This window comes from Serratia sp. HMSC15F11 (assembly GCF_001808215.1).
Lineage (GTDB): Bacteria > Pseudomonadota > Gammaproteobacteria > Enterobacterales > Enterobacteriaceae > Serratia > Serratia nevei.
In genome coordinates this window covers 59,498-117,168 of the sequence record NZ_KV792450.1, presented here as the reverse complement: position 1 = coordinate 117,168, position 57,671 = coordinate 59,498, and the positions used below count along the sequence as shown (strand labels likewise).

General features: G+C 50.8%; 42 protein-coding genes and 1 pseudogene (1 of these 43 cut by a window edge). 33 read left to right on the top strand and 10 right to left on the bottom strand.

What is annotated here, in order from left to right; genetic code table 11:
- From yeiB to mglC, 5 genes are all read left to right on the top strand, one after another.
- Window positions 1–883, top strand: the 3' portion of a protein-coding gene (gene yeiB, locus HMPREF3138_RS10985; RefSeq protein WP_038880972.1) for a DUF418 domain-containing protein YeiB. The gene continues 290 nt to the left of window position 1, outside the view; the window shows 883 of its 1,173 coding nt (coding positions 291–1,173); its start codon lies beyond the left edge, outside the window; it ends in the stop codon at window positions 881–883.
- A gap of 126 nt (window positions 884–1,009) precedes the next feature.
- Window positions 1,010–2,047 carry an HTH-type transcriptional regulator GalS gene (gene galS, locus HMPREF3138_RS10980; protein WP_038880975.1) on the top strand — a complete coding sequence of 346 codons (1,038 nt, stop codon included), beginning with the start codon at window positions 1,010–1,012 and terminating at the stop codon, window positions 2,045–2,047.
- 264 nt (window positions 2,048–2,311) lie between these two features.
- Complete coding sequence (gene mglB, locus HMPREF3138_RS10975; RefSeq protein ID WP_038880978.1) at window positions 2,312–3,304, top strand: galactose/glucose ABC transporter substrate-binding protein MglB; 993 nt, start codon at window positions 2,312–2,314, stop codon at window positions 3,302–3,304.
- Between the two features lie 99 nt (window positions 3,305–3,403).
- Window positions 3,404–4,912 carry a galactose/methyl galactoside ABC transporter ATP-binding protein MglA gene (gene mglA / locus HMPREF3138_RS10970; RefSeq protein WP_033637724.1) on the top strand — a complete coding sequence of 503 codons (1,509 nt, stop codon included), beginning with the start codon at window positions 3,404–3,406 and terminating at the stop codon, window positions 4,910–4,912.
- A gap of 11 nt (window positions 4,913–4,923) precedes the next feature.
- The gene (mglC, locus tag HMPREF3138_RS10965) at window positions 4,924–5,934 is read left to right on the top strand and encodes a galactose/methyl galactoside ABC transporter permease MglC (protein ID WP_004938953.1); all 1,011 of its coding nucleotides are present in this window, start codon (window positions 4,924–4,926) and stop codon (window positions 5,932–5,934) included.
- 717 nt (window positions 5,935–6,651) lie between these two features.
- On the opposite strand, the gene sanA is transcribed toward mglC, so the two are convergent.
- From sanA to metG, 8 genes are all read right to left on the bottom strand, one after another.
- Complete coding sequence (gene sanA, locus HMPREF3138_RS10960; protein WP_004938948.1) at window positions 6,652–7,395, bottom strand: outer membrane permeability protein SanA; 744 nt, start codon at window positions 7,393–7,395, stop codon at window positions 6,652–6,654.
- A 169-nt stretch (window positions 7,396–7,564) separates the two neighbouring features.
- On the bottom strand, window positions 7,565–9,262 hold the full coding sequence (locus HMPREF3138_RS10955) for an NAD-dependent malic enzyme (protein WP_038880981.1): 1,698 nt from the start codon (window positions 9,260–9,262) through the stop codon (window positions 7,565–7,567).
- 221 nt (window positions 9,263–9,483) lie between these two features.
- Window positions 9,484–10,368 carry a cytidine deaminase gene (gene cdd, locus HMPREF3138_RS10950; RefSeq protein ID WP_038880984.1) on the bottom strand — a complete coding sequence of 295 codons (885 nt, stop codon included), beginning with the start codon at window positions 10,366–10,368 and terminating at the stop codon, window positions 9,484–9,486.
- Window positions 10,369–10,505: 137 nt separating this feature from the next.
- A complete protein-coding gene (locus HMPREF3138_RS10945; RefSeq protein WP_038880988.1) occupies window positions 10,506–11,201 on the bottom strand; it encodes a CidB/LrgB family autolysis modulator in 696 nt (231 codons plus the stop codon).
- Window positions 11,198–11,605, bottom strand: coding sequence for a CidA/LrgA family protein (locus HMPREF3138_RS10940; protein ID WP_038880991.1), 408 nt, complete (start codon window positions 11,603–11,605; stop codon window positions 11,198–11,200). Before HMPREF3138_RS10940 ends, HMPREF3138_RS10945 begins: the two co-directional genes overlap by 4 nt.
- Window positions 11,606–11,743: 138 nt before the next feature.
- Complete coding sequence (locus HMPREF3138_RS10935; RefSeq protein WP_038880993.1) at window positions 11,744–12,955, bottom strand: MFS transporter; 1,212 nt, start codon at window positions 12,953–12,955, stop codon at window positions 11,744–11,746.
- 131 nt (window positions 12,956–13,086) lie between these two features.
- Entirely contained in the window at window positions 13,087–14,154 is a 1,068-nt protein-coding gene (locus HMPREF3138_RS10930; RefSeq protein WP_038880995.1) for a sugar ABC transporter substrate-binding protein, read from the bottom strand.
- A 221-nt stretch (window positions 14,155–14,375) separates the two neighbouring features.
- On the bottom strand, window positions 14,376–16,403 hold the full coding sequence (gene metG, locus HMPREF3138_RS10925; protein ID WP_038881902.1) for a methionine--tRNA ligase: 2,028 nt from the start codon (window positions 16,401–16,403) through the stop codon (window positions 14,376–14,378).
- Between the two features lie 159 nt (window positions 16,404–16,562).
- Here metG and apbC point away from each other — a divergent pair, with 159 nt between their 5' ends.
- On the top strand, window positions 16,563–17,675 hold the full coding sequence (gene apbC, locus HMPREF3138_RS10920) for an iron-sulfur cluster carrier protein ApbC (protein WP_038880999.1): 1,113 nt from the start codon (window positions 16,563–16,565) through the stop codon (window positions 17,673–17,675).
- A 44-nt stretch (window positions 17,676–17,719) separates the two neighbouring features.
- Here the strand turns inward: apbC and HMPREF3138_RS10915 are convergent, their stop codons facing one another.
- Window positions 17,720–18,376 (bottom strand): phosphatase PAP2 family protein, encoded by a 657-nt coding sequence (locus tag HMPREF3138_RS10915; protein WP_038881001.1) that lies wholly within the window; start codon window positions 18,374–18,376, stop codon window positions 17,720–17,722.
- 292 nt (window positions 18,377–18,668) lie between these two features.
- Between HMPREF3138_RS10915 and udk the strand changes: the two genes are divergently transcribed.
- From udk to dcuC, 4 genes are all read left to right on the top strand, one after another.
- Complete coding sequence (gene udk / locus HMPREF3138_RS10910) at window positions 18,669–19,310, top strand: uridine kinase (protein ID WP_070559044.1); 642 nt, start codon at window positions 18,669–18,671, stop codon at window positions 19,308–19,310.
- 125 nt (window positions 19,311–19,435) lie between these two features.
- Window positions 19,436–20,017 (top strand): dCTP deaminase, encoded by a 582-nt coding sequence (dcd, locus tag HMPREF3138_RS10905; protein ID WP_019454407.1) that lies wholly within the window; start codon window positions 19,436–19,438, stop codon window positions 20,015–20,017.
- 44 nt (window positions 20,018–20,061) lie between these two features.
- Window positions 20,062–21,894, top strand: coding sequence for an outer membrane assembly protein AsmA (asmA, locus tag HMPREF3138_RS10900; RefSeq protein ID WP_038881005.1), 1,833 nt, complete (start codon window positions 20,062–20,064; stop codon window positions 21,892–21,894).
- A 175-nt stretch (window positions 21,895–22,069) separates the two neighbouring features.
- Window positions 22,070–23,422, top strand: coding sequence for an anaerobic C4-dicarboxylate transporter DcuC (dcuC, locus tag HMPREF3138_RS10895; protein ID WP_038881007.1), 1,353 nt, complete (start codon window positions 22,070–22,072; stop codon window positions 23,420–23,422).
- A 31-nt stretch (window positions 23,423–23,453) separates the two neighbouring features.
- Here dcuC and HMPREF3138_RS10890 read toward each other — a convergent pair whose 3' ends face one another.
- A complete protein-coding gene (locus HMPREF3138_RS10890) occupies window positions 23,454–25,037 on the bottom strand; it encodes a TerC family protein (protein ID WP_038881010.1) in 1,584 nt (527 codons plus the stop codon).
- Window positions 25,038–25,668: 631 nt separating this feature from the next.
- Between HMPREF3138_RS10890 and galU the strand changes: the two genes are divergently transcribed.
- From galU to HMPREF3138_RS27125, 23 genes and pseudogenes are all read left to right on the top strand, one after another.
- Entirely contained in the window at window positions 25,669–26,568 is a 900-nt protein-coding gene (galU, locus tag HMPREF3138_RS10885; protein ID WP_038881014.1) for a UTP--glucose-1-phosphate uridylyltransferase GalU, read from the top strand.
- 39 nt (window positions 26,569–26,607) lie between these two features.
- Window positions 26,608–27,501, top strand: a complete 894-nt coding sequence (locus tag HMPREF3138_RS10880) for a sugar phosphate nucleotidyltransferase (protein ID WP_038881016.1) — start codon at window positions 26,608–26,610, stop codon at window positions 27,499–27,501.
- A gap of 264 nt (window positions 27,502–27,765) precedes the next feature.
- On the top strand, window positions 27,766–28,902 hold the full coding sequence (locus HMPREF3138_RS10875) for a polysaccharide export protein (protein WP_038881018.1): 1,137 nt from the start codon (window positions 27,766–27,768) through the stop codon (window positions 28,900–28,902).
- A 185-nt stretch (window positions 28,903–29,087) separates the two neighbouring features.
- On the top strand, window positions 29,088–30,221 hold the full coding sequence (locus tag HMPREF3138_RS10870; protein ID WP_038881021.1) for an EpsG family protein: 1,134 nt from the start codon (window positions 29,088–29,090) through the stop codon (window positions 30,219–30,221).
- Between the two features lie 19 nt (window positions 30,222–30,240).
- On the top strand, window positions 30,241–30,993 hold the full coding sequence (locus HMPREF3138_RS10865; RefSeq protein ID WP_038881024.1) for a DUF4422 domain-containing protein: 753 nt from the start codon (window positions 30,241–30,243) through the stop codon (window positions 30,991–30,993).
- 21 nt (window positions 30,994–31,014) lie between these two features.
- On the top strand, window positions 31,015–32,061 hold the full coding sequence (locus HMPREF3138_RS25490) for a glycosyltransferase (RefSeq protein ID WP_071605326.1): 1,047 nt from the start codon (window positions 31,015–31,017) through the stop codon (window positions 32,059–32,061).
- Window positions 32,062–32,134: 73 nt separating this feature from the next.
- Window positions 32,135–33,049, top strand: coding sequence for a glycosyltransferase family A protein (locus HMPREF3138_RS10860; RefSeq protein WP_038881026.1), 915 nt, complete (start codon window positions 32,135–32,137; stop codon window positions 33,047–33,049).
- A gap of 15 nt (window positions 33,050–33,064) precedes the next feature.
- Complete coding sequence (gene glf, locus HMPREF3138_RS10855) at window positions 33,065–34,219, top strand: UDP-galactopyranose mutase (protein ID WP_038881028.1); 1,155 nt, start codon at window positions 33,065–33,067, stop codon at window positions 34,217–34,219.
- A gap of 234 nt (window positions 34,220–34,453) precedes the next feature.
- Entirely contained in the window at window positions 34,454–34,885 is a 432-nt protein-coding gene (locus HMPREF3138_RS25485; RefSeq protein ID WP_071605325.1) for an arsenate reductase/protein-tyrosine-phosphatase family protein, read from the top strand.
- 14 nt (window positions 34,886–34,899) lie between these two features.
- Window positions 34,900–37,072, top strand: a pseudogene (gene wzc, locus HMPREF3138_RS10850) (tyrosine-protein kinase Wzc).
- A 56-nt stretch (window positions 37,073–37,128) separates the two neighbouring features.
- Window positions 37,129–38,313, top strand: a complete 1,185-nt coding sequence (locus HMPREF3138_RS25480) for a glycosyltransferase (RefSeq protein WP_080213348.1) — start codon at window positions 37,129–37,131, stop codon at window positions 38,311–38,313.
- Window positions 38,279–39,739: a hypothetical protein gene (locus HMPREF3138_RS10845; RefSeq protein ID WP_038881034.1), complete on the top strand. Its 1,461-nt coding sequence runs from the start codon at window positions 38,279–38,281 to the stop codon at window positions 39,737–39,739. The genes HMPREF3138_RS25480 and HMPREF3138_RS10845 overlap by 35 nt, the downstream gene beginning before the upstream one ends.
- Window positions 39,729–40,637, top strand: a complete 909-nt coding sequence (locus tag HMPREF3138_RS10840; protein ID WP_049193282.1) for an ATP-grasp fold amidoligase family protein — start codon at window positions 39,729–39,731, stop codon at window positions 40,635–40,637. Before HMPREF3138_RS10845 ends, HMPREF3138_RS10840 begins: the two co-directional genes overlap by 11 nt.
- Before the next feature lie 46 nt (window positions 40,638–40,683).
- Window positions 40,684–41,727, top strand: coding sequence for a glycosyltransferase family 4 protein (locus HMPREF3138_RS25475; protein WP_071605324.1), 1,044 nt, complete (start codon window positions 40,684–40,686; stop codon window positions 41,725–41,727).
- Between the two features lie 74 nt (window positions 41,728–41,801).
- Window positions 41,802–42,959: a glycosyltransferase family 4 protein gene (locus tag HMPREF3138_RS10835; protein ID WP_038881037.1), complete on the top strand. Its 1,158-nt coding sequence runs from the start codon at window positions 41,802–41,804 to the stop codon at window positions 42,957–42,959.
- A gap of 154 nt (window positions 42,960–43,113) precedes the next feature.
- Complete coding sequence (wbaP, locus tag HMPREF3138_RS10830; RefSeq protein WP_038881039.1) at window positions 43,114–44,547, top strand: undecaprenyl-phosphate galactose phosphotransferase WbaP; 1,434 nt, start codon at window positions 43,114–43,116, stop codon at window positions 44,545–44,547.
- A gap of 566 nt (window positions 44,548–45,113) precedes the next feature.
- On the top strand, window positions 45,114–46,007 hold the full coding sequence (locus HMPREF3138_RS10825; protein WP_038881042.1) for a glycosyltransferase family 2 protein: 894 nt from the start codon (window positions 45,114–45,116) through the stop codon (window positions 46,005–46,007).
- A 651-nt stretch (window positions 46,008–46,658) separates the two neighbouring features.
- Window positions 46,659–49,655 carry a beta strand repeat-containing protein gene (locus HMPREF3138_RS10820; RefSeq protein WP_038881044.1) on the top strand — a complete coding sequence of 999 codons (2,997 nt, stop codon included), beginning with the start codon at window positions 46,659–46,661 and terminating at the stop codon, window positions 49,653–49,655.
- Window positions 49,656–50,034: 379 nt separating this feature from the next.
- Complete coding sequence (locus HMPREF3138_RS10815) at window positions 50,035–51,801, top strand: type I secretion system permease/ATPase (protein ID WP_038881047.1); 1,767 nt, start codon at window positions 50,035–50,037, stop codon at window positions 51,799–51,801.
- A gap of 54 nt (window positions 51,802–51,855) precedes the next feature.
- Complete coding sequence (locus HMPREF3138_RS10810; protein WP_038881050.1) at window positions 51,856–53,187, top strand: HlyD family type I secretion periplasmic adaptor subunit; 1,332 nt, start codon at window positions 51,856–51,858, stop codon at window positions 53,185–53,187.
- A 2-nt stretch (window positions 53,188–53,189) separates the two neighbouring features.
- Window positions 53,190–54,566 (top strand): TolC family outer membrane protein, encoded by a 1,377-nt coding sequence (locus tag HMPREF3138_RS10805; protein WP_047728088.1) that lies wholly within the window; start codon window positions 53,190–53,192, stop codon window positions 54,564–54,566.
- Window positions 54,567–55,417: 851 nt separating this feature from the next.
- Window positions 55,418–56,431, top strand: coding sequence for a UDP-glucose 4-epimerase GalE (gene galE, locus HMPREF3138_RS10795; RefSeq protein ID WP_038881055.1), 1,014 nt, complete (start codon window positions 55,418–55,420; stop codon window positions 56,429–56,431).
- Between the two features lie 557 nt (window positions 56,432–56,988).
- A partial coding sequence (locus HMPREF3138_RS27125; RefSeq protein WP_246828722.1) for a GDP-mannose 4,6-dehydratase occupies window positions 56,989–57,671 on the top strand: 683 nt, incomplete at its 3' end.

Here is a 57,671-nt window from a genome sequence, read left to right as displayed (position 1 = left end):
GCTGTTTGGCCTCGCGCACGCCATCTTCCTGTGGGACGGCGATATTCTGTTGGCCTACGGGCTGATCGGCCTGGTGTGCTGGCGCATGATCCGCGAAGCCAAAGAAACCTTTCAGCTGCTGAAAACCGGCGTGGTGTTGTATCTGATTGGCGTAGCGGTGCTGCTGCTGCTCGGTTTCGTCTCGCACGGTGAGCCGGGCAGCTTCTGGCAGCCGGGCGTGGCGGAGTTGCAGTACGAGAAGTTCTGGAAGCTACAGGGCGGTTTCGAAGCCTGGCGCAGCCGTGCCGATCTGCTCTCGTCCAGCCTGTTGGCCATCGGCGCTCAGTATGGCTGGGAATTGGCGGGGCTGATGCTGTTCGGCGCCGGGCTGATGCGCAGCGGCTGGCTGCGCGGCAGTTATTCCTCCGGTTATTACCTGCGGCAGGCGGCATGGCTGCTGCCGCTTTCGGTGCTGATCCAGCTGCCGGCGGTAGCGCTGCAATGGCAGGTCCACTGGGACTATCGCTGGAGCGGTTTCCTGCTGCAGGTGCCGCGCGAGCTGGGCTCCCCGCTGCAGGCGATGGGCTATTTGGCGCTGTGTTACGGTTTCTGGCCCACGCTGTCGCGCATGCGCATCGCCCACTGGCTGACTCTGGTAGGGCGCATGGCGTTGAGCAACTACCTGCTGCAAACGCTGATCTGCACCACGCTGTTTTATCGCTTTGGCCTCTATGAGCAGTTCGACCGGCTGCAGCTGTTGGCGTTCGTGCCGCTGGTCTGGCTGGCCAACCTGGCGTTTTCCGCACTGTGGCTGCGTTATTTCGCTCAGGGGCCGATGGAATGGTTGTGGCGCAAACTGACGCAGATGGCCGCCGGCGAAGCGGAACCCAAAGCGCTGAAGTGAGCGCCTGCCGGCAGGTTAAAAAAATGTATGTAAACGTTTTCTTTCCTGTGACGTAATTCACGCGAGCAGCGGGCCAATCGGGGTAGGATAGCGCCACCGGCCACTACCCCGATTTCAGGATCCCACATGCCTCCAGTTCATCCGATCACCATTCGCGACGTGGCGAAACGCGCCGGTGTCTCCGTGGCGACCGTCTCCCGCGTGCTGAACCACAGCGCGCTGACCAGCAAAGAGACGCGCGAGCAGGTGCTGCAGGCGGTGGCGGAGCTGGGCTATCGCCCCAACGCCAACGCGCAGGCGCTGGCGACCCAAAGCAGCGATACCCTGGGCGTGGTGGTGATGGACGTCTCCGACCCGTTCTTCGGCGCGCTGGTGAAAGCGGTAGACACGGTGGCGCAGAAACACCACAAATACCTGCTGATCGGCAACAGCTATCATCAGGCGGACAAAGAGCGCCACGCGATCGAAGTGCTGATCCGCCAGCGCTGTAATGCCCTGATTGTTCATGCCAAAGCCCTGAGCGACGCCGAGCTGATCGGCTTTCTGGAGCAGGTACCGGGCATGGTGCTGATCAACCGGATTATCCCCGGCTATGAGCCGCGCTGCGTCGGGCTGGATAACGTCTGCGGCGCGGAAATGGCGATGCGTCTTTTGCTGTCGCAGGGCCATCGACGCATCGGCTATCTAGGCTCCAATCACCCGATCGAAGACGGGCCGCTGCGCCAGCAGGGCTATGCGCAGGCGATGGCCGCCGCCGGGCTGGCCACGCCCGACAACTGGCGCGCCTACGGTTCGCCGGATTTGCAGGGCGGCGAGGCAGCGATGGTGGAGCTGCTGGGGCGTAACCTACAGCTGAGCGCGGTGTTCGCCTACAACGACGCCATGGCCGCCGGCGCCATGGCGGTGCTGAAAGAAAACGGTATCACAGTGCCGCAGCATTTCTCGCTGATCGGCTTCGACGACATCCCCATCGCGCGTTACACCAGCCCCAAACTCACCACGGTGCGCTATCCGATCGTCTCGATGGCCACGCTGGCCACCGAGCTGGCGTTGCAGGGCGCAGCGGGCCTGGCGGAGCCGCAGGCCGCTCATCTGTTCATGCCGACGCTGGTGCGGCGCCATTCTGTCGCCCCCTGGCAAAGTGAGGCGACGGTCACTCTCTGACGATTTAATCTTGTGTAACCGTTTTCAATCTGTGAGAAAATTCACAGAATATTAACATCGCGCCGTCTATGCTCTAGGCGTTTTCCGGCGCAAAGGCCCTTGCCGCTGCAACCTTTACCTCGCGCTGACACAGCATTTCTCGGAAATAACAAGATCCACGGACGACAGGTGTTGAGTGGAAATTGCCTGGCCTGGGGTGTGCGCACTGCCGGTGACCATTGGCTCAAAGACGAGTAATACCCTACACAGAACCGGAGACTGACAATGAATAAGAAGGTTTTCACCCTGGCCGCCATGGCCGCAGCCATGATGTTTGGCGCCGCAGCCCATGCTGACACCCGTATTGGCGTCACGATTTACAAGTACGACGACAACTTCATGTCGGTGGTGCGTAAGGCTATTGAGAAAGACGCCAAGGCTTCACCGGACGTCACCCTGCTGATGAATGACTCGCAGAACGACCAGTCCAAGCAGAACGATCAGATCGACGTGCTGCTGGCCAAGGGCGTGAAAGCGCTGGCGATCAACCTGGTCGACCCGGCTGCGGCGCCGGTGGTTATCGATAAGGCGCGCGCAAACGATATCCCGGTGGTGTTCTACAACAAAGAACCTTCCCGCAAGGCGCTGGACAGCTACGACAAGGCGTATTACGTCGGCACCGATTCCAAAGAATCCGGCGTGATCCAGGGCGAGCTGATCGCCAAACACTGGAAAGCCAACCCGGCCTGGGATCTGAACAAAGACGGCCAGATCCAGTATGTGCTGCTGAAGGGCGAACCGGGCCACCCGGATGCCGAAGCGCGCACCACCTACGTGGTGAAAACGCTGAACGAAAAAGGCATCAAGACCCAGCAGCTCCAGATGGATACCGCGATGTGGGATACCGCGCAGGCGAAAGACAAGATGGACGCCTGGCTCTCCGGCCCGAACGCCAACAAGATCGAAGTGGTGATCGCCAACAACGACGCCATGGCAATGGGCGCGGTGGAAGCGCTGAAAGCGCACAACAAGACCAGTATCCCGGTGTTTGGCGTCGATGCCTTGCCTGAAGCGCTGGCGCTGGTGAAATCCGGCGCGATGGCGGGCACGGTGCTGAACGACGCCGACAACCAGGCGAAAGCCACCTTCGAGCTGGCGAAAAACCTGGCGGCGGGCAAACCGGCCACCGAAGGCACCCAATATAAAATCGAAAATAAAGTCGTGCGTATTCCTTACGTCGGCGTAGATAAAGACAACCTGTCTCAGTTTGTTAAATAAGAATTGAGATCCCGCTAAGACCCCGCCGGTGGCGCCAACACCAGGAATACCGCCGGCGGGGATGTTTACGACTGCAAGATCGTTAAGCCAGGTGTATTTATGGCCGATAGCTCACGCGAATTTCTGCTGGAAATGACGGATATCTGTAAGTCATTTCCCGGCGTCAAAGCCTTGGACAATGTCAATTTACGCGTCCGCCCGCACTCGATTCACGCCCTGATGGGGGAGAACGGCGCGGGTAAATCGACGTTGCTGAAATGCCTGTTCGGCATTTACAAAAAAGACAGCGGCAGCATTGTGTTTCAGGGCCGGGAGATCGATTTCAAGAGTTCGAAAGAAGCGCTGGAGCACGGCGTTTCCATGGTGCACCAGGAGCTGAACCTGGTGCTGCAGCGCACCGTGATGGACAACATGTGGCTGGGGCGCTATCCGACCAAAGGCCTGTTCGTCGATCAGGAAAAAATGCTCAAAGACACCCAGGCGATCTTCGACGAGCTGGATATCGACATCAACCCGCGCGAAAAGGTGGGCAACCTGTCGGTATCGCAGATGCAGATGATCGAGATCGCCAAGGCGTTCTCCTACGACGCCAAAATCGTCATCATGGATGAACCGACCTCCTCGCTGACGGAGAAAGAGGTCAATCACCTGTTCACCATCATCCGCAAGCTGAAAGAGCGCGGCTGCGGCATTGTTTATATCTCGCACAAGATGGAAGAGATCTTTCAGCTTTGCGATGAGATAACGGTACTGCGCGACGGCCAGTGGATCGCTACCCAGCCGCTGGAAGGGCTGGATATGGACAAGATCATCGCCATGATGGTCGGCCGTTCGCTCAGCCAGCGCTTCCCCGACAGGCAGAACACGCCGGGTGAGGTGATCCTTGAGGTGAAGAACCTGACGTCGCTGCGTCAGCCCTCGATCCGCGATGTGTCCTTCGATCTGCACCAAGGCGAGATCCTCGGCATCGCCGGGCTGGTGGGCGCCAAGCGCACCGATATCGTCGAGACGCTGTTCGGCATTCGCGAAAAGGTGGCGGGCACCATCAAGCTGCACGGCAAGGCGATTGACAACCACAGCGCCAACGAAGCCATCAACCACGGTTTTGCGCTGGTGACCGAAGAACGCCGATCCACCGGGATTTATGCCTACCTCGACGTGGGTTTCAACTCGCTGATCTCCAATATCCGCAATTATAAAAACAAGCTCGGCCTGCTGGATAATGCGCGGATGAAGAGCGACACCCAGTGGGTGATCGACGCCATGCGGGTGAAAACGCCGGGGCATCACACCCATATCGGCTCGCTGTCCGGCGGCAATCAGCAGAAGGTGATCATCGGCCGTTGGCTGCTGACGCAGCCGGAGATCCTGATGCTGGATGAACCGACGCGCGGCATCGACGTGGGCGCCAAGTTCGAGATTTATCAGCTGATGACCGAACTGGCGAAGAAGGGCAAGGGGATCATTATCGTCTCGTCCGAAATGCCGGAGCTTTTGGGGATCACCGACCGCATTTTGGTGATGAGCAATGGTCAGGTTGCGGGCATCGTTAACACCAAACAGACCTCGCAAAATGAAATCTTACGTCTCGCCTCCCTGCACCTTTAAGGATCGGAATTATGAACGCGCTAAATAAAAAAACCTTATTTACCTATTTCAAGGAAGGCGGCATTTACGTGGTGTTGCTGGTGCTATTGGCCATCATCATCATTCAGGATCCGACTTTCCTCAGCCTGATGAACCTGAGCAACATCCTGACGCAGTCTTCGGTGCGCATCATCATCGCGCTGGGCGTGGCGGGGCTGATCGTGACCCAGGGCACCGACCTGTCCGCCGGGCGGCAGGTGGGGCTGGCGGCGGTGGTGGCGGCCACGCTGCTGCAGTCGATGGATAACGTCAACAAGGTGTTCCCGCACATGGAAACCTGGTCGATTCCCCTAGTCATCCTGCTGGTGTGTGCGGTCGGCGCGGTGATCGGCCTGGTTAACGGCCTGATTATCGCCTATCTCAACGTGACGCCGTTCATCACTACGCTGGGTACCATGATCATCGTCTACGGCATCAACTCGCTGTATTACGATTCGGTCGGCGCTTCGCCGGTCGCGGGCTTCGATCCGAAGTTTTCCACCTTTGCCCAGGGCTTCTTGCGCTTCGGTGACTTTAAGCTGTCGTACATTACCTTCTATGCGCTGATCGCCATCATATTCGTCTGGATCCTGTGGACCAAGACCCGCTTCGGCAAGAACATCTTCGCCATCGGCGGCAACCCGGAAGCGGCCAAGGTGTCCGGGGTCAACGTGCCGTTGAACCTGATCATGATCTATGCGCTGTCCGGCGTGTTCTACGCCTTCGGCGGCCTGCTGGAAGCGGGGCGTATCGGCAGCGCCACCAATAACCTCGGCTTTATGTACGAGCTGGATGCCATCGCCGCCTGCGTGGTGGGGGGCGTCTCCTTCGCCGGCGGGGTGGGTACGGTGTGGGGCGTGGTGACCGGGGTGATCATCTTCACCGTCATCAACTACGGCCTGACCTATATCGGCATCAACCCGTACTGGCAGTACATTATCAAGGGCAGCATCATCATCTTCGCCGTGGCGCTGGACTCGTTGAAATACGCCAAGAAGAAGTAGATTTGCCGCAGCACAGACAACAAGGCCGGCCTATTGCCTAATGCTGGTTAGTTAGCGTTTTTCTGAACGTATTTGTGCAGTTTTCGGTCGATAAAGGTGAGGTGCGCCATGAGACTCATACACCTCGACCGAGCCAGGGGCCGAAGGCGCGGCCCCTGGCAACCCGCGCCTTTGCCCTATCAGACGGTTGGCTTTGCCAACTTCCCTCTCTCCGCCATAGCGCATTGAGGCCGGTTGCGACAGGCGTCCCTGCCTGTCTCACCTGAAACCGCCGTCCATGGCGGTTTCTCCTAATGCGCTATGCCTGCGTTCGGCGTCTTCAAGGGCGTCCAATACGGTGCTCATCTCCGATTCCTCTTCTCTGCCATAACCTCATAAAGGCCGGGTTGCCCGGTAGCTGCCAGCACGGGGGGTGACCTTTGGCGCGCATCACCGACTGCCGAGCAAGACAGCGTTGTCAGGGGCAACCGGCCAGAGAAGGCCGGTTGAGGCGAGGGTATCCGCAAGGCGGACAGACGGTGTTAAGCAAGGGGGCGGGTGGAGGGGCCGCGCCTTCGGCCCCTCCAATTGCCGTTCATTGTAGTAACAGAGAAATTCGGGGTATTTATGGCAATTCATCCTGCACGTCACGTAAAGAGACTGGATAAAAAATACCAGTCAGGCTTAAGTGACCGGCATTAGGCCTATTGCCGGCCTTTCTGTTGGGCGTTTGCCGCGTCAGGGCTGTTTGGCTTTCTGCTTCTCTTCTTTCAGCTTGTGCTCCAGCTCCACCAACTGTTCCGGTGAAACGGCGGGATAGCCCTGGGCGTCTTCCGGCACGGTGTGCATGGCGGAGATCGGGATCAGCGGGCCAAGGAAGCGCGGTTCGCGCTTGAGGATGTACAGATCGGTCAGCGCGCCCAGGCGAGCGAAGATCTCGCGGGCGCGCACCGTCATCATGTCTTTCGGCGACGGCACCGCGTAGCACTGCGCCTGAATGCCCATGTGCAGGGCGATGAACAGCGCGCGCTCGCAGTGGAAACGCTGGGTGATGATGATGAAATCGTTGGTGTCGAACACCTTGCGGGTGCGCACGATGGAGTCCAGGGTACGGAAACCGGCGTAGTCCAGCACGATATCGCTCGGCGCCACGCCGGCGGCGATCAGATCGCGACGCATGGTCATCGGCTCGTTATAGCTTTGCTGGGCGTTGTCGCCGCTCAGCAGCAGGTATTTCACCTTGCCGCTGTTATAGGCGTTGATCGCCCCCTGAATGCGGTAACGGTAGTACTGGTTAATCACCCCGGTGCGGTAATACTTGGCGGTGCCGAGCACCACGCCGACCTGGCGGTGCGGCAATTCCTGCAGTTCGTCGTAGACGTAAGGCGCGGTTTTCCAGCTGATCCAGCGATCCAGCGCAATAGCCGAACCCATCAACACCGCAATGATGATGAACAGGCTGATGATCAGGCGTTTCCACATGTTGTTGCCTTACGCGCGCCGGGCTGAAAAAGATGGATCAAGGCTACTTTACCTGACCGAACGACGCAAGACGCGAACCGCCTGAAGCACGCGCAACGCCGCATTTTTAGGCGGTTTTGTCGCACAAAAAAGCCCGGCGGTGCCGGGCTGGGTCAATTTAGCGCGCCAGTTAGAACGAGGTGCGCTTGTAGCTGCGGTACTGCGGCCGCCAGAAGTTGTGCTCGATGGCTTTCGACAGCGCGTCTTCGGAGGTGACGATCGCCACGCCCTGCAGCTGCGCCGCTTTACCCACTTCCATGGCGATGCACTTCGACACGCCCTGAATATCGTCGATATTCGGCAGCAGTGCGCCGTGGCCGTCGGTGGCCAGCGGCGAACAGTCCGCCAGTGCGCGGCTGGCGGCCATCAGCATGGCGTCGGTGACGCGGGTGGCGCCGGAGGCCAGCACGCCGAGGCCAATCCCCGGGAAGATGTAGGAGTTGTTGCACTGGGCGATCGGGTACAGCTCCTCTTTATAGCTCACCGGCGCGAACGGGCTACCGGTTGCCACCAGGGCGGCGCCGTCGGTCCAGTTGATGATGTCTTCCGGACGGGCTTCCACGCGCGAGGTCGGGTTGGACAGCGGCATCACGATAGGGCGTTCGCAGTGCTTGTGCATTTCGCGGATCAGCTCTTCGGTAAACAGCCCCGGCTGGCCGGACACCCCGATCAGAATGGTCGGCTTGGCGTTGCGCACCACGTCCAGCAGCGAGATGGCGTCGCTGGCGGTTTCCCAACCGGCCAGGTTGTCGCTCTTCTGTACCAGCTTGCTCTGGAAATCGAGCAGGTTCGGCAGTTTGTCGGTCAGCAGGCCGAAGCGGTCGACCATGAATACGCGGGCGCGCGCTTCGTCTTCGCTCAAGCCTTCGGACTTCATCTGCGCGATGATTTGCTCGGCGATGCCGCAGCCGGCGGAACCGGCGCCGAGGAAGGTGACGGTCTGATCGCGCAGCTGGCTGCCGGCGGCGCGGCTGGCGGCGATCAGGCTGCCGAGGGTGACCGCGGCGGTACCCTGGATGTCATCGTTGAAGCAGCAGATCTCGTCGCGATAGCGGTTCAACAGCGGGGTGGCGTTGTTCTGCGCGAAGTCTTCGAACTGCAGCAGCACGTTCGGCCAGCGGCGTTTGACCGCCTGAATAAACTCTTCGACGAAGGCGTGGTACTCCTCGCCGGAGATGCGCGGATGGCGCCAGCCCATGTACAGCGGATCGTTGAGGCGCTGCGGGTTGTTGGTGCCGACGTCCAGCACCACCGGCAGCGTGTAGGCCGGGCTGATGCCGCCGCAGGCGGTGTACAGCGACAGCTTGCCGATGGGGATGCCCATGCCGCCGATGCCCTGGTCGCCCAGGCCGAGGATACGCTCGCCGTCGGTGACCACGATCACCTTGACGTTCTGCTTGGTGGCGTTTTGCAGCATGTCATCGATGCGATCGCGGTTCGGGTAGGAGATGAACAGCCCGCGCGCGCGGCGATAGATATCGGAGAAGTGTTCGCAGGCCTCGCCGACGGTCGGGGTGTAGATGATCGGCATCATCTCGCTCAGGTGCGAGTCCAGCAGTCGGTAGAACAAGGTTTCGTTGGTGTCCTGGATGTTGCGCAGGTAGATGTGCTTGTCGTTATCGTTCTTGAAATCCTGGTACTGACGGTAGGCGCGTTCCACCTGTTCTTCGATGGTTTCCACCGCTTCCGGCAGCAGGCCGTGCAGGTTGAAGTGGCTACGTTCTTCCTCGGTGAAAGCGCTGCCTTTGTTCAGCAGCGGAAATTCCAGCAGAATCGGGCCGGCGTAAGGGATGTAGAGCGGGCGTTTGCTTTCGTATTCTAGTTCCATCAGTTTTACTCTTCACGTATCAGATAACTTTATTGCCGACGATCCTAAGAGATAAAGAGAAGATGTACAGCATTTGTTGCCAGATGATGAACCAGGTTGGCGTAATTATCGACAATCAAATGATTTTTTAACTAAAGAAAGTCTCTCTGGCGGCGTTGGGGCATTGTATTTGGCGGGCGGGGCTGTTAGCGGCGGAACCGGATGGCTCCGCCGTGGTGCGCTTAGAACGCGGCGCGGCTGACGTTTTGGCAGCCCAGTGCCGCCAGCGTGGCGCGGGTGGCGTCCCACTGGCTGAGGATCGCCTCTTGCGGTTCGACCAGCACGGCGCGGCGGATGTTCAGGCAATCGCCGCCGGAGAGGTTCAGCAGGATCAGCGCGGCCTGCAGCGGCGGCAGGCTCGGGTTGAAGGCGGCGTTTTCTGCATAGCGGCCGGCGTAGAGGTTACCGTCCTGCGTTTCCAGCGCCACGCCGCTGTGGGCGTTGCTGTACGGTGCGTGGCTCTGATTGGCCGCCGCCAGCGCCGCCTGCGTCAGCGCATCGTCCAGCGCCAGCCGATGGCCGTGATCGACCTTGTCCATCAACAGCGAAGCGATATCCAGATCTTTCGGGCCGAAGGCGTCCGGCAGATAGTCCGCCAGCGTGGCCGGCGCGCGGCCCGGCAGACGGATCTGCAGTTCGCCGCCGCTGTTCAGTTCATTCATAAACTGACGGCAGTGGCCGCACGGCGTGTAGTTGACGGTGACCGAGGCCAGCGCCGGCTCGCCGCGCAGCCAGGCATGGGTAACCGCGCACTGTTCCGCATGCACGGTTTGCTGCAGCGGTGCGCCGCTGAATTCCATATTGGCGCCGAAATAGAGGTTGCCACTTTGCCCGCGCGCGATGGCGCCGACGTGGAAGTGCGATATCGGGGTTAACGAGCAGGCCGCCGCCAACGGCAGCAGTGCGAATGCCAGCGCGTCATCGTCCAACCCGCAGCCTGTGCGGATCGCCGCCGCTTGCTCGGCCGTGAACATCGCCGGAAAGTCAGGCACGTCCAGATAGGGCCGCAGGGCGGATTGCAGTGTCGCAGGCAGTGCGCTGAACGCGGTGTGAAAACGCGGATGCATAGAAAGTCTCTCTACAGGTTAACGGGATAACATTCTAGGCAGGCCAGAGACATTAAAGTGTGATTAATGTCTCTTAATTGATGAAATTAATGCAATGAGATACATAAATGCGAGATGTATCGCAAGTTTCATCCTGTTCAACCGAACAGGTGCAGCAGCACCGGGAACAGGAATGGTGCCAGCAGCGAGGTGATGATGCCGCAGATTACCAGCGCCAGCGAGCCGAAAGCGCCTTCCTGGTAGTCCATCTCCGCGCAGCGTGCGGTGCCCAGCGCGTGGGATGCGGCACCCATCGCCAGACCGCGCGCCGAGTGGGTGGTGATTTTCAACAGGTTGAACAGCGTATGGCCGAACACGGCGCCGAGGATACCGACGAAAATGACGCAGACCGCGCTGATCGCCGGAATGCCGCCGAGCGAGTCCGCGACGGCCATGGCGATCGGCGTAGTGACCGATTTCGGCAGGATAGAGGCGGCGATTTCCGGCGTGGCGCCCAGCCACAGGGCGATGGCGCCGCCGCTGATCATGGCGGTCAGGCTGCCGATGAAGCACACCGCGATAATCGACTTCCAGCGCGCGCGGATCTGGTGCAGTTGTTCATACAGCGGGAAGGCCAGCGCGACAACCGCCGGCTGCAGCAGATCGTTGAGGATTTTGCTGCCCTGAAAGTAGCGCTCATAGGGGATGCCGGTGAGCAGCAGCAGCGGGATGATCACCGCCATGGAAACCAGCAGCGGGTTGAGCAGCGGCATGTTCAGCTTGCGCGCCAGCCAGCGCGCGGCGAAATAGACCGCCAGCGTCAGCGGCAGCGACCACCAGATTTCATGGATCATGGGTTGCCCTCCGTGTCGTCGGGTTTACCGGCGATGCGGCGCTCGCGGTGAAAATAGTGTGAGGTATAGCCGACCACCACCAGCACCATCAGCGTGCTGATGAGGCAAGAGATAACCAGCGGGCCCAGATGCGCGACGATCTGGTCATAGTATTTCATCACCCCGACGCCGATCGGCACGAACAGCAGCACCATGTAGCGGATCAGCAAATGGCAGCCGGGTTTAACCCATTTGGCCGGCAGGATCTGGGTAGAGAGCAGGGCGAACAGCAGCAGCATGCCGAGGATGCTGCCGGGAATGGCGAACGGCAGCAGCGCCGCCAGCGCATTGCCGACGAACAGACAAAGGTAGATGAGGAGCAGGGCTCTCAGGTATTTCCAGCACAGTGTGAGCACGTTGGCCATTGTCTTTTCCCGTTTAACTGACGTATTCATCATACAATTAAACTGTGAGCCATGCCACAGAACGCACCATGAATTCTCGCTATGGATGCCATGCCCGATCGGCGGGTTGACAGCCCACAATGACCGCTGCTGGCGGGATCAGCGCGCGTCTTCGGCGGTTGCCGCCGCGTGTTCCGCCAGCCGGTGGCCAAGGAAGAAAAACAGCAGGCTGAGCAGCGCGGCGACGATCAGCATCACGAACATCAACGGCGGCGTGGCATAGCTGAGCAGCACCCCGCACAGCACCGGGTTGATGGCGCCGCCCAGCGCGCTGAGGTTCTGTACCCCATAGTAGCTGCCTTTCAGGTGCGGCGGCGCGATAAAGTCGATGAACATGTATTCCACCGGGATAACGATGATTTCGCCGAGGGTGAACACCGCCATCGCCGCCAGCCACAGCCAGACCATCTGGCCGGCCATCATAAAGCCGAGCAGCCCGACGATGAAAAACAGCGTGCCCAGCGCCAGCCAGCGCAGCATGTTTTCCTGACGCATGCCGCGGCTGAGCAGGTATTGCAGGGCGATGACGATGCTGGCGTTGACGATCATCACCAGCCCGATGATTCTGTAGGCGAACTCGGCGCTGGAGACGGTGATCAGGTACTGCGATAGATAGCCGGTGAACTGACCGAACACGACGGCACCCAGGGTACTGCCGAGAGTGAAGTAGATCAGCCGCCGATCGCTGCGCAGGATAGTCACCGTCTGGCGGAAGTTGGGGAGCGCCGCGGGGGCGGCGGCTGGCGTTGCACGCTGTTCCCGACCGCGCAAGCGCAGGCTTAGCGTCGCCACCGTCGCCAGCGCCAACCCGCCCGACAGGTAAAACGGCAGCAGCGGGCTAAGCCCGGCCACCAGAACGCCGAGCGCAGAACCGATCGCCCAGCCGACGTTGACCAGCGTGTAGTTGATTGAAAAAGCCTTGATGCGCTGCTCGACCGGCAGCCAGTCGGCGAAGCAGGCCTTAATGGTGATGCTCAGCACCGAATAACAGGTATGCAGGATCGCCAGCACCACGATCACGCCGCCGGGGCGAGGGATCCAGGGAAGGGCGAAGAAGCTCAGCGCAAACAATAAAATCGACAGCAGGATCAGGCGGTTCTTGCTGAATTTGTCCACCAGATAGCCGCCGTACAGGCTGGCAAGGATGCCGAGGGTCAGGCTGACGCCCAGGATCACGCCCACGCTCTTCGGCAGCAGATGGAAATGCTCGGTGAGGTAGATGGTAATGAACGGCAGCGTCACGCCGCGGCCGATGGTCAACACCAGCGAACTGGCCAGCAGCATGTTAATCAGCGAGGGGAATCCCTTCATTCGAGGCCTGTGTATGCATACAGTTATTGGGCAATGCAGATAACATAGCGTATTTTGGCGAGGACGGAAGGGGAAAGCCGAAAATTAGTTTAAAAACAGAGGCTGCGTCGGCAGCCTCGTCAAAAACAGCATTATTTACCGTGTTCGGCCTGCAGCGTGGCGAACCACGGCTGCACGAAGTCGCTGCTGCTGCCCCAGCCGGGGATGATCTTCGCCAGCCCGGCGACGTTGACCGGCCCCGGCTGCGCCAGCAACAGTGCCTGCGGAATGACCGTCGCTTTGAACTGATAGCTGTCCGGCGTGCTTTCCCCGGCGATCTTGTTGGCCACCAGGCGCAGGTTGACTGCGCCGATAAGTTTCGGATCCACCGCTACGCTGACCTGCCACGGGCTGCCGGCTTCGCGCATCAGTTGCAAGTCCTGGTTGGAGATATCGATGCTGTACAGCTTGATCTCGGTGCGGCCGTTCTCTTTCAATGCTTTGTAAGCGCCCTGGGTGAAGGCGTACCAGGTGCCCCAGATGGCGTCGATCTTGCCTTTCGGGTATTTCGCCAGCACCGCGCCCACTTTATTGGCGGTATCGCCCTGTACGTCGGAGGAGACCGCGCCGATCGATTCCAGCTCGTGAATGCCCGGATGCTGTTTCAGCAGCTGCTGATAGGCGGCCTGGCGGCGTTCCATCGGCGGGAAGCCGGCTACCCAGAGTTTGATGATGTTGGCCTGGCCGTTGAAATCCTTCACCAGCTGGCCGAAGGAGGCGTTGGCCAGCGAAGCGTCGTCCTGCTGCGAGACGGTGACGCCGGGAACGCTGCCGTTGACGTCGGTATCGAAAGCCGCGACGGCGATGCCGGCCGCCGCGATGCGTTTGACCAACTCGGTGGAATAGGGGGCTCGCCCCTGCGAGAGAATGATGCCGTCATATTTCTGGCTGATAGCCTGGTTGACGAAGTCCTGGAAGCGTGCGTCGTCGCCGTTGCTGAGGAAGGTGTCCACCTTGAAGCCCAGCTTGCGTCCTTCCTGAATAGCGCCCGCCAAAAATTGCGTGGTGTTGTCGTCGGATCCGAGGTTGCGGATCACCGCGATGCGCACCGGCCCCTGATGCTGAGCGATGGCGGCCGGCACGGCGGCGTTTTCCGCCGCCTGCAGCGGCAGGGCGGCCAGCAGGCTGAGGGCGAGCAGCGAAGTCTTGAGAATTTTCATTATTATAGGCTCCAAAAAAGCGGGTAAACGGTCCCGGTGAAGGTCTGTTATAGCAGTCTTTCTGTCTGGACGTCTATTTGTTGTTGCGGAGCATCATAGCGAGATGCGGCGGGCGAGGGAATCAGAGCGGTTATGACTTTTTCTTACTGTTTATAACGTTGGGTTTGAGGCATTAAAAAGGGCCGAGCAAGCTCGACCCTTGATGTAACGCGCCGGCGCGGTTACTTGACCTGCATGCCAGGCTGCGCGCCGCTGTCCGGGCTCAGCAGGAAGATCTCTTTCCCGCCGGGGCCTGCCGCCATCACCATGCCTTCCGAAACGCCGAAGCGCATTTTGCGCGGCGCCAGGTTGGCGACCATGATGGTCAGGCGGCCTTCCAGCGCTTTCGGATCCGGGTAGGCGGAGCGAATGCCGGAGAAGATCTGGCGCGATTCGCCACCCAGATCCAACAGCAGCTTCAGCAGTTTGTCGGAGCCTTCGACAAAGTCGGCGCTCTTGATCAGGGCGATGCGCATGTCCACCTTGGCGAAGTCGTCGAAGGTGATGGTTTCCTGAATAGGATCATCGGCCAATGGACCGGTCACCGGCTTGGCGGCGGCCATGTCTTCTTTCGAGGCGTTGACCATTTCGCTGACCTTGTCCAGATCGATGCGGTTGAACAGCGCTTTGAATGCGTTCACCTGGTGGCCCAGCAGCGGCTGCGGGATTGCGTCCCAGCTCAGCTCGGCGTTGAGGAACGCTTCGGCGCGTTCGGTCAGCGAAGGCAGCACCGGCTTCAGGTAAGTCATCAGCACGCGGAACAGGTTGATGCCCATCGAGCAGATGGCCTGCAGATCGGCGTCGCGGCCTTCTTCCTTCGCCACCACCCAAGGTGCCTGCTCATCCACGTAACGGTTGGCCAGATCGGCCAGTGCCATGATTTCGCGGATCGCGCGGCTGAACTCGCGGCCGGCGTAAGCTTCGGCGATGCTCTGCGCCGCGTCGACGAAGGTCTGGTACAGTGCCGGATCGGCCAGGCTGTCGGCCAGCTTGCCGCCGAAGCGTTTGTTGATAAAGCCGGCGTTGCGCGACGCCAGGTTCACCACCTTGTTGACGATATCGGCGTTTACGCGCTGCACGAAGTCTTCCAGATTGAGATCGATGTCATCAATGCGTGAAGAGAGCTTGGCGGCGTAGTAATAGCGCAGGCAGTCGGCGTCCAGATGCTGCAGGTAGGTGCCGGCCTTGATGAAGGTGCCGCGCGACTTGGACATTTTGGCGCCGTTCACCGTCACGTAGCCGTGCACGAACAGGTTGGTCGGTTTGCGGAAGTTGCTACCTTCCAGCATCGCCGGCCAGAACAGGCTGTGGAAGTAGACGATGTCCTTGCCGATAAAGTGATACAGCTCGGTGGTGGAGTCTTTACGCCAGAACTCGTCGAAGTCCAGATCGCCGCGCTTGTCGCACAGGTTCTTGAAGGAGCCCATGTAGCCGATCGGCGCGTCCAGCCAGACGTAGAAGTATTTGCCCGGCGCATCCGGGATCTCGAAGCCGAAGTAAGGCGCATCGCGGGAGATGTCCCACTGCTGCAGGCCGGATTCGAACCACTCCTGCATCTTGTTCGCCACTTGCTCTTGCAGCGCGCCGGAGCGCGTCCACGCCTGCAGCATTTCGCTGAAGGCCGGCAGGTCGAAGAAGAAGTGCTCGGAGTCGCGCATCACCGGCGTCGCGCCGGAAACCACGGACTTCGGATCGATCAGTTCCGTCGGGCTGTAGGTGGCGCCGCACACTTCGCAGTTATCGCCGTATTGATCCGGCGATTTGCATTTCGGGCAGGTGCCCTTCACGAAACGATCCGGCAGGAACATGCCTTTCTCCGGATCGTACAGCTGAGAAATGGTGCGGTTCTTGATAAAACCGTTTTCTTTCAGGCGGCTGTAAATCAGGGTGGACAGCTCACGGTTTTCATCGCTATGGGTCGAATGGTAGTTGTCATAGCTGATGCCAAAGCCGGCGAAATCCTGTTGGTGCTCCTGGCTCATCTCCGCGATCATTTCTTCCGGTTTCACGCCCAGTTGCTGCGCTTTCAGCATGATCGGCGTGCCGTGCGCGTCGTCCGCGCAGATGAAATGCACTTCGTGGCCGCGCATTCGTTGGTAACGCACCCAGATATCCGCCTGGATGTGCTCGAGCATGTGGCCGAGATGGATGGAACCATTTGCGTACGGTAGCGCGCACGTCACCAATAATTTTTTCGCGACTTGAGCCATAGTGAGAACTTGCTTTCTGTAATGAATAAAAGGGCCTTCGATGTTAACCGATCGCGCCCTTCGCTGCTAGGGCGGTTTCTTACAGGTTATACGCGCCAGCCGACGGGCAGTTCTGATATGCTTAGCCGGAAGCTACCCATTCAAAATCAAGGAGCCGGGATGAACGCAAAATCCCCTGAGCAGACCAACCCCGAAGTTCTGCGCGCCCTGGTGACCGGTGTACTGGCCGCCTTTGAACACCCGACGTTGAAAAACAATCTGACCGCATTGAAGGCTATTCATCACTGCGCGTTGCTGGACGATGTGCTGCATATCGAACTGACGATGCCGTTTGCCTGGCAGAGCGGTTTTGAGGCGCTGCAGGCGAGCGTCGGCCCCGAGCTGTTGCGCGTGACCGGCGCTTCCGCCATCGACTGGAAGCTGAAACACGACATCACAACGCTGAAACGCGCCAACGGCCAGGCCGGCATCAAAGGCGTGCGCAACATCGTCGCCGTCAGCTCCGGCAAAGGCGGGGTGGGGAAATCCAGCACTGCCGTCAACCTGGCGCTGGCGCTGGCCGCCGAAGGGGCCAAAGTCGGTATTCTGGACGCCGACATTTACGGCCCGTCGATCCCCAACATGCTGGGTACCGAACATGAGCGGCCGACCTCGCCGGACGGTCAGCACATGGCGCCGATCGTGGCGCACGGCCTGGCGACCAACTCCATCGGTTACCTGGTGACCGACGATAACGCCATGGTGTGGCGTGGCCCGATGGCCAGCAAGGCGCTGATGCAGCTGCTGCAGGATACGCTGTGGCCGGATCTGGATTACCTGGTGCTGGACATGCCGCCGGGCACCGGTGACATCCAGCTGACGCTGTCGCAGAACATTCCGGTGACCGGCGCGCTGGTGGTCACCACGCCACAGGATATCGCCTTGCTGGATGCCGCCAAGGGCATCGTGATGTTCGAGAAAGTGCATGTGCCGGTGCTGGGCATCGTGGAGAACATGAGCGTGCACATCTGCAGCAACTGCGGTCACCATGAGCCGATCTTCGGCACCGGCGGCGCCGAGAAGCTGGTGCAGAAATACCACAGCCGTCTGCTGGGGCAGATGCCGCTGCATATCTCGCTGCGCGAAGACCTGGATCGCGGTACGCCGACGGTGATCAGCCGCCCGGACAGCGAATTCGCCGAGATGTATCGTCAGCTCGCCGGCCGCGTGGCCGCGCAGATGTATTGGCAGGGCGAGGCGATCCCGACGGAGATTGCTTTCCGCGCGCTGTAATCGGCAAGAGGCACATGGAAAAATCCCGGGCTCCCGGGATTTTTTTATTGGGCGGAGCGTGAGTTGAGGGTGTTATAAGCAACGGGTACGTTGGCGTGCATATCTTCACGTGTGAAAGGTTTATCTATCGGCGCGATGCTGACGGCGATAAACTCCAGCAGTCCCTGGGTCGGGGCTATCGTGCCGTTGTTGATCAACAACAGAGGAAGCAGTAAGGCGGCAGCGATTTTTCGGTATGACAGGGCTGGCGGTGCAATATTGCGCTGCAGCCATAAAAATGCGCTGCTGGCGGCCCCCCCCAATGCGAGGCCGCTGATGACTTCCGAAACGGAGTGTACGTGGATGGCCAGGCGAGAGTAGCCTATCAACAACGCCAGCGCATAACCGCTCAGCACGGCCGTTTTGCGCACGGCAGTGGAGAAGCGGCCGGTCAGTAGCCACATCATCACTGGCCAAATACTGGCGGAAAGTGCGGAGTGCCCGCTAAAACCGGTGAAATCCAGTTCACGAATGCCGATTCCCCAACCCATAAAAGCCAGTTTGGAGGCGCACACGATGGCGCCTACGCCACCGAACAGCAGCGCCCATTGGGCCGTCTGCTTCCAATCCCGACAGACAAACATCAGGATAGCGAAAACAATGATTCCGGAAGGCAGCAGTAACATGCTGTCGCCGAAAAAAGTCAGGGAATACCAATCCATTACGGAAAAACCTTCATGAGAACAACGCGCGGTGATGTATTCAAGGTTGCCTTCAAGACCTTATAGATAAACGATCTTCTAAGCAGGAAGCGCGGGATAGTACTCCGAGCGGTAAAAAATAAGTAGAGTAAAAGTTCTGAAAAGCAATGTTTGATATTCGGTATCGACTAAAAAAGAACGGGAAAAGATGGCGTTTAGGCATTGTTAAAGGCTGGCGCAAACCCCGACGACTCCCTATAATTGTCGCGTTTTAGTTCCCCCCTTCACATTACGAAATCAGGTCTTTAATTTTATGACTGACAATCCGCATCAGTGCGTCATTATTGGTATAGCTGGCGCATCTGCCTCCGGAAAAAGCCTTATTGCCAGCACGTTGTACCGCGAACTCCGCGAGCAGGTCGGCGATGAGCACATCGGCGTTATTCCAGAAGACAGTTACTATAAAGACCAGACTCACCTGACCATGGAAGAACGGGTCAAAACCAACTATGACCACCCGAGCGCCATGGATCACAACCTGCTGTTCCAGCATCTGCAGATGCTGAAGGCCGGCAAGGCGATCGAACTGCCGCTGTACAGCTACACCGAACACACGCGCAAGAAAGAAACCGTCCATCTCGAACCTAAAAAAGTGATTATTCTGGAAGGGATCTTGCTGCTGACGGATATCCGCCTGCGCCAGGAGATGAACTTCTCGATCTTTGTCGACACGCCGCTGGATATCTGCCTGATGCGCCGCATGAAGCGCGACGTCAACGAGCGGGGCCGCTCGATGGATTCGGTGATGGCGCAATACCAGAAGACCGTGCGCCCGATTTTCCTGCAGTTTATCGAACCTTCCAAACAATACGCCGATATCATCGTCCCGCGCGGTGGCAAGAACCGCATCGCGATCGATATTCTGAAAGCCAAAATCAGCCAATTCTTTGAATAATGCCGCTTAATGGCCGGAAATGTGCATTTCCGGCCGGCGGCCAACTATTTGCACCCCGGCGTAGACCTTTCGCCCGTTGTGTGGCAATTTTTGTTTAGTGACGCGTTTTGATGGAGAAGAAAGACATGAGACTGTGCGACCGCGATATAGAAGCCTGGCTGGATAGCGAGAAACTGGTGATTTCCCCGCGCCCGCCGCTCGAACGCATCAACGGAGCCACAGTAGATGTCCGTTTGGGCAATCAGTTTCGCGTGTTCAGTGGCCATACCGCGCCTTTTATCGATCTTAGCGGGCCGAAAGATGAAGTTAGTGCCGCGCTGGATCGTGTGATGAGCGACGAGATTGTCCTGCCGGAAGGCGAGGCGTTCTTTCTCCATCCCGGCGAGCTGGCCCTGGCGGTGACGTTCGAATCCGTGACGCTGCCGGACGATCTGGTGGGTTGGCTCGACGGCCGTTCTTCTTTGGCGCGCCTGGGGCTGATGGTGCACGTGACCGCGCACCGTATCGATCCGGGCTGGCATGGGCGCATCGTGCTGGAGTTCTACAACTCCGGCAAGCTGCCGCTGGCGCTGCGGCCGGGGATGCTGATCGGGGCCTTGAGCTTTGAGCCGTTGTCCGGCCCGGCGGCCCGGCCATACAACAGCCGCCAGGACGCAAAATATCGCGATCAGCAGGGCGCAGTAGCCAGTCGAATCGACAAGGATTAACGGCGCGGGATGCACCGTCGGTGTGGCGCTGACAAGAGGGTGGCATGAGAAGATTACTGACGACATTGGCGATTTTACTGGTGGTCGTGGTGGCGGGGATGTCCGCGCTGGTACTGCTGGTCAATCCGAATGATTTTCGCGGCTACATGGTCAAAAAGGTCGAGCAGAAGAGCGGCTACCAGCTGACGCTCGAAGGCGATCTGCGGTGGCACATCTGGCCGCAGCTCAGCATTTTGGCCGGCCGCATGACGCTAACCGCACCGGGTGCCAAAGCGCCGGTGGTGAGTGCGGAAAATATGCGCCTCGATGTCAAACTGTTGCCGCTGCTGTCGCATCAGCTGTTTGTGAAGCAGGTGATGTTGAAAAACGCGGTTATCCGCCTCACGCCCGACAGCGAAGAGCACTCGCAGGTGGATGCCCCAATCGCACCCGCCGGTAGCGGTACTGACGCGGCAGACGCGGCCTGGAAGTTCGATATCGATAACCTTCGGGTGGTGGACAGCCTGCTGATTTGGCAGCGTGCCGATAACGAACAAATCAATGTCCGGGATATCAATCTCACCCTGCAACAAACGGAAAAACGCCGGGCGCAGCTGGAACTTTCCAGCCGGGTCAACCGCGATCAGCGTGACCTGATCTTCAGCATGGCGGCCGATGTCGATCTGCAGCAGTTCCCACGTCAGATTGGCGCCAAAGTGACCCAGTTCAATTACCAACTGGCGGGCGCGGATATTCTGAACGGCGGTATTCAGGGAGAGGGTAATGCGCAGGTGGTCTATCAGCAGACGCCGGCGCAGATTGCCGTCAGCCAGCTGAACGTCAGCGCCAATAACAGTCAGTTGACCGGCAATATCAGCGCCACGCTGGGGGCAGTGCCCGGCTATGTGGTGAACCTCAATTCGGCAAACCTCGATCTCGACGCGCTTTCCGGCTGGCAATCCAGCACCACGACCGCCGAGCAGCCCGCCGTGACTTCCGCGCCGGTGATCGCCAGCCAGGTTGACGATAGGCAGCAAAACCTGGAGGCGCTGCGCGATTTCACTGCACAGTTGAACCTGCAGGCGGCACAGGTAACCTATCGCGGTATGAACGTTACCCAGTTGGCCGTTACGGCGGACAACCAACGCGGCCTGCTGACGTTGCACAAGCTTGCCGGGCAGTTGGCCGGCGGAGATTTTTCCTTGCCGGGAACGCTCGACGCGCGCGGCAATAAACCGGTGATAAGCGTGCAACCGGTGCTGAATCAGGTTGAGCTCGGCACGGTGCTCAAGGCATTCGATATGCCGCAGATGCTCACCGGCAAGTTCAGCATGAAAGGGGATCTGACCGGCGATCGCCTCTCTTTACAGGCATTTGAGCGCCGCTGGCGCGGTACGGCGCAGCTGGCGATGCAGGATGCGCAGCTGCACGGCCTGAATATTCAGCAGCTGATTCAGCAGGCGGTGGCGCGTAATGATAACAGCGTACGTGGGCAAGACAGCTATCAGCGCTATACCGAAGTCAAAAGCGTCTCGGCACAGGCCAGCCTGAATCAGGGCACGGTCAAACTCAGCGGCCTGACGGCGGATTCGCCTTTGCTGGCGCTGACCGGCGCCGGCAGCATCGATATGCCGGGCAAACAGTGCGACATGGCGCTCAACGTGCGCGTCACCGGCGGTTGGCAAGGGCGCGGTGAGCTGATTGAGCAACTGCAAAAAACGCCGATACCGCTGCGGGTCTATGGGCCTTGGCAACAGCTGAATTATCAACTGCAGGTCGATCAAGTGCTGCGTAAAACGCTGCAGGATCGGGCCAAGGATGCGTTGAACAAATGGGCTGAAAAGAACAAGGATTCGCGCGAAGGCCAGGATCTGAAGAAGCTGCTCGACAAGCTGTAATCTCATCTGACGCGGGCCGCATTGTGGCCCGCGTCAATCTCGATGTTTCCCGCGATAATTTCTCTCCGTTACCTTGATGAAGGTCATGAAGACTCGCGCGCAGATTGTGCAGAGTAAGGGGCTGTTCTGCTATGACTATGCGCCTGAGCGCGAAAACATGACGAGTTGAGGAAACATGATAGAGCTTCTTATTGGCGCCGTAGTGGCGGCGGGCGTGGGCCGTTACATCATCAAGGGGTATTCCGCCACCGGCGTTCTGATGGTGGGCGGGTTACTGCTGCTCGGTATCAGCGCCCTGATGGGGAAAACGCTGTTGCCGTCCGGCGCGGCGTCTACCGGCTGGCGCGCGACCGACATGATCGAATACGTCAAGATTCTGTTGATGAGCCGCGGCGGCGATCTGGGCATGATGATCATGATGCTGTGCGGTTTCGCCGCTTACATGACGCATATCGGCGCCAACGACGTGGTCGTCAAGCTGGCCTCGCGCCCGTTGCAGATGATCAACTCGCCTTATCTGCTGATGGTGGCGGCCTATTTTGTCGCTTGCCTGATGTCATTGGCGGTCTCTTCCGCCACCGGCCTCGGCGTATTGCTGATGGCGACGCTGTTCCCGTTGATGGTGAACGTTGGCATCAGCCGCGGGGCGGCGGCGGCCATTTGCGCTTCGCCGGCGGCGATTATCCTGGCGCCGACCTCTGGCGACGTGGTGCTGGCGGCCAAGGCGGCGGAGATGCCGCTGGTGGACTTCGCGTTCAAAACCACGCTGCCGATCTCGATTGCCGCCATCGTCTGCATGGCCGTGGCGCACTTTTTCTGGCAGCGCTATCTCGACAAAAAGAACAATGAACAGCATCACATCATGGACGTCAGCGAAATCAACACCCACGCGCCGGGGTTTTATGCGATTTTGCCGTTTACGCCGATCCTCGGCGTGCTGATTTTCGACGGAAAATGGGGGCCGGAGCTGCATATCATTACCGTACTGGTCGGGTGCATACTGTTGGCGGCCGTGATCGAGTTTGTGCGCAGCTTCAGCGCCAAACTGGTATTCAGCGGCCTGGAAGTGGCCTATCGCGGCATGGCGGACGCTTTCGCCAGCGTGGTGATGCTGCTGGTGGCCGCGGGTGTGTTCGCGCAGGGGCTGAGCACCGTCGGCTTTATCAGCGGCTTGATCGGGCTGGCGCAGTCGTTCGGCACCGGCGGTTTGATCATGATGTTGGTGCTGGTGGTGATCACCATGCTGGCGGCCATGACCACCGGTTCCGGCAATGCGCCGTTCTATGCGTTTGTTGAACTGATCCCGAAACTGGCGGCGCAGATGGGCGTGAATCCGGCCTATCTGGTGATCCCGATGCTGCAGGCGTCTAACCTCGGCCGCACGCTGTCGCCGGTCTCCGGCGTGGTGGTGGCGGTTTCCGGCATGGCGAAAATCTCGCCGTTCGAGGTGGTGAAACGCACTTCGGTGCCGGTAATTGTCGGGTTGGTGGTGGTGATCGTGGCGACCGAGCTGCTGGTTCCCCAGTAAAAGAAAGGCCGGGCGATGCCCGGCCTCAATGCTAAACCTCGTAGTCCTCCGGTGGGGGGGGCGGGGTGATCTTCACTTTCAGGATGCGGTGGCTGTTGACCTCCAGCGGTTCGAACAGATAGTCACCGATCTTGATTTGCTCGCCTTCTTGCGGCACACGCTGGCTGTGTTCCATCAGCAGCCCCGCCAGCGTGTGGTATTCGCGCTTGTCTTCCAGCGGCATCGGCAGGTACAGCACCAGATCTTCCAGCGGCATATAGCCGTTGGCAATCCAGCTGCCGTCTTCGTTTTGCTGAATATCATGGCGTGCGTCCACCTCTTCGCCGGCCTCCGGCAGATTGCCGGCGATGGTTTCCATCACGTCCGTCAGGGTGACGATACCTTCGACGGAACCGAACTCGTCGACCACAAAGGCAAAGTGCGTCTGTGCCTGGCGGAACTGCTCCAGGGCGCTTAACAGCGTGAGCTGTTCCGGGAAGATCAGCGGTTGGCGTATCAACGCGCGCAGATCCAGCGGCGCCTGTGCCAACTGCTGTTTGAGGACGTCGATAGTGTGGATAACGCCCAGCGGTTCGTCGCTGGCGCTGCTTTCCACCACCACGATGCGCGTGTGCTGATTACGCTCCAGTAATTGCGTCAGTTTTTCCTGCGGATCGTTCAGCTCGAGGTATTCGACGTCGTGACGCGAAGTCATGATGCTGCTGACCGTGCGCTGCGCCATGCCCAGCACGCGTTCGATCATGCGCCGCTCTTGCTGATTGAAGATCTCGCCGTTTTCGCTGTCGCTGTCTGCCAGCAGGTTGGCGGAGTGGCTGTCGACCTCCGCTTCTTCGTGTTTACCACTCAGCATGCGAAGTACCGCCTCGGCGGTGCGCTCGCGCAGTGGCCGCACCTTCGACAGGAAGCGCCGGCGGTTGAACTGGGCCAGTTGGTTCAAGGCCTCGATCATCACCGAGAAACCGATCGCCGCGTAGAGGTATCCTTTCGGAATATGATAGCCGAAGCCCTCCGCCACCAGGCTGAAGCCGATCATTAACAGGAAGCTCAGGCACAGGATAACGATAGTCGGGTGGGCGTTGACGAAGCGCGTCAGCGGCTTGCTGGCCAGCAGCATCAGGCCGATGGCGATACACACCGCGATCATCATCACCGCCAGGTGGTCGACCATGCCGACTGCGGTGATCACCGAGTCGAGCGAGAAAACGGCGTCCAGCACCACGATCTGCGCCACCACCGGCCAGAAACGCGCGCCTTTGCGTGCGCCGTGCTGCTCTTCATCCTTGCCCTCCAGCCGTTCGTTCAGCTCCATGGTGGCCTTGAACAGCAGGAATATCCCGCCGACCAGCATGATCAGATCGCGGCCGCTGAAGGGGTGCTCTGCGACGATGAACATCGGTTTGGTCAGCGTCGCCAGCCACGAGATGGAGGCGAGCAGCGCCAGGCGCATGACCAGCGCCAGCAACAGACCGACGACACGAGCCTTATCTCTTTGTTGTTTTGGTAGTTTGTCCGCCAGAATGGCGATGAAGACAAGGTTGTCTATACCCAGAACGATTTCCAGCACGACCAATGTGGCCAGGCCGGCCCAAATTGTTGGATCAGCGATCCATTCCATACGCCCAATTTCACCTGTAAGTTCTACGGCTTATGCCGCACGGGAATGATGGGCGCTGAGGCGGCAAAATTCAACTTTAATTCGAAGATGTAATAGTGAGTGAAGATGAGTATCGGGTTAAGATCTAAGGAAAAATAGGGGGCATCAATAAATTAAATGGCTATGCAGTGAGCTGGGAGAAATAGCGCACTTGTCATTTGGCTGTAAAATAACCAGAATGCAGTATTTTATTAAATATCATGATGTTATGATTTGATTCGTCAGTTTTTATATTATGAATTGGACGGTCCTAGTAGTCTTATTCTGAAAACGAGACAACTAGGGTATCTAAGGCTTGTGTCCAAAGATTAATAGTATAAGAATCTTAGCCATATAAACGGCCTAAATCGTCTGCTTTTGGTTATAAAAATACCTCTTTACATAGTATGACGAACCAAACGCCACTGGTAGCCATTGCGCGTGAAAAAATACAAATAAATCAGTGTGTTAATTGGTTTTCTCTCTTTCAACCACTGCAAGCAGCGCATTGGTAGCTGGAAGCCAAGGGCGGTAGCGTGTCTGCTATTGGCCGCTAAGCAGCGGGCAATGGATTAGCGTATTTTACAGAATAATGTGATTGTGGATAAAAAACATGCAAAAGAGACTTAAGGCTGTAATTCCGGTTGCTGGACTGGGGACGCGGATGTTGCCAGCAACTAAAGCAATTCCTAAAGAAATGTTACCGGTTGTCGATAAACCCTTAATTCAATACATCGTAAATGAATGCGTAGCTGCCGGGATTAAGGATATCGTACTGGTTACACACTCCTCGAAGAATGCGATTGAGAACCACTTTGATACGTCATTCGAACTTGAGGCGGTACTGGAATCGCGCGTCAAGCGTCAGCTACTGGAAGAAGTCAAAGGTATTTGCCCTCCAGATGTCACCGTGATGCAAGTGCGACAAGGGCAGGCTAAGGGATTGGGACATGCGGTGTTATGTGCTAGGCCGATGGTAGGTGATGAACCGTTTGTGGTGCTACTACCCGATGTTTTATTGGACGATGCTACGGCGGATCTGCATAAAGAGAACCTGGCCAAAATGCTGCAGCGTTTCGATGAGACTGGCCACAGTCAAATCATGGTTGAGCCTGTGCCTGAGGAAGATGTATCCAAATATGGCGTAGTGGATTGCGGCGGTGTGGTGCTGGAGGGGGGCGAGAGCACGGTTATGACGGCCGTGGTGGAAAAGCCTGCGCGTGAAGACGCACCTTCGAACCTTGCTGTCGTCGGACGCTATGTATTGGCTGCAGATATTTGGTCGTTGCTGGAAAAAACACCACCAGGTGCCGGTGATGAAATTCAGCTCACTGATGCTATCGCCATGCTGATGGAGAATAATACCGTTGAAGCTTTCCATATGAGTGGCAAGTCGCATGACTGTGGGGATAAGCTGGGTTATATGAAGGCGTTCGTCCAATATGGTTTGCGTCATCAAAAGGAAGGTGCCGCATTCACACACTGGTTAAAGCAGGTTTTGCACGATAAATAATGCAACGGGCATACAATCACAATTTTGAAGAGGATTATCATGACTAAGTTAAAGGCCGTCATTCCTGTTGCTGGATTAGGTATGCATATGTTGCCGGCGACGAAGGCGATTCCTAAAGAGATGTTGCCGATTGTAGATAAGCCGCTGATTCAATATATCGTTAATGAATGCGTATCCGCTGGGATAAAAGACATTATTTTGGTTACGCATTCCTCCAAAAATGCGATAGAAAACCACTTTGACACGTCGTTTGAACTGGAAGCTATGTTGGAGGCGCGTGTAAAGCGCCAATTACTGGATGAAGTAAAATCCATCATCCCAAAAGGGGTGACCCTGATGCATATTCGTCAAGGGCAACCTAAGGGGTTAGGGCATGCGGTGTTATGTGCTAAGCCATTGATTGGTGAAGAGCCTTTTGTGGTTGTATTGCCCGACATTTTGTTGGACGAAGGCAAAGCTGCACCCCAGAAAGATAATTTAGCGCATATGATTGCGCGTTTTGAGCAGAATGGTTCGAGCCAGGTGCTGGTTCAGAAGGCCGATGAACATGTTCTCTACGATTATTCTGTCGTTGAGTGCGAGGTGGATACTTTGCATCCGGGCGAAAGCGCCAGAATGACATCAATCGTCGAGAAACCTAGCCGTGAACTTCAGTTAAACTCCAATTATTCTGCTGTCGGACGCTATGTCCTTTCTGCCGAAATTTGGCCCATTTTGGAAAGAACCGAACCTGGCGCCTGGGGCCGAATTCAGCTGACTGACGCAATTGCCGAGCTGTTGCAACACAACACGGTGGAAGCGATGGGGCTGGTGGGAGATTCATTCAATTGCGGCGAGAAAATGGGTTACCTTCGTGCCTTTGTGACCTATGGTTTGCGACATCCAAGTCAGGGGGAAGCCTTTAGGACTTGGGCTAAGCAACTGTCGTTGTAAGGTCGCTCGATTTGACCGCATTGTACACCCTGCGTTTTGATGTGGAGGGGAGCGCTCAGTGCTCCTCACTACGTTGGACTCAGCTGTGGAAATACTCCATAATCATACGGCCCTGATTCTCAACGCTGGCTCAATACGAGCATGGTTTTCCGTCAAAATATCTGAGATATGACAGTGCTTATGACGCACATACGACGATGTAGCCCAGGTTGACCAGCTAACGTAGCTTGCAGATATATTTACTTTGAAAGTGATGATAACTCGATGGCAAAAAAACAATGGAAACTGATACCACTTTTGGTATCTATCGGTGTGGTTAGCGGCTGTACTATCGTACCGGGCTCTCATCTTTCAACCAGTGGCAAAGAGGTCGTCAAACAACAAGATAATGATTTTGACATCGATAAACTGGTTAATGTTTATCCGCTCACGCCAAGCTTGGTCGAGAAAATGCGACCTAAGCCAGTTGTTGCACAACCCAACTCCTCTTTAGAACGTGAACTACAGAACTATGAATACCGTATCGGTATTGGTGACGTTTTGATGGTAACCGTGTGGGATCATCCTGAACTGACCACTCCGGCAGGCCAATATCGGAGCGCCAGCGATACAGGGAACTGGGTCAATTCTGACGGTACTATTTTCTATCCTTACATTGGCAAGGTAAAAGTCGCCGGTAGAACCATGAGTCAGGTTCGCAATGATATTGCCGGTAGGCTTGCGCAATATATCGAAAGCCCGCAAGTGGACGTCAGCATCGCCGCCTTCCGTTCACAAAAGGTTTATGTTACAGGTGAGGTAGCAACATCAGGAAAGCAGGCCATCACGAACGTACCTTTGACAGTTATGGATGCTATAAATGCCGCCGGTGGTTTAGCAGAGAACGCTGATTGGCGCAATGTAGTGTTGACTCATAATGGGCAGGAACAGCGCATTTCCTTGCAAGCACTGATGCAGCGTGGCGATTTGACGCAAAACCGTTTACTTTATCCTGGTGATATCCTCTACGTACCACGTAACGATGACTTGAAAGTTTTCGTTATGGGAGAAGTGAAAAAGCAAACCACATTGAAAATGGACCGCAGCGGAATGACGTTGACGGAGGCGCTTGGTAACGCTGAAGGAATGGACCAGGCTGTATCCGATGCAACAGGTGTATTTGTTATCAGGCCTCTGCGCGGAACGGAAGGCAAGAAACTGGCAAGCATATATCAGTTGAATGCATCGGATGCGACAGCCATGGTCATGGGAACAGAGTTCCATTTGCAACCCTACGATATTGTTTATGTAACCACGGCTCCTCTGGCTCGCTGGAACCGCGTAATTAATCAGCTATTACCAACTATTGTTGGATTTAACAATCTGACTGAAGGTTCGTTACGTGTGCGAAACTGGCCGTAGATGTTCTTTTAAACGATAAAATTTATTAATATGAATGATGACTACCTATCTTTAGGGAGGGTAGTCATTTTAATTAATTAATCTAAAGATTATTGGACGTTTTAGAGAATTTTTAGTTTTATTGAAAATCAAACGTACAAAACCATTAGAAAATAGCTTAAATACGCTACAGATTAGGAACTCATATGGTAATGTATTGGGTGGTTGGTTATACGCTTTTCTTATTTAGTTGCTATGAAGTGCTTATAACTAACGGGATGGACGTTAAAGAAAGGAAAAAAGATCCGTTAGTAATCCTATTGTTTATCGCAGGTGTCGCACTTCTGATTGTCTTTGGCGGTATTCGCGGTCCGATGAGTGGTGTTGATGATGACCAGTATAAGCAGTTTTACTATTATTTTATCCAGCAGATCGATATTGATTCTCTAGGAGATATAAAGGATAAATATAGATATGAGCCAGTATTTATATATCTTGCCTATCTTAGTAGCTTTATAACAAAGAACGCTAACTGGTTTCTCTTATTTGTTTGCTTTTTTGCGGTTAGTATTAATGCGATAACATTTAAAAAGTACTCGCCGTTAATTTTGGTTTCACTTTGCTTGTATTCTGTACACTTATTCATAAACAAAGACATGAATCAGATAAGATTCGGAATTAGTAGTGCATTTGCTGTTGCGTCGTTTTGTTATCTGTCTCAAGATAAATATACTAAAGCTCTCATTTTATTCTTGTGTTGTATACTCTCTCACAACACAGGGTATGCAGCTATTTTAATGGTTCCTTTTTTATTTATAAAAGAAAGAAGATATTTGCCGTTAATAATAATACTATGTGCAATACCTATTGGTATCGTTGGTGGAAAAAGTTTGTTTCTTAACTATTTTTCGCTTATACCAGGGGTTGGTATTATGGCTCGAAATTACGTGGGCGGAGAGTTTGATGGTGAGTTGAGTGTATTTGGTCTGGCTAATCTAAAAAACATTCTCTTCATTGCCGTTTTTTGTTTCTATATTCTAAGAGATATAACGGAACCTGAGAAGTTTAAGCTGTATTATATCTTAATATTGGCCTATGCAATCGGTGGCGCGATACGCATTATATTTTCAGACTTTTCAATTATCGGTGGTAGAGTAGGTAATCTTTTTTTACATGCAGAGCCGATACTCATGGCTATATTCCTGTCCAAAATAAAAAATAAATTCATGGCCCTAGGCTTCTTTTTCTTATTTATTAGCTACTTCTTAACATACAATACAATAATATTCCCTCAGTCGATATTTGGTTATAGTGTATCCCAAACATTTGATGCGTTTTAATATTTCAAGGTAAATTAACATGACAATTTTCGTCGTCACTCATAAGGAGTATGCATTTCCAGCAGGGGGGTGCTATGTACCTATCAGGGTTGGAAAGTCGAAGTTTAACCTTACGCGAGGGGTTTCCGATGATACTCAAGATAATATCTCGGAGTTCAACTCTTCTTTTTGTGAGCTAACAGCTTTATATTGGATTTGGAAAAATACTGATGACAAGTTTGTTGGCATGATGCACTATCGCCGGTACTTTAAAGGGAATGGGGGTGGTGAGTTTATTAATGGGAAGTCGATTTTAAGTTGTGAAGAAATTAGTAAGCTAATAAGTAAGTATGACTTGGTTGTGGCGGAGCCAAGAAATTATTATATCGTTTCCATAAGAAAGCATTACATAAAGGCTCATTATGAAGCAGATTTGCAGTTACTAGAAAGTGTTCTGCAAGAGAAACACCCCCAGTATATGAGTGCCTTTAAGCAAGTCATGAATGGGCGAAAATTGTCTCTCTATAACATGTTCCTGGCAAAGAGAGAGACGTTAGATAAATATTGCGAGTGGCTTTTTCCTATGCTTTTTATATTGGAAAAAGAAATAAAATATAGAGATTATGATACCTATCAGAAACGTGTGTTTGGTTTTTTAGCGGAGCGTTTATTTAATGTATGGATCCTTTACAATCAGAGTGAGTTAAAAATAAAAAAAATGCCAATAATAAATATTGAGGGTGAGAATGTAATAAAAAAAGGAATTGGAATGCTAAAAAGACAGTTTTTATGAAAATGCGAAGGATGAACGAAAATGGCTAGGCTTTTAATTATTACTGATAATGCCTTCACTTATACTGGAAGAGAAAAGATATGTGATTTTATGGTGGAAAGCCTGGGGGGGAGTGACGATGTCGATGTTTTTTCCTTGAGGGGAGATGGGCTGCCATTTTACAACTATAAAAATGCAAAAGAATTGAGAAGTTTTGCGCGGGAAAAGTATCCTCTATTAAGTATTATAAAAGAGATAAATAAGAGAGACTACGATCTTGTTTTTGTTGTTAGCATGGGAAGATTGAGTGTATATTTTTCATTTTTATTCTCCATTTTTGGAAGGAAATCCAAGGAAAGTTTAATTGCATGTGAGCATGTTTCATTAGATTCACTATCAGTTGCAATCAGGTTTTTAAAAAGAATCGCATTGTCAAAGTATGACAAGGTTGTAGTTCTTACGGAAAGAGATGGAAAGAAGCTGGCTAGTTGGGGTATAAATAACACCGTAATTTATAATCCTATAAAATACAATGACTACAAGAAAATAAATAGAAGTCGACATGCTTTAGCTGTGGGACGATTGAGCAAGCAAAAAAACTTCTCTAGCCTACTAAATATTTGGTCTCGCTTCATAAAAAACAACCATTCGGATTGGATGCTAAATATTGCTGGTGATGGTGAGCTCAAAGATGAACTTATCCAGCAAGCAAGTCGATTGAAAATAAGTAATAACGTTCAATTTCTTGGTCGCATAAATAATATTGATGATTACTATAAGAATGCTGATCTATGCTTAATGACTTCCATCTATGAGGGGTTACCACTTGCTCTGCTTGAAGCGAAATCATGGTCGGTGCCCGTTATAGCATATGACTGTCCAACTGGACCGAGAGAAATTATCTCTGATAAAGTGGATGGTTTTTTAGTGGAATTAAATGATGAAGATAGCTTTTTGGCCAATCTAGAATATTTAGCTTCTAATGATAATGTTTATTTTCAGTTAAGTGCAGGTACATGTAATGTATCATCGCAGTTTTCCGAAGAGAGGATAAAGAGTCTTTGGAGGAATCTTGTTTGTGGTAAATAGCAATATATGTTTTTTTGAAAATAACTATTGCTATTTAGTATTCTGAATTACAAAACTATCAGTAGGAGAGTAAATGGAACATGCTGATAAGTCACAGGTTTTCTTTTCTATAGTCATCCCATGCTATAATGCATCAAATTCTTTAGCGATAACTCTAGATTCATTATATGAGCAAAAATTTAAGGATTTCGAGATTGTTATAGTAGATGATTGCTCGGCTGACAGGGACGAGACTAGAAAAGTTATCAGTAAAGAAAAATATAGCCGCTTAAATATTACATTTTACTCATTCGACGAAAATAAGAACGGTGCAGCAGCTAGAAATAAAGCAGTGTCATTATCAAAAGGGCGTTATATTTGCTTTTTAGACGCAGATGATTCATGGAGTGATAATAAACTAGATGTTTTTTTTGATGTTGTAAAAAAATACAAGGAAACTGATAGGGTTTTGTTTTATAGCAAAGTTCTAGTAATTGCTGACGGAATGTCTGTTGGTGTTAGACCCGAACGGGCTATATATGATAACGAATCAGTGTCCGAGTACTTATTTGCACGCCAAGGATTTATGCAGACAAGTAGCCTGGTTATCTCTAGAGTGAATACAAATGTTTTATATTTTAATGAAATTTTTAGAAGGCACCAGGATTTTGAATATTGCATAAAAGCGCAAGCACTAAAATTCAAGTTTGTTATGATTGATGAGGTGTTGACAAACTATTTGACGTCTTTTGAACATAAACAGAAATCGAAAGAATCTGTGTCATATTCTATTTTTTGGTTGAGGAATATGACTAAGTATATGAGTAAGAAAGAAAGAGAGTGCTTTAAGGCATATATGTTACCCTCAAGATATAAGATGGAGGGGCGAGTGATTGCCGGCGTGTTTTGTTTCCTTTGTCACCTACCATTTACGGGAATGAAAAATATCTCACATAATATAAAAAGAAATATAAAGAAAATTAGATGGGCTTCTAATGTTTTTAATTAAAATAAAAGGTGCTTTATGAGTGTGAAAAATGTATTAGTTGTTGGCGCAGGGTTTTCTGGCGCAGTGATTGCTCGCGAACTGGCAGAGAAAGGTCACAAAGTAAATGTCATTGACCGTCGTTCTCATATTGCAGGCAACTGCTTCGATGAAAGAGAAGCAACAACGGGTGTGATGGTTCATACATATGGCCCCCACATATTTCATACCGATAATGAGCAAGTTTGGAGTTATATAAATAAATATACGGTGATGATGCCATATACAAATCGTGTTAAGGCAACATATGATGGCCAGGTTTTTTCATTGCCGATAAATTTGCATACGATAAATCAGTTTTTCAAGAAAACATGCTCTCCTGACGAAGCGCGAGAATTAATAGCAAGCAAAGGCGATAATAGTATTTTGGAGCCTAAAACGTTTGAAGAGCAGGCATTACGCTTCGTAGGGCATGAATTATACGAAGCCTTTTTTAAAGGCTATACAGTAAAACAGTGGGGTATGTCACCCAAAGATCTACCGGCATCAATTCTCAAACGGCTACCAATCAGGTTTAATTATGATGATAACTATTTCAATCATAAATATCAGGGGATGCCACATGACGGTTATACCGAGATTGTAAAGAAAATTCTCGGTCATGATAATATTACTCTGAGCCTTGATACCGAATTTGAGCCCTCGATGATTGAAATGTATGATCATGTTTTCTACAGTGGCCCATTAGATGCTTTTTATAAAAATAAATTTGGACGCCTTGGATATAGAACTTTGGATTTTAAAAAGTTTATTTATGATGGTGATTATCAAGGTTGTGCAGTGATGAATTATTGCTCGGAAAAAGTGCCTTATACGCGGATAACTGAGCATAAGTATTTCTCACCCTGGGAGAAACATGATAAGTCAGTCTGCTATAAAGAATATAGTCGACAATGCACGGAAAATGATATCCCCTACTATCCAATTAGGCAGGTAGGGGAGATGAAAATGCTTGCTGACTACATTGCACTGGCTAAACAAGAAAAGAAAGTGACATTTGTAGGTCGCCTTGGAACGTACCGTTATTTAGATATGGACGTGACAATTTTCGAAGCACTGAGAACTGCACAGATTTATTTAGAGTTTTTAGATGATGGCGGTTTGATGCCTGCATTTACAGTAGAAGTTGTTTGATGACTCTCTATATTAGTCAAAATGGCGTTAGAATTGATATATAAAGCAAGCTCCTTTTAAGTTAATGAAATGCATAACGATTTAGCAGTTAATAGCTATGCATAAGATTTTGGTTTCGTTGCTAGTTTCTTCAGCAATGATGACTATCAATCAGATAAGAGGGGCGCTTTTTCCATTCAAAAACTTCTGCTATAGTAATGTAATACCAAAAGATTACTCTTCAGGAATATGGATATGTTTGACTCTATATTAGTCGTTTGTGTAGGAAACATTTGCCGCTCACCTACTGCGGAACGTTTGCTACAGAATTCTTTACCAGAAAGAAAAATTAGTTCTGCGGGATTAGCTGCCGTTGTTGGGCATGGAGCTGACGCGACGGCATTGCTAGTGGCAAAATCAAATGGCTTATCATTAGATGGACACCATGCCCGGCAACTTACTCGAGAGCTTTGCCGTGAGCAGTCTTTGATTTTGGTAATGGAAAAGAGTCATATAGAAGCTGTTACACGCCTGGCTCCTGAGGTTAGAGGGAAAACGATGTTGTTTGCTCACTGGCTTGAACAGCGGGATATTCCTGATCCTTACGGAAAGAGTCAAGAAGCATTTGAGTTTGTTTATCGTCTACTAGCAGAATCAGCGCAAGCGTGGGCAAAGGCTCTAAATTAAATACAGAGAATACAATGACTGAAAATACCGCTCGGAAAAGTATAGCAGGCACCAAGAGCCATGATATAAATATTGCTCAGATTGTAGGTGCGCTAATAGATAATAGATGGCTGATTATTGCGATCATTGCTCTTTCTTCTTGTATTGGCATTGTGTATTCGCTATTTTCCACACCAGTTTATCAAGCGGACGCATTGGTTCAGGTGGAAAAAAATTCTGGTGGATCTCTGCTCGATAACTTGTCCCAAATTATTCCAAATTCTGAGGCTGAGTCTACAACTGAAATAGAGCTAATTACTTCTAGATTAATAATTGGGAAGGCAGTTGATGAGCTCGGACTCCAAACTAGCGTTAGCGAGAAATTTCTTCCTATCTTCGGTCGTGGGTGGGCTCGAATGACGGGGGAGGAGCCTCAGAGTATTTCTTTGTCCAGGTTTGACATTCCTGAGAGTCTTTTTGATACTTCTTTCACATTGACGGTACTCGATAAAAACGATTATTCACTCACTAATGACGAAGGGATGTTTTTAAAGGGGAAGGAAGGGGAGGTTGTGTTTGGGCAAGGTGTTGTAATTCTGTTGGATAAGCTTAATGCCAAGCCTGGGACATCATTTATTGTTGTTAAAAGAACTCGCCTAAAAACTATAAACACTATTTTAAATTCTTTATCAGTTGCAGATAAAGGGAAGAAGACAGGTGTTTTAGAATTAGCTTATTTCTCTGAATACCCAGAGTTGGCACGTCAAGTATTGGAAAGTATTAGTAGGAATTATGTTCTGCAAAATATTGCGAGAAAATCGGAGGAAGCAGAAAAGAGTTTGAAATTCCTGCAAGAGCAACTTCCTACTGTCCGAGCATCGCTTGATGAAGCAGAGAACAAACTTAATAAATATCGTCAACAAAGTGATTCTGTTGATTTATCCTTAGAAGCCAAATCAACGTTGGATAGCATAGTTTCCGTTGAGTCCCAACTAAACGAGTTGACTTTCAAAGAGGCTGAGATATCAAAACTTTATACAAAGGAGCATCCAGCATATCGAGCTTTATTGGAAAAAAGGAACACTTTAGAAAAAGAGAAAGGGAAATTAAATAAACGAGTTTCTGCGATGCCAAAAACGCAGCAAGAAATTTTGAAACTTACGCGAGATGTTGATGCGGGTAAGGCCATATACATGCAGTTGCTGAATAAACAGCAAGAGCTAAGCATTACAAATGGCTAGTACTGTTGGTAATGTGCGAATTGTTGACGAGGCAATTACGCAACCAAAACCCGTTAAACCTAAAAAGCTTATAATAGTTGCTGTTTCAGTCTTTTTAGGCGCACTGTTTGCTGCCGCGATCGTATTTATTAAAATGCGCCTTCATCGAGGAATTGAGTCTCCAGAGCAGCTGGAGGAGGATGGCATCAATGTTTATGCTAGTATTCCTTTGTCAGAATGGCAGCAAAAGAAGGATCTGCAATTAAGGAATATAACAAGAAGAAAAAAGACAGTACGCTCCGACTCTTTATTAGCTAGTGGTAACCCAGCCGATCTTGCGATTGAAGCCATACGTAGCCTAAGAACCAGCTTACATTTTGCTATGATGGACTCAAAAAACAATGTGCTTATGATTTCAGGTGCTAGCCCGAATATAGGTAAAACGTTTGTTAGCACCAACCTTGCTGCAGTGATCGCTCAGTCTGGGCAAAAAGTTTTAGTCATAGATGCGGATATGCGGAAGGGATACCTACACTCTATATTAGGAGTAGATAATAACGTTGGCCTATCTGATATTCTATCATTACAAGTAACTTTTGATAAGACGATACAGAAAACTACAGTTGAAGGTTTGGATGTGATAAGCAGAGGACAAGTACCTCCAAATCCATCAGAGCTGCTAATGACACGTGGATTTACTGATTTTGTCGGGAGTGTCTCCGCTCTTTACGACATTGTGCTGATAGATACACCTCCAATTTTGGCTGTTACTGATGCTGCTATTATTGGCCACCATGCAGGTACTGCGTTGATGATCGCGCGTTTTGGTGTTAATACAGTGAAAGAAGTTGAAGTCAGTATTCGTCGCTTTGAGCAGAATGGTACCAATATCAAAGGCGTTATTCTCAACGCTGTTGAAAAGAAAGCGAGTAGTTATTATGGTGGTTATGGTTACTACCATTATGAATACGAGTCAACGAAGAAGTAAGTTGAGATGTGTAATGATAGCAGCCCATTCTGGGCTGCTGTTAATAGTAACGATGTATGCTTTTTCCTAGGATGGTCATCGTGAAAATTATGATGGTTAGCTCGTTATACGCACCATATCAGATGGGCGGTGCCGAGATATCTCTTCAATTGCTAAGTGAGGAACTAGTTAGAAGAGGTCATCAAGTTAGGGTAATTACGCTATGTGATAAACCGTTAAGGTCGTTCTCTATAATCAATGGCGTCGAGGTCGTATACATACCACTTAGAAATATATATTGGCCTTTCAGTGGCAGAAGGCGGAATGTTTTACTACGCTTTTTATGGCATGTTATTGATAATTATAACCTGTTAATGAAAACTCCGTTTAGGAAGGAAGTGGCCGATTTTCAACCGGATATAGTAAACACAAATAATTTATCTGGCTTTTCGGTTGCAGTTTGGGGCGTTGTTAACGCTATGGGGATTACATTAGTCCATACTTCACGTGATTACTATCTAATGCATCCAAACACGACGATGTATTACAAAGGAAAAAATACTGAACCGCGTGCGCTCTCAGTTTTTCTTTGGTCCTTTTTGAAGAGAATTTATAGTAAAAAAGTCAATTTTTATATTGGCATTAGTTTTTTTATCATGGATTTTCATATAAAGAATAAATTCTTCAAGAATGCATTAAAGGATTATACTTATAATCCAGTATCAGTTTATTCCGGATGTTCGCCCTCTGCAGATGTGATTCGTATCGGGTTTATCGGACGGTTAACAAAAGAAAAGGGGTTTGACGTATATTGTCGCTTGATTGTTAAATTGCGTAACGCCGGATATAATATACAAGCTTTCGCTGCAGGTGATTGTTTTGATGACAATGATGAGTTTCGAGTTATGTTGCATTCAGCTGATATTATTCAGATGGGACGCGTTAATATCGAGCATTTCTTAAATAACGTAGATATTGTCATTTTCCCTTTTCAATGGCGTGAGCCATTTGGTCGAGTCGTTGTTGAAAGTGCATTAGCCAAAAAGCGTGTGTTAATTAACCCAGTTGGCGGGGCAGGAGAATTACTAGAGTTAATCCCATCTGTCAAAGAGATAACGGAAAATAATCTTGAGTGGGCATTGAACTCTACTACAGAAATTACTATTGAGCCCGATACTATAAAGCTTTTTGATATTGCCAACATAACAGATGAGTATATATCGAATTATGATCGAGCCAGAGAAACTACCCATTATCACTGAACTTCCTAATGTGCTGGTAATTTACGATAGTATTGTTTTCTTTCTTGGTCTTTTCCTTGCTTTTGCCTATTTATATCGTATTGCAGTAAGGTTTCACTTGAATTTTTATTCGGTGACACTGTTTTCTTTATATGTGCTCTGTTCGTATTCGTCATATAACATCATGGTTATGCCAATCCATGACTATAATGTTGCTATAGCTAGAAATATTATTTACCATTATAAAATATTTGGTTTTATATCGATTGTCGATATTATCTTTATAACTATTTTTTTTGCTTTGCTCGCACACTTCACTTTTCATGCTGGCTGGTTTAAGTTTCGACAGAGAGAGTATAAGGTTGCCATCTTTCTAACTGTAGCGATTATTATTCAAGGATGCGTAATCGGTATAATTTCAACTTCAGCGTTTTTCAATCACGTTATGCAAGGTGGCCTTGGTCAGATTAAAAGGCAAGTTGTTTATTTTCGTGGTGTTATTTATTTCAGCGTGCTGATTTATCTTTTCTTTAATTGCACGAAACAGCTTTCGTTATTAGGGTTCTATAAAGTATTGACTTTCTTTTGTGTCTTTGACCTAATAAACTTCACATCCAGTATAGCGGCGAGTAATATATATTATGATTTTTTATGGGAGAGATATGGAGTAAAGGTTACCATAATAGATCAAGATAAGATATACAACTACTTCACTATTTACTCCTTGATGATTTTTGCTTTATTCTTTTCCAGATTGCCGCAAAGATTTACAATCTGTTTGGCAACAATCGTTATTGGTGCAGTGATGTATTTTAATATGTACAAGTTTTTATTCGCCTTCGCTTTTCTCTTTATATTGTATGATATCATCATTAACATTCTTAATAAGAAACTACCAAAGTTAAAAATAACGATAACTTTTCTCATCTGCATCATAGCGCTGCCTGCTATGATGAATTTGTACTCCAGTAAATCGATGAATACTCGCTCAAGTCAAATGACAGATTATTGGAAATATACGGGGCAGTATTTCCCCGCAAGTCTGATAGGCATTGGCTATGGAGGTCTATATTATTCACCTTCCGGCATTGGTGATAAAGGAGAGACAAAAAAAATTGACCTTATGGAGTTAGATGCACATTATAAAAGAAGCATACAGACGCCGTTTTTGACGCAGTTAAAAAATAGCGGATTGCTTGGTATTATTTTTATGCTGACTGTCGCAATCATTGTCGCTGTGAGAATGATAAAAGTTAATTTAAAATTGGCTGAACACATCTTCAGTAATGCGATTTGTTTTAATATCATTTGGTTGGTCGGAAGTACCAGTATTTTATTACAACCATATCCGATGCCTTCGCTTGCTTTTGTGAAACTACTATTGCTTCTTTTTTTGATGTTAAGTGCAAACAAGTTGCGAATGGGGTTGCATAGAAATGCTAACTGAATGGATAAGAAAATGGAGGGGGAAGGGGCGTGTATATATCAAATTATTTTCTAAGTTCTTACCCTGGTCCCTTCAGGATAGGTTCGTTTTTTTATTGAAGTTGGGCTATTTCCCTAATTTGAAAAATGCAAGAACCTTCAACGAAAAGATATTGTTTAGAAAGCAAAATAAAATGAGCGGTGACAATTTTGTTTTTCTATCAGATAAATATTTAGTGCGTGATTATGTGCGAGACAAAATCGGAGACCAATACTTCGTCCCATTAATGTTTTGTACCGACTCTCCAGAGCAGTTATTTGATTATGTTCCCTACTGTGACGTGATTTTGAAACCTAACCATGGGGCAGGGATGTACAGAATTGTAAAAACTTCAAATTATAATTCTGAAATAGAGGATATAGTTAAACTATGTAACGAATGGATGAGAATAGACTTTTCACATATTCAAAGAGAAATTCAGTACAGAAATATTCCTAAGAAGATATTGATGGAAAAGTTGTTAGGCGATGGTGTTATTGCTCCAACTGATTATAAATTCCATATATTCCGTGGTTTGGCAGGTAAGGTTAATTATGTTCTTCAAGTCATAAATGAAAGATTTACTGGCAACTTGTCGCGTATTTTTTATGTAAATGGATTTGATAAGCCATTTGAAACTGGAATAAACAGTAAAGGAAATGGTGAAGAGAAGTCTTTATACGTTATTGACAAAAAGTTGGCATCAGAGGCATTGAGATTGAGTTGTTTGCTGGCCGCTGATTTCGATTATGTACGTGTTGACTGGTATATTCATGATGGCTGCATTTATTTTAGTGAGCTTACGTTTACGCCTGCTGCAGGATTTGGCATTGGATATGGCCCTCACCTAGATAGATTGATGGGGGAGTTTTGGGTATAGATACTGACATTGAGCCAGCATATAACTACTGATATCGAGAAAGTGTATGATATACATCAACGCCCGGTTTTTAACTCAAGATATGACGGGAGTTCAGCGTTTTGCAGCGGAGCTTTGTCTACAACTGGCGGGGCTAAGAGATGATGTTATATTCTTATCGCCACGAGATATTAAACAAGTGGATATCGCATCACGTCTAAATGTTAAAGTAGTAGGTAGTCGTTCGGGGCACCTCTGGGAACAGTGGGACCTTCCTTTTTTTTTGCGAAAAAAAGGATGCCCATTGCTTGTTAATTTAGGAAATACCGCTCCATTACTCTATCTGAACAAAGTAATCACATTACATGATATATCTTATCTGCGATATCCTAAAACATACTCATGGGGTTTCCGGTACTGCTATAAGTTTTTTATACCACTTCTATTGGGAACATGTAAGAAGTTATTAACTGTTAGTGGTTTCTCGAGAGATGAAATATGTTCGCAGTATGGATTTTCTAGAGAGAAGATACATATTATTCATAATGCTGTAAGTGAAAAGTTCACTGTGTCTCATGAGACTGGGCTTAGGAGGGGGTATTTTCTTGCCGTATCCTCGCATCATTACCACAAAAATTTTCATGGGTTACTCGCTGCATTCAATAAATTACCTGAAAAGTATGAAATGCATATGATTGTTGCAGGGAGCACGCATCCTAACTATCAGCCCCTAGAATTTGACAAAAACCTCGGTAATAAAGTCAGTTTTGTCGGGCGAGTTTCTGATGAGGAGCTTGTGGATCTGTATCGCAATGCATTCTGCTTTCTTTTCCCATCCTTATATGAAGGTTTTGGTTTGCCACCGCTAGAAGCTCAAGCCTGTGGTTGTCCCGTGATTGCATCTAATGCCGCTGCGATGCCTGAAGTTCTTGGCGAAAGTGCAATTCTTGTCGATCCATTAAACGATGATGCATTAACTGAAGCTATGGAGAAGCTGGTTCTTGACCCAAAGCTCAGAGAGTCTCTTATCGCAGCAGGCACTGAAAATATTGAACGATTTTCTTGGCTACTCTCTGCAAGACAACTAAGCTGTGTTATCGACAGCGTATAAGTTTGATAAGCTTACTGCTTTGCTACAGACTTGTCTGCGAGTAAATTTAGAAGAGAAATATCTTGAGGCATATAATGTTGGGTAGTGATTTTAGTGTTGGAATAGTTGCCGATTGGCTTGTTACATCAGCCGGCTCTGAGAGCGTCGTCAAAGAATTGATCAATATATACCCATCTTCCGAGTTGTTTTCGTTGATAGATTTTATCTCTGAGGAGGAACGTAATGACTATTCTGGAAAGAAGGCTAAAACGACATTTATCCAAAAGCTTCCTTTTGTTAAGAAAAACTATCAAATTTTTCTGCCTTTGATGCCTTTTGCTGTTGAGCAAATTGACGTTAGCTCTCATAATGTGATTATTTCTAGTAGTCACGCAGTTTCTAAAGGTGTTCTTACTGGACCCGATCAATTGCATATAAGTTATGTGCATTCCCCTATGCGTTATGCGTGGGATCTTCAGCATCAATATCTAAAAGAAACTGGTCTCAGCAAAGGTTTGAAAGGACTGATTGTAAAATGGCTTCTGCATAAAATACGCATTTGGGACTACCGAACTGCCCATGGTGTAGACCACATGGTGGCGAATTCTCATTTCATTGCACGTCGGATAAAGAAGGTGTATGGTCGCGATGCTGACGTTATTTATCCTCCGGTGCATGTCGAACGCTTTGCTTTGAATACTCATAAGGAAGATTTCTACATTACGGCATCTAGATTAGTTCCTTATAAGAGGGTTGACCTCATTGTTGAAGCTTTTAGAAGAATGCCGGATAAAAAGCTTATTGTTATTGGTGCTGGTCCTGATATGAAGAAAGTTATTCGCCACGCATCAGAAAATATAAGTGTACTTGGATATCAACCCAATGATGTATTGCAAGACTTGATGGGAAGAGCTAAGGCATTTGTTTTTGCCGCTGAAGAAGACTTTGGGATCGTGGTTGTGGAGGCGCAGGCTTGCGGTACTCCTATCATTGCCTATGGACGTGGTGGTGCGTTAGAAACAGTAAGACCTTATGGTTCGCAGAATGCAACGGGCGTTTTTTTTCATGAACAAACGCCTGAAGATATTATGTCTGCCGTTGAAAAATTTGAGTCTATTCAAGATGATTTGTCACCTGAGAACTGTCGCAGTAATGCATTGCGTTTTTCTGCTCATCGATTCCGTGAAGAATTTAGCGCTTACTTAAAAGATAAATGGATAAATTTTCAAGAGTTAAAGAAGGTCACATACTGATATCGTAAAGGGAATGCTCGCATTACTGACTTCTCTTTGAATTTAAGTGACTTACCCTTTGTGTTGCTAGTCTTGGTATAGGATTTAATTGGTGTTTTTATAAGCCATTTATGGGGAGTAAATATGTGTATTATTATTATGGATGGAAAGCGCAATGTTAAAAAATAAAAATGTGCTAAAAACAATTGTACCTAAGGTTTCCCTGATTGTGTCAGATTTTTTATTTTTCAACACCTCTCTTTTTCTTGCCTACTTTATTGTTTTTCACTCTACTGGCAATAGTCTTGTTCTACCCGAGGATGGAACTTACACCGCAAGGATTTTTGCTCATTTAATTCTATCTGTTGTTTGTATCACTTGGTTTCTGTCAAGGTTGAGGCATTATACGTATAGAAAGCCTTTTTGGTTTGAGTTGAAAGAGGTTGTTAGAACATTACTGATTTTTGCTGTTTTAGACCTGTCGCTGGTTGCTTTCTCAAAGTGGAACTTTTCTCGCTGGGTTTGGTTAGTTACGTGGGTTCTCATTTTGATACTCATTCCATTGGGGCGAGCGATTACAAAGCGAATATTGAATAAGCTTCATCTGTGGAAAAAAGATACTATTGTTATCGGTTCCGGAAAAAATGCAAAAGAAGCCTATGCGGCTTTACAGAGTGAGGAAGTACTTGGTTTTAATGTGATTGCCTTTGTTTGCACAAGTTCACCTTGTGAGGAAGTTATCACTGATATCCCTGTGCTTGATTCTGAGGAGGCGCTGTGGAGGATCGCCGATGTTGAGAGTACACAGTTTATTGTCGCGCTAGAGTTCGAAGAACATGCATTACGTGACTGGTGGTTAAAGAATCTTGCGAAACATAATTGCCGTTCTGTTTCAGTTATACCGACACTGCGCGGTGTTCCTTTGTATGGCACTGATATGTCGTTCATATTTAGCCATGAGGTCATGATATTGCGAGTGGGTAATAATTTAGCCAAGCGTTCGTCACGGTTGATTAAGCGTATTTTTGATATTGTTGGCTCAGCTTCTATCATGTTGGTATTGTCACCCGTATTACTATTTTTGGCATACAGAGTTTCACGTGATGGCGGCAAGGCTATTTATGGACATGAACGTGTTGGCCATAATGGGAAAAGATTTAAGTGTCTTAAGTTTCGTTCCATGGTAATGAACTCACAAGAAGTGTTAGATGACTTATTACGAACAGATCCTGCTGCAAAGGCCGAATGGGATAAGGATTTTAAATTAAAAAACGACCCTCGAATCACTAAAATTGGTCATTTTATCCGTAAAACTAGCCTTGATGAGTTACCTCAATTATGGAATGTTTTCAGAGGTGAAATGAGTTTGGTTGGTCCGCGTCCTATTATTGAAGCTGAGCTTGAGCGCTATGCGGGCGATGTTGATTATTACTATATGGCAAAACCTGGCATGACGGGGTTATGGCAAGTGAGTGGTCGTAATGATATCGATTATGATACTCGTGTGTATTTTGATGCATGGTATGTGAAGAACTGGGCGCTGTGGAATGATATAGCTATTTTATTTAAGACAATAAATGTTGTTTTAAAACGAGATGGCGCCTACTAAATATCATATGATTAGAGAAATGTGATTTTTAAATGTAGTTAATTAACTTTTGGTTCTTTACTGCTTAAATTATGCGTCAAAAAATATGGGCTTCGTGTGGGGGAGGGGCTGCTAATGCCAAGTGTTGATATTCCGATAGAATTTTTTTAATGCATAGATCACTTGGTCGGATTAAATACATAGATATCGCTGTTGTGCCTATCTCTGGCTGCAATAAAATTGCAGTAAGAAATATAGATATTGTCTTCTATCTAAGAGTGTAACTCGAAAATATGGTGCATTGAGACTGTCAAAACTTTCAGATTTCCCCCTCTTAATATAACTCGTATGAAGAGGGGCATGAGGGCGTAAACTTCATTGGCGTCGCTCTGTTAGCTTGTTGGCCTGGCCATGAGTGTGTTATTGAGAGTATGGTTGAGTACAAGGATAAGTTCAGCAACTCTATTTAATTCAATCTCATTTTTCATTTTTTCTCCTGTCAATCAATAAGTTAAATTTTTAATGGTTTTGAAACAATTTAATTCTAATAGAAGGTAGGGACATAGGTTCTCTCTGGAGAGGTAATAATGAATGTTGTCGCGGAAAAAGTTTGCATTTTAGTGATAATCTATGGAAAAGAGCTGGTTGACTCAACTACACTGTCTTCGTTATTAAAATTTGATTGCTCTTTATTTGACCTGGTCGTCATAAATAATGGGCCAGAGGCTTTAAGTGATCGTGATTTTTTTTATCATGATCTTAGCGCGAGTTTTCGCTCTTTTGAGTTGCTGAACAAGACTGAGAACATGCCACTTAGTATTGCATATAACAGCTTTATCGATTCGCACTCCAATGCACAAAAATATGTTTTCCTCGATGATGACACTGAGGTGACGGAAAGTTTTATATCCCGTCTGGCTGACACTGGAGCTTCATTTGACGTTGAAGTACCTAAGATCGTTGCAACCGATGGCTCTCTTGAGTCGGGAAGCGTTCAGTATCCGGTCGAAGATGGCGTTCCTGTCGTAGAAATCAGAACTGTTAATGCGGGCACAGTTTTCTCCATAGGTTCAGGTTTAGTCCTGACCCATAAATTTATTGAAAAATTCCGAACTGCTTGTGTGCCTGTGTTTGATAACCACTACGCGTTGTATGGCGTAGACTATAGTTTGTTCAGAAACGTACGAAAACTTTTAGCTAAAGGAGTTCCTTTTACCTTTACGAGCTTTTCTTCTATAACTCATTCTTTGTCCCGTTTGCAAAAAGGAACATTGAGCGAGCATACAAAAAGGGAACGCTTGTATGACATTATACTGTCGGCACGGCACTACCCCGATAAATCCTATATTAAAGGTCTTATCAAGTCACTCGTTCACGCTAGTCTTCGTCTTGATTTTTCATTGGTTGTTCATATTATCTCTACTTTTGTCAAAGGTTACCATCCAAGATGTAAGCCATATATCACCACTGAGAAAAAATAAGCTGACCATATTACTTTTAACGCGCAGTACGAAATGCTGCGCCGTCACTTCTTCCTTTCTGCTTAACTGCCCTGCTTTTTGAAAACCCTCCTCATTTCTGACTTCCGATACATTCACTGCCCTTATCTTTATTTCTTCTTTACTCTTTAAATTCCTAACAAAAAACTGTTTCCTATCGCCCTTTCTCTATGTCATAAAATTAACCATTTGAATGGTAATGCTTTTTGGCTTTTTAGATTCGAATGTTAAATGACTCAATAGCCTAAATCCATTGCGTGTTATTTTAAATGCACACTTTTAATTGTTTGCTTTTATTGTGTTTTTTATTTTTTCAAATGTTTGTGTTAAAAATCACATTGAGCAAAGGGTTTTAGCTTGTTGCTAATTATTTGCTATCTAATGTTAACGTAATTCACTTTAGTGGTTTTAATTTGTTGTTTTTTCTGGTTTTTATTTTTATTTTGATTTTAGTTAATAAAAATCCTATCTCCTTGACAGCTTGCGTTTTTTGAACTTTTCTTTATATGCGAAGGAAGGGGGTTTCTTCGCGCGGGATTCAAACTGTGCGGTAACACTTTTATAGCTAACGCCAGGTTTTAAAATCAGATTTGATTTTGCCTAGCTAAAACCATTTTGTTTAAGGATACGATTATGGCTTCTCTCGTGTACCAAAAAGAGGCGGCGGCGCTTCTTTTAGCTGTGCTTGGGCAAAATGCATCACCAAGCGTGTTTGACACTGTCGGTAATCAAATAGAGAAAGGGCAGACTACGGCCCAGGCATACATCTCGAGTCTGTTATCCTCCAGTGCCGGGCAAGCGCTTTATGCATCAAAAACAGACGTTGAAATACTGCAGAGTATCTATACATCAGTCTATGGCAGCTCTCCGACTACAGCACAACTGCAGGCGATTCTGGCCGGCAGCACCTTGAATGATGCCATATCTAGTGCCGTTAATTCTTTGCTGAACTACAGCGGTTTTGATACAGGTACGCTGACATCTCAGAGCAATTTCGATGCGCAACTCAACAACGTGTTATTCCCGGGTACCAGCGCCGCTGGCTCTGGTCCTGGTGTGTCGGATGCATTGGCGCTCTATTACCTAGCTGGCATCGATCCTGTCACCAGCACGGTTATTACACTAGCTACGCAGATAAATACTTCCGCGCAATCCTTCTCACAAGTAGCCAATAAATTTGTTACCGATCGAGCAGCGCTCAATTCGTTATCAAACACAGATTTTATCAATAAGGTGTTTAATGAAGCCTATGAACGCGCGCCAAGTAACAGTGAGTTCTCGGCTCTGAGTGCAATTCTCAGCGGGGGCGGTACTAAAGGTGATGTATTGATCAATATCATTACCGGATTGCGTGGCACTGTGGGCTCCGGTGATACTGCTGCACAGCAATTCTTCTTGACTGAGACTCAGCCTGATGCTGCCGGTCAACTGGCGGGTTTGGCTGCTCGTGAACAGGTTGCTTCCATCTATCTTGCTGTACCTCAACGTGATGTTGATGCGCAAGGTTTGGACGACTGGAGTAATTATCTGGGTAAGCACGGTAACACTTTTGCTTCTCTGACCACAAAACTGTTGACCTCTGTTGAGTTTCAGAAAAAAGGTGCTCAATTGACCGGCACTGACTTCATTCAGCACGTATATACTGGCGTTCACGGTGTTGCTGCTACACCAGCGCAAATTGCACTGTATAGCGGTTTAACCGACAAAGGCGCGATCACGACTGCGATTATTAATGACCTGCGCAACTCAACTGCCACCGACGCCACAACTGTAACTCAGCAGCATGGCTTTGAATATGACATCGGTACTAGCCTGCTGTATAAAACCGCTGCATCTCTGACGGCAACGGCTGCTGGGGGCAACGCGACAGGAACTGTCAACACTGGCGCTTCCCACCAAATCAGCAACGCCGAAACCGCAGTACTGACGAATGTTCAACTGAACGCCAATGCCGCCAGCCAGGTCAACCTGAAGTTCGCCGATCACCTGGCAAACCTGACCATCAACGGCACCAGCGCAGCAACGGTCAACCTGTCTGATAACGGCGTTAATCCTGGGGTTGCTGTCACCGTCAACAACGGCAACGTCATTCTGAACGCCAGCTCCGGTTCAGACAACGTGGTCGTGACTTCGACGGCTAACATCGCGACCGGTACCGCGCAGTTTAACCTCGGCGCCGGCAACGACAGTCTGCACTGGGCAGGTAACGCGGTTTCCGGCGGTGCGAACACCGTTGCCAATACCGTCAAGGCTGACGGCGGTACCGGCACGGACTCCATCTCCGCCAACTTCATCACCAAAACCGTCGTGACTAACCAGAACGCCCTGGGCATTCGCACCAGCACCGTGACCAGCAACGCCAACAACTTCTCGAACTTTGAGCAGATTGATCTGACCGGTTATATCGGTAAGTCCGTCGGTACGCTGATTACGACACCGCTGATTGGTTCACCGACCACCACCAGCGTCACTACGCCAACCAACACCTTCGACTTTGGCCTGACCAACGGCACGTCTACGGTAGAAGGCACTACGGGCGGTACGGTCACCCAGAACACAGCGGCGACCAACCTGGGGACGCAAGGCTTCGTGATCTCCGGCCTGGCGAACGTCAACGTCATCAACGCTGCTGGCGGCAACGCCGCACAGCTGGAAGTGAAAGGCGACGCAACCTCAGCCAGTACGCTGAACTTCACCTTCGTCCAAAACGCCACCGACCACTTCAACATCAACTTCGATGCGGTGAGTTCGGCGAACGTGAATGCCGGCGCCATCAGCCTGAACAGCAGCAGCAGTGCGCTGTTGGGCACCGCGCTGACGACGGTGAACGTGGCTTCCGGTGGTACCGGTGCGTTCAACAACATTCTGTCTCTGGCTGGCACCAATGCGCAGGTTCAGAATATCAACGTGACCGGCGATCATGCGCTGAATCTGACCGTGGGCGCGGGCTACAGCAACGTGCGCGACATCAATGCGTCTGCCAATACCGGTGGTTTGAACCTGGATTCAAGCCATGCGGGTACCGGTGACGGCATTATCGTACAGCTGCTGAAAGCCTTGCCGTTGAGTGCGGCTACCACTGCGCTGCTGACGCCGCTGCTGAACACGCTGGGTCTGAACGGTTACCAACTGACGGTGGAAGGGACATCAAAGGCCGACAGTTTCAACGTGCTGGGTAACACCACGCTGACTGGCGGTAACGGCGCGAATATCTACGATCTGAAATCCAGTACTTCGCAGGCGGGGGTCACCATCACCGACTTCAGCACCGCGAAAGACAAAATCGTGGATGCGGCTTCCGGTCTGACCCTGTCCAACACCGGTACCGCGGTGGCGAACTACGGTACCCGTCCGGCGGATACGCTGGATGCGCTGTTAGGGTCGCTGGTTGGCGGCCTGACTACCGGCGTCGTCGGTCTGTTGGGCGGCATCTTGGGCCTGAGCAATCCAAACTCGCTGACGGCAAAAGTGGGCGTGGCCTCGGTGGTGTTCAGCGGCTCCGGCAACACGGCAGACTCCTACGTGATTATTGATAACAACAATAACCACACGCTGGATGCTAACGATACTGTCATTTACCTGACGGGCCAGAACCACCAGCAATTGGTGGATTCTCTGCACTACGCCTGAGGGTAAGGTTGCAATAACAAATAATTCCGAGCGGAACTATTTTGAATTAAATAATGCGGGGGCGTAATCCCCCGCATATTTAAATTTGTGAGCAGTGTCATCCTCTCTAAGTTATTCCATTTCGTTATCTTACATTCCCGCCTTTGTTTTCCCATATCACTCTGTTTTACCATGCTTTTTCAAAGCGTGGTGGCCGGTTTTTTTTTTATAACCTACCTTGCCGGTTTTCACTTTCTCTACCTATAGTTAACCAAAGTATCTGCAGTCTCGGGCATTTCTTTGGGGTGAGTCTTCTCGGGGTAATTCTTTTTTAGGAATTTCTTTAGGGAAGGGGTCAATGCGGATTGGACTGACAGTGCACATGATGTAAGGGCAGAACGTGAATCAATTTATCCCGCGCAACGAAATAGCGGATGTTATACGCACGCGCAGTAAAGTCTTCTGGACCGTTGGTATATTCACTGCGTTTATTAACCTATTAATGTTGGTGCCTTCCATTTACATGCTCCAGGTTTACGACCGGGTGCTGCCTTCGCGTAATGAAATCACGCTGTTAATGCTGACGCTGATCATGCTGGGGATGTTTGGCATGATGTCCTTGCTGGAATACGTGCGCAGCATGGTGGTGATCCGTATCGGCAGTCAGCTGGATATGCGGCTCAATACGCGCATTTATACTGCGGCTTACGAGGCGAATTTAAAAAACGGCTCGTCCGATGCCGGCCAGATGCTGAGCGATCTGACCAACGTGCGTCAATTCCTGACCGGCAGTGCGCTGTTCGCCTTCTTCGATGCGCCCTGGTTCCCGATCTATCTGCTGGTGATTTTTCTGTTTAACCCTTGGCTGGGGTTGTTCGCACTGGTGGGCTCCTTACTGTTGATCGCCTTGGCGGTGATCAACGAAGTGGTGTCGAAAAAGCCGCTGGCGGATGCCAGCCGGCTTTCAATCATGTCAAGCAACCTGGCCAGCACCAACTTGCGCAACGCCGAAGTGATCGAAGCGTTGGGAATGTTGCCTAACCTGAAGGGGCGTTGGTTCGGTCTGCATCAGCGCTTTCTGAACAGCCAACGCATCGCTAGCGAACGGGCATCGCGTGTCACATCGATCACTAAGTTTGTGCGTCTGTCGCTCCAGTCGCTGGTTTTGGGCCTGGGGGGCTGGCTGGCGATCGATGGGCACATCACGCCGGGCATGATGATCGCCGGTTCAATTTTGATGGGGCGCACTCTGGCGCCGATCGAGCAGGTGATCAACGTTTGGAAAAGCTGGAGCTCTGCCAAGCTGGCTTACCAGCGCCTGGTGCGTTTGCTGGAGCAGCATCCGCCGCGCGGTACCGGCATGTCGCTGCCGCGTCCGGAAGGGGTGATTTCAGTTGAAGGGGTGACTGCGACGCCGCCTGGCTCGAAGGGGAGCGCGGTGCTGCATAACGTCAACTTCGCGATTCAGCCGGGAGACGTGCTGGGGATTATCGGGCCAAGTGCGTCCGGCAAGTCGACGTTGGCGCGCCTGCTGGTCGGCATCTGGCCAGTCAGCGAAGGCATCGTGCGGCTGGACAACGCCGACATCTACCAGTGGAACAAGGACGAGCTGGGGCCTTACATCGGCTATCTGCCGCAGGATATTGAGCTGTTCGCCGGCAGTATCGCGGAGAACATCGCCCGCTTCAACGAGCTGGACTCGGAGAAAGTGATCGAGGCCGCCAAGTTGGCCGGGGTACATGAGCTGATTCTGCGCTTCCCCAATGGCTATGATTCGGTTATTGGCAGCGGAGGCGCCGGGCTTTCCGGCGGACAGAAACAGCGTGTCGGTTTGGCGCGCGCGCTGTATGGCGATCCCTCTCTTATCGTGCTGGATGAACCCAACTCCAATCTGGACGATGCCGGCGAGCGGGCGTTGAACCAGGCCATTACGTTCCTTAAACAGCGAAATAAGACGGTGATCCTGATTACGCACCGCACCAATCTGCTGGCGATGACCAACAAGCTGTTGCTGCTGGTTAACGGGAACGTCAATGCGTTTGGCCCAACGCAGCAGGTGCTGCAGGCCTTGGCGAATGCGCAAAAAGCGCAGGTACCTCCGCAAGCGGCGCATGCGGTGAACTCCGAGCCGGATGAAGGCGATATTCCTAAAACTCAAATTAATTAAGCCGTGAACTGGCCTGGCGGCGCTGTTGCGTCGCCGGCAGTCAAAGGAGTTGGTATGTCTACGCATATTGGCGAGCCGAATGACTCGTACTCAGAACAGATCCCGCTGGATGAGCGCCGTTATACCCGCCTCGGGTGGTTGGCGCTGGGTGTGGGCGTGTTCGGTTTCTTGGCCTGGGCGGCGTTTGCACCTTTGGACAAAGGGGTCGCGTCTCCGGGATCGGTAACCGTTTCCGGCAACCGTAAAACGGTGCAGGCACCGGCCAGCGGCATCATCAAAAATATCGTGGTGAAAGACGGCGACAAGGTGAAAGCCGGCGAAGTCCTGGTGCAGCTGAGCCAGGTGCAGGCACAGGCGCAGGTCGATTCGCTGCGCGATCAGTATTACACCACGCTGGCGACCGAAGGACGCTTGCTGGCTGAACGGGACGGTCTGAGCAAGGTCACTTTTTCCCCTGTTTTCGCTCAGGTTAAGGATCAGCCGCGTGTCGCGGAGATCATTGCGCTGCAGACGCAGCTGTTCGCCTCCCGCCGCCAAGGGTTGCAGAGTGAAATTGACGGTTATAAGCAGTCGATGGACGGGATCCGTTTCCAATTGAAAGGCCTGCAGGACTCACGCGCCAACAAACAGATCCAACTCTCCAGCCTGCGTGAGCAGATGAACAGCATGAAACAGCTGGCGGCGGACGGTTACCTGCCGCGCAACCGCTATCTGGAAATTCAGCGCCAGTTCGCCGAGGTGAACAGCAGCATCGATGAAACCGTCGGGCGGATTGGCCAACTGCAAAAGCAGCTGCAGGAATCTCAGCAACGCATCGATCAGCGCTTTGCCGACTATCAGCGCGAGGTCAGAACGCAGCTGGCGCAAACCCAAATGGACGCCAGCGAGTTCCGCAACAAGCTGCAAATGGCCGATTTCGATCTGGGCAACACCGCTATCACCTCACCGGTGGACGGCACCGTGGTCGGATTGAATATCTTCACTCAGGGGGGCGTCGTGGGAGCGGGTGACCACCTGATGGACGTGGTACCCAGCCAGGCGACATTGGTGGTGGACTCTCGCCTCAAAGTCGACCTGATCGATAAGGTGTACAACGGGTTGCCGGTGGATCTGATGTTTACCGCCTTCAACCAAAACAAAACCCCGAAAATTCCGGGAACGGTCACGCTGGTTTCCGCCGATCGTCTGGTCGACAAAACCAATGGCGAACCTTACTACCAGATGCAGGTCACGGTCTCGCCGGAGGGCATGAAAATGCTCAGTGGCGAGGACATCAAGCCGGGGATGCCGGTGGAAGTGTTCGTGAAAACGGGGTCACGCTCGCTGCTGAGCTATCTGTTTAAACCTATTTTGGATCGCGCTCATACTTCATTAACCGAGGAATAATTTTGATTCATTCAAAACGACAGGCTGCCGGTCTGGTTATCGGCACCCTTTTGTTTGCGATGTCTGCGCCGGTTTATTCGATAGGGATTTTAGACGCATATTCGCTGGCATTAGAAAAGGACCCGACCTTCCGGGCGGCTATAAAAGAAAAAGAAGCGGGAGATGAGAACGAAAATATCGGCAGGGCGGGGCTGCTGCCGAAGGTATCGCTGAACTACCAGAATTCGCCGCGCAACTGGCAAACGCAGAAGTACCCGCAAAGCGATTTCTCTGGCAACATTACGGAAGCGACGCGTCGTCAGCAGTACCGCAGCTACTCCAGCTCGGTGACGTTGACGCAGCCGCTGTTCGATTATGAGGCCTATGCGCGTTACAAAGGCGGCGTGGCGCAGACGATGATGTCGGATGAACGCTACCGCGGCAAACTGCTCGATCTGGCGGTGAGGGTGATCAGCGCCTATGTCGAAGTGGCCTATTCCAAAGATCAAATCGCCCTGGCAGAGGCGCAAAAAGCGGCCTATAAAGAGCAGCTGGCGTTGAACGATCGGCTGATGAGCGCGGGTGAGGGAACGTTGACCGACGTTTCCGAAACGCAGGCGCGCTACAGCCTGGCAGAGGCGCAGGTGATCGAGGCGCGCGACGCGCTGGATGCCGCGCAGCGCGAGCTAGAGGTGATCATCGGCGTGCCGTTGAATCAACTGGATGAGCTGCAGGTCTTACGGCCAGGCAAGTTCCAGGTGGCACCGCTGATCCCGTCGAAGTTCGAAGAGTGGCAAAAGATCGCCCTGGAGAATAACCCGGTGCTGGCCGCCTCGCGCCACGGCGTCGATGCGGCAAAATACGAGGTAGAGAGAAACCGCGCCGGCTTTATGCCGAGTGTGCAACTCTATGCTTCGCATTCGGAGAACGATTCCAGCAGCGACAACACGGTTAACCAGAAATATCGCACCGACAGTATCGGGGTGCAGGTGAGTTTGCCGATTTACTCCGGCGGCGGCGTGGCGGCCTCAACGCGGCAGGCGGCGGCACGCTACGGCCAGGCGATGGCCGAGATGGACACGCAGGTTGGCTCGACGCTGAACGATCTGCGCAAACAGTTCAACCTGTGCATCAGCAGTCGCGCCAAGCTGGCGGCCTACGAGCTGGCGGTGAAGTCGGCGACTACGCAGGTGACGGCGACCCGGCAGAGTGTTTTGGCGGGACAGCGCGTCAACGTCGATGTGCTCAACGCCGAACAGCAGCTCTATAGCGCCCAGCGCGATCTGGCCTCTGCCAAGTACAACTACATTAAGTCCTGGATTACCCTGCTGAGCGACTCCGGCACGTTGGACGAGAAGGATGTGCTGCGCGTGGCGCAGTATTTTGCAAGGCAGCGTTAGGCGTAGAAATACTGCTGAGGATGTCGGGGGGACTGTTAATGCTCACCCCGACATCGTTATTACATGTGTCAGTTGGTGTCATATTCAAGGCACAGGGACGCAGATCATGGGTCTTCACTTTCTTATTGACTCATGCATTTTGCGTGTAACTCAACGTTATGCGATCCGCATCGAGCGCTGCTGTCATTATTGGGGGGAGGGGGGCGTTTTTTAGCGTCGCATTTATTCCATGCAAAGTTGGCCAGGTGGAGCAGAACTCATGGTTGGAGTCAGTATTTTTGAACAAAGCGTCAATGATCAAGGCATTCTGCAGCTCTTCAGTATTGGGTGGTAATGGAATTTCTATAAAGATCTTGGTATTCCCCGCGATGAAGACGCAGGAACCTTTGGCTGAGGAAAGGAGCTGAGGGTTTCTATCTTCAGTGTCAAATACGATGGGTTGCGATTCAAATCGCCCCAACCAAAGTAGAGTGGAAACCACATTATTGATTGGCAAGGAGGCCGTACCGATCGGTGCCGGGAACCTCGTCGTATTATATCGTGCCTCGCCCATAGTTAGACAAAAGCCATTTATTTTCTATGGATTTTTTTCCTGTCGCCAGACGAAATGCGCGGCTGTGGCGAGAGCATGCTGTCGCTGCCTTAAGAATAATTCTGAAATGTGGCTTAACTTCTGAATTGTTGCTTCAGATGCGTTATCGTATGCCTCCAAACTGCCCGCCTGAGCTCGGCCTGGTGGCTGAAAGGCCGTTTTTTAGCCAACTCGTTTGCTTCAAATAGACAGTACAACAGCAGATGCGGGGCGATGCGGGCATGTCTAATGTATAACGCGAAGCATCAGAGGAGTGGTTATGGCTATTTTGGTTACGGGCGGTGCGGGTTATATCGGGTCACATACAGTTCTGACCTTGTTAGAGCGCGGGGAGGAGGTGGTCGTGTTGGACAACCTTTGCAACGCTTCCGAAGAGTCATTGCATCGCGTTGAGCAGTTGACCGGCAAAGCTGCGGTATTTTATCGCGGGGACATTCTGGATCGGGAATGCCTCGGGCGTATTTTTGAGGAGCAGCAGATTAACGCCGTTATCCATTTTGCGGGATTGAAAGCCGTAGGGGAGTCTACCCGCAAACCGCTTGAGTATTATCAAAATAATGTCGCCGGCACCCTCGTGCTGCTGGAAGAGATGCGTCGCGCCGGCGTGCACCAATTTATCTTCAGTTCATCGGCGACGGTTTACGGCGCCCACTCACCGGTTCCTTATGTTGAAACGACGCCGATTGGCGGCACGACGAGCCCATACGGCACGTCCAAGCTGATGGTTGAGCAAGTGTTGCAGGATTTCGCCAGAGCGGAGCCGCAATTTTCCATTATCGCCTTACGCTATTTCAACCCGGTTGGCGCGCATGAATCCGGCATGATTGGTGAAGATCCGAATGGGATCCCCAATAATCTTTTGCCTTATATCTCTCAGGTGGCGATCGGTAAACTGGAGAAGCTGGGCGTGTTCGGCGGAGACTATCCGACAAAAGACGGTACTGGCGTACGCGATTATATCCATGTGATGGATCTGGCGGAAGGCCACCTGATGGCGATGGCACACTTGGGAAACATCGAAGGGTTCAAGGCTTACAATTTGGGAGCCGGCGTCGGGTATTCCGTCTTAGAGATGGTGCAGGCCTTTGAAAAAGCCTCTGGCGTCGCCGTTCCTTACCAAATTTTACCGCGTCGCGATGGCGACCTTCCCGCGTTCTGGGCAGATGCGCGTTTGGCTAAGCAAGAGCTGGGTTGGGAGGTTCAGCGCGGCATTGATGCAATGATGCGCGATACCTGGAACTGGCAGCAAAAGAACCCGCAAGGATACCGCTGATCGCCAATGTAGCTGGGCTCGTTGTAGCTGGGCCCGTTAATGAAGAAAGAGGATTGAATAAGAAAGCGCTGCTATGCCCCGGCAGGTTCGCTGGGCGCGTTGCTACTATTTTCATTAAAGATGTGGTTTCGTGATAAACGGCAAATTTTTATGTTGGTTTGAGCATGATTGCTAGGGGAGTTATCCCATAAAGCCAGACGCTTTTTAGCGAATTCGATGTCTCTCTTTCCGTGTTGGTCACACTAGCCCGTTTTTCCTGTTTTATCCAACGCTAGCGGCGGCTGGTGGTGGTTAAGGTGTGCGGTTTAGGGGGGGCTTACGGCGCTGCGATAAAGGTTTTCGTGTAAGAAACGATGTGCATTTTCGCGGGGGAAAGGGGGATGTAGCGAGGGATGCTCATCCCTAGTATGATGTGCGGCACTGACCATTCACTGTGGAAAAGACTATTATCTTGCCGGTTTGTGCGTTATTGCATTCGGCCACAGATTACTCTGCAGGCAAGTCATAATTGATGCGAAAATTTTCCCACAAAGTTAGGCATTGTTTTAGAGGATTTTATGAAAATTATCGTTACCGGTGGTGCAGGCTTCATTGGGTCGGCGGTTGCCCGACATATCATTAATGATACCAGCGACCACGTTCTGGTGCTGGACAGCCTGACCTACGCAGGTAATCTGGAGTCGTTGGCGCCGATCGCCGACAGCGACCGCTACGCGTTTGAGCTGGTCGACATTTGCGAGCGCCCGGCGCTGGATCGTGTGTTCGCCGCGTTTAAACCGGACGCCGTGATGCACCTGGCAGCGGAGAGCCACGTCGATCGCTCCATTGACGGCCCTGCAGCCTTTATCGAGACCAACATTGTTGGCACCTATACGTTGCTGGAAGCGGCTCGCCACTATTGGCAGACCCTGGATGAAACGAAAAAACAGACGTTCCGCTTCCACCATATTTCGACCGATGAAGTCTACGGCGACCTGCACGGCACTGACGATCTGTTCACAGAAACGACTCCCTACGCACCAAGCAGCCCGTACTCCGCCTCCAAAGCCTCCAGCGATCATCTGGTGCGCGCCTGGCTGCGTACCTACGGTCTGCCGACTCTCGTCACCAACTGCTCGAACAACTACGGCCCTTACCACTTCCCGGAGAAGCTGATCCCGCTGACTATTCTGAATGCGCTGGATGGCAAGGCGCTGCCGGTATACGGTAACGGCGCGCAGGTGCGTGACTGGCTGTATGT

What these genes read in the sequence shown, in the direction of transcription:
- HMPREF3138_RS10890 (WP_038881010.1), bottom strand. Translation starts at nt 25,037, where the DNA reads ATGGAATGGATCGCTGATCCAACAATTTGGGCCGGCCTGGCCACATTG.
- HMPREF3138_RS10870 (WP_038881021.1), top strand. Translation starts at nt 29,088, where the DNA reads ATGGTAATGTATTGGGTGGTTGGTTATACGCTTTTCTTATTTAGTTGC.
- HMPREF3138_RS10845 (WP_038881034.1), top strand. Translation starts at nt 38,279, where the DNA reads ATGATCGAGCCAGAGAAACTACCCATTATCACTGAACTTCCTAATGTG.
- mglB (WP_038880978.1), top strand. Translation starts at nt 2,312, where the DNA reads ATGAATAAGAAGGTTTTCACCCTGGCCGCCATGGCCGCAGCCATGATG.
- HMPREF3138_RS10820 (WP_038881044.1), top strand. Translation starts at nt 46,659, where the DNA reads ATGGCTTCTCTCGTGTACCAAAAAGAGGCGGCGGCGCTTCTTTTAGCT.
- HMPREF3138_RS10810 (WP_038881050.1), top strand. Translation starts at nt 51,856, where the DNA reads ATGTCTACGCATATTGGCGAGCCGAATGACTCGTACTCAGAACAGATC.
- HMPREF3138_RS10825 (WP_038881042.1), top strand. Translation starts at nt 45,114, where the DNA reads ATGAATGTTGTCGCGGAAAAAGTTTGCATTTTAGTGATAATCTATGGA.
- HMPREF3138_RS25480 (WP_080213348.1), top strand. Translation starts at nt 37,129, where the DNA reads ATGCTTTTTCCTAGGATGGTCATCGTGAAAATTATGATGGTTAGCTCG.
- galU (WP_038881014.1), top strand. Translation starts at nt 25,669, where the DNA reads ATGCAAAAGAGACTTAAGGCTGTAATTCCGGTTGCTGGACTGGGGACG.
- HMPREF3138_RS10915 (WP_038881001.1), bottom strand. Translation starts at nt 18,376, where the DNA reads ATGGATTGGTATTCCCTGACTTTTTTCGGCGACAGCATGTTACTGCTG.
- galE (WP_038881055.1), top strand. Translation starts at nt 55,418, where the DNA reads ATGGCTATTTTGGTTACGGGCGGTGCGGGTTATATCGGGTCACATACA.
- glf (WP_038881028.1), top strand. Translation starts at nt 33,065, where the DNA reads ATGAGTGTGAAAAATGTATTAGTTGTTGGCGCAGGGTTTTCTGGCGCA.
- HMPREF3138_RS10860 (WP_038881026.1), top strand. Translation starts at nt 32,135, where the DNA reads ATGGAACATGCTGATAAGTCACAGGTTTTCTTTTCTATAGTCATCCCA.
- mglC (WP_004938953.1), top strand. Translation starts at nt 4,924, where the DNA reads ATGAACGCGCTAAATAAAAAAACCTTATTTACCTATTTCAAGGAAGGC.
- HMPREF3138_RS10875 (WP_038881018.1), top strand. Translation starts at nt 27,766, where the DNA reads ATGGCAAAAAAACAATGGAAACTGATACCACTTTTGGTATCTATCGGT.
- HMPREF3138_RS10865 (WP_038881024.1), top strand. Translation starts at nt 30,241, where the DNA reads ATGACAATTTTCGTCGTCACTCATAAGGAGTATGCATTTCCAGCAGGG.
- HMPREF3138_RS10840 (WP_049193282.1), top strand. Translation starts at nt 39,729, where the DNA reads ATGCTAACTGAATGGATAAGAAAATGGAGGGGGAAGGGGCGTGTATAT.
- HMPREF3138_RS10940 (WP_038880991.1), bottom strand. Translation starts at nt 11,605, where the DNA reads ATGGCCAACGTGCTCACACTGTGCTGGAAATACCTGAGAGCCCTGCTC.
- cdd (WP_038880984.1), bottom strand. Translation starts at nt 10,368, where the DNA reads ATGCATCCGCGTTTTCACACCGCGTTCAGCGCACTGCCTGCGACACTG.
- galS (WP_038880975.1), top strand. Translation starts at nt 1,010, where the DNA reads ATGCCTCCAGTTCATCCGATCACCATTCGCGACGTGGCGAAACGCGCC.
- HMPREF3138_RS25490 (WP_071605326.1), top strand. Translation starts at nt 31,015, where the DNA reads ATGGCTAGGCTTTTAATTATTACTGATAATGCCTTCACTTATACTGGA.
- mglA (WP_033637724.1), top strand. Translation starts at nt 3,404, where the DNA reads ATGGCCGATAGCTCACGCGAATTTCTGCTGGAAATGACGGATATCTGT.
- HMPREF3138_RS10955 (WP_038880981.1), bottom strand. Translation starts at nt 9,262, where the DNA reads ATGGAACTAGAATACGAAAGCAAACGCCCGCTCTACATCCCTTACGCC.
- HMPREF3138_RS10945 (WP_038880988.1), bottom strand. Translation starts at nt 11,201, where the DNA reads ATGATCCATGAAATCTGGTGGTCGCTGCCGCTGACGCTGGCGGTCTAT.
- metG (WP_038881902.1), bottom strand. Translation starts at nt 16,403, where the DNA reads ATGGCTCAAGTCGCGAAAAAATTATTGGTGACGTGCGCGCTACCGTAC.
- HMPREF3138_RS10835 (WP_038881037.1), top strand. Translation starts at nt 41,802, where the DNA reads ATGTTGGGTAGTGATTTTAGTGTTGGAATAGTTGCCGATTGGCTTGTT.
- asmA (WP_038881005.1), top strand. Translation starts at nt 20,062, where the DNA reads ATGAGAAGATTACTGACGACATTGGCGATTTTACTGGTGGTCGTGGTG.
- HMPREF3138_RS10935 (WP_038880993.1), bottom strand. Translation starts at nt 12,955, where the DNA reads ATGAAGGGATTCCCCTCGCTGATTAACATGCTGCTGGCCAGTTCGCTG.
- HMPREF3138_RS25485 (WP_071605325.1), top strand. Translation starts at nt 34,454, where the DNA reads ATGTTTGACTCTATATTAGTCGTTTGTGTAGGAAACATTTGCCGCTCA.
- udk (WP_070559044.1), top strand. Translation starts at nt 18,669, where the DNA reads ATGACTGACAATCCGCATCAGTGCGTCATTATTGGTATAGCTGGCGCA.
- HMPREF3138_RS25475 (WP_071605324.1), top strand. Translation starts at nt 40,684, where the DNA reads ATGATATACATCAACGCCCGGTTTTTAACTCAAGATATGACGGGAGTT.
- HMPREF3138_RS10880 (WP_038881016.1), top strand. Translation starts at nt 26,608, where the DNA reads ATGACTAAGTTAAAGGCCGTCATTCCTGTTGCTGGATTAGGTATGCAT.
- sanA (WP_004938948.1), bottom strand. Translation starts at nt 7,395, where the DNA reads ATGTGGAAACGCCTGATCATCAGCCTGTTCATCATCATTGCGGTGTTG.
- wbaP (WP_038881039.1), top strand. Translation starts at nt 43,114, where the DNA reads ATGTTAAAAAATAAAAATGTGCTAAAAACAATTGTACCTAAGGTTTCC.
- HMPREF3138_RS10930 (WP_038880995.1), bottom strand. Translation starts at nt 14,154, where the DNA reads ATGAAAATTCTCAAGACTTCGCTGCTCGCCCTCAGCCTGCTGGCCGCC.
- apbC (WP_038880999.1), top strand. Translation starts at nt 16,563, where the DNA reads ATGAACGCAAAATCCCCTGAGCAGACCAACCCCGAAGTTCTGCGCGCC.
- dcd (WP_019454407.1), top strand. Translation starts at nt 19,436, where the DNA reads ATGAGACTGTGCGACCGCGATATAGAAGCCTGGCTGGATAGCGAGAAA.
- dcuC (WP_038881007.1), top strand. Translation starts at nt 22,070, where the DNA reads ATGATAGAGCTTCTTATTGGCGCCGTAGTGGCGGCGGGCGTGGGCCGT.